The following is a 55,972-nucleotide window of genomic DNA, read 5'->3' on the forward strand; positions in this document are numbered from 1 at the left end:
CTCCATGACGACGGAGCCCAGGACGGCGACGGCGGTGGCGACCCAGACCGGGCTGGTGTTGAGGAGGAAGCCGAGGCCGACGCCGGTGAGGGCGACATGGCCGATGCCGTCGCCCATCAGCGCCTGGCGGCGCTGGACGAGGTAGATGCCGATGGCGGGGGCGGTGACGCCGACGATCAGGGCGGCGAGCAGCGCCCGCTGCATAAAGGCGTAGTCGAAGATTTCCATGACGTCAGTGGTCCCTAGCTCAGCAGTCCCGTACGGACCGGTTCCGCGGCGGCGTCGGCGTGCGGGTGGACATGGTCGTGGCCGGGGAGCGCGTGCTGTCCGACGGCCTCGGGCGGCGGGCCGTCGTGGACGACGCAGCCGTCGCGCAGCACCACCGCACGGTCGATCAGCGGCTCCAGCGGGCCCAGCTCGTGCAGGACGAGCAGGACCGTGGTGCCGCGGCCGACCTGCTCGCGCAGCGCGCTCGCCAGCACCTCCTGGCTGGCGAGGTCCACGCCGGCCATCGGCTCGTCCATGATCAGCAGTTCCGGTTCGCCCGCCAGGGCGCGGGCTATCAGCACCCGCTGGTGCTGGCCGCCGGAGAGCGCGTTGACGGAGTCCTTGGCGCGGTCCGCCATGCCGACCAGCTCCAGGGCGCGGTGGACGGCGGCCCGGTCGGCCTTGCGCACAAAGCCGAGCTTCGTACGGGCCAGCCGGCCGGCCGTGACGACCTCGCGCACGGTGGCGGGGACGCCGCTGGAGGCGGTGGTGCGCTGGGGGACGTAGCCGATGCGGGCCCAGTCGCGGAAGCGGCGGAACGGCGTACCGAAGAGCGACAGCTCGCCGCCGGTGAGGGGGACCTGTCCGATGACGGAGCGTACGGCGGTGGACTTGCCGGAGCCGTTGGCGCCGAGCAGGGCGACGACCTCGCCGGAGCGGACCGTCAGGTCGACGCCGCGCAGCACCGGGCGTGCGCCCAGCGAGGCGGTGGCCGCACGCAGATCGATGACCGGCGACTGGAGCGATTGCTTCATGGTGACCTCCGTCACTTGCTGCCGAGCGCCTTCTGGAGGGCGGCGAGGTTGGCCCGCATCACGCCGAAGTAGTCCTTGCCACGGGACGTGTCCGTGATCCCCTCGAGCGGGTCGAGGACATCGGTCTTCAGGTGCAGATCGCCGGCCAGGACCTTTGCCGCGGCCGGGTTGGCGATCGTCTCGGAGAAGACCGTGGAGACGTGGTGCTTGGCGGCGAGGGTGTGCAGTTCCCTGATGCGGTGGGCGGGGGGCTCGCCCGCCTCCGGGTCGAGGCCGCTGATGGCCTCCTCGGTCAGGCCGTAGCGCTCGGCGAGGTAGCCGAAGGCCGCGTGGGTGGTGATGAAGGTGCCGGAGCCCTTGTTCTTCAGGCCGTCCTCGAAGTCCTTGTTGAGCCCGTTCAGCTTCTTCACCAGGGCGTCGGTGTTCTTCTGGTAGGCGGCCTTGTGGCCCGGGTCGGCCTTGGCGAGGGTCTTGCCCACACCCTTGGCGACCTCGGCGAACTTCACCGGGTCGAGCCAGATGTGCGGGTCGTTGCCACCCTCTTCGTCCTCGCCGGAGTGGCCGGTGTGGTTGCCGCCCGTGGTGTGGTGGTGGCCGTCGACCTCGTTGCCGTGTTCTTCGAGGCGGGTGAGGGAGGCCGCGTCGGCGACGTTCTTGGCGCCGGACTGCTCGATCGCCGCGTCGACGGCGGGCTGCAGGCCCTTGAGGTAGACGATCGCGCCGGACTCCTGGAGCTGTCCGGTCTGCTTCGCGGTGAGCTCGAGGTCGTGCGGCTCGACACCGGCCTTGGTGAGGTTGGACACCTCGACGTGCTGGCCGCCGATCTGCTCGGCGAGGAACTGCATGGGGTAGAAGGACGCCGTGACCTGCAGCTTGCCGTCAGCGGTGCGGCCGTCACCGGCTGTGGAGCAGGCGGAGAGGGCCAGCAGTGCGAGCACCGAGGCCCCGGCCATGGCTGCGGTCGATATCTGGCGGCGTACGTTCATGACACTCATTTTCAACAAACCTGGAAACGATTGTCAATACAGGGAAGGGTGGGTGTGAGCGGGGCGACAGCGGACCGGGGAACCGATTTGATCCGGGGGGTACGGCCGCCGGTACCCTGAGCCATTCGCTGTTCGTCGTCGTAATGAAGAGAGCACCGTGGCCGCCGACAAGATCGATACCATCGTCAGCCTGAGCAAGCGCCGTGGCTTCGTCTACCCCTGCAGTGAGATCTACGGCGGCTCGAAGGCCGCCTGGGACTACGGTCCGCTCGGTGTGGAGCTCAAGGAGAACATCAAGCGCCAGTGGTGGCGCGCCATGGTCACCGCGCGCGAAGACGTCGTGGGTATCGACTCCTCCGTGATCCTGGCTCCCGAGGTGTGGCAGGCGTCCGGCCACGTCGCCACCTTCAGCGACCCGCTCACCGAGTGCACCTCCTGCCACAAGCGCTTCCGCGCCGACCACCTGGAGGAGGCGTACGAGGCCAAGCACGGCAAGCTCCCCGAGAACGGCCTCGCGGACATCAACTGCCCGCACTGTGGCAACAAGGGCGGCTTCACCGAGCCCAAGCAGTTCTCGCAGATGCTCTCCACCCACCTCGGCCCGGCCCAGGACACCGCGTCCATCGCCTACCTGCGCCCCGAGACCGCGCAGGGCATCTTCACCAACTTCGCGCAGGTGCAGCAGACCTCCCGCAAGAAGCCCCCGTTCGGTATCGCCCAGATGGGCAAGTCGTTCCGTAACGAGATCACGCCGGGCAACTTCATCTTCCGCACCCGTGAGTTCGAGCAGATGGAGATGGAGTTCTTCGTCAAGCCGGGTGAGGACGAGGAGTGGCACGAGTACTGGATGCAGCAGCGCTGGGACTGGTACCGCGACCTCGGCATCAGCGAGGACAACATCCGCTGGTACGAGCACCCGAAGGAGAAGCTGTCCCACTACTCCAAGCGGACCGCTGACATCGAGTACCGCTTCAACTTCGGCGGCACCGAGTTCTCCGAGCTGGAGGGTGTGGCCAACCGGACGGACTTCGACCTCGGCGCCCACTCCAAGGCCTCGGGCCAGGACCTCTCCTACTTCGACCAGGAGGCCGGCGAGCGCTGGACTCCGTACGTCATCGAGCCGGCGGCCGGTGTGAACCGCGCGATGCTCGCCTTCATGCTCGACGCGTACATCGAGGACGAGGCCCCCAACGCCAAGGGCAAGATGGAGAAGCGCACGGTCATGCGCCTCGACCCGCGCCTGGCGCCGGTCAAGGTCGCGGTCCTGCCGCTGTCCCGCAACCCGCAGCTCTCCCCGAAGGCCAAGGGGCTCGCCGCCGACCTGCGCAAGAACTGGAACATCGAGTTCGACGACGCGGGCGCCATCGGCCGCCGCTACCGCCGCCAGGACGAGATCGGCACGCCGTTCTGCGTCACCGTCGACTTCGACACCCTCGACGACAACGCCGTCACGGTGCGCGAGCGCGACACCATGAAGCAGGAGCGGGTCAGCCTGGACCAGATCCAGTCGTACCTGGGTGGCCGACTGCTCGGCTGCTGAGGCTCTGCCGGCTGATTGCTTCCCGGCGGGTTGCCTTACGGCGCCGGTCGGGTCCGATGTGATGTCGGGCCCGGCCGGCGCCGCTGCGTTTCTGGGCCAGGTGCTCCCGGCGGCGGCTCGACAGCCTCCAGGATCTGCACCGCGACGCCCGGATCGCCGCCTCTGCGCGCTCCGCCTCCGCCGGCTCTTCCGGTGACTCGCGCGCGCATGCGGCGGTCTCCCGGTACAGCTGAAGGTCTGCGCCGGCCGTCCGATGGGCTGCCGCGGCGTCCGCGATCGGTTCCATGCCCCGAAGGTAGCGCCCGCCACTGACAATCGGTTCCGGGGGATCTCCCGCCCGCCGGGCGTCAGTTGGCGGCGCGTGAGGTCCTCGACGGACGTGCGGCAAGCAGGGCGCACAGCCCCGCCAGCGGCAGCTCCGCGCCGACGGCCATGGCTATCGCGGTGGCCAGTTCGGCGCCGGGCGCGGCCGTCGCCATGTCGATGCAGGCGTCGGCCAGGAGGAGGACGGCCGCGGCGGCCGCCGGGGCGCGGTGGTGCGGGTCCGCGCGGAGGAGACGGGTGCCGGCGGCCAGGAGGCAGGCGGCCTCCAGGGCGTCCAGGGCCACCCAGGCCGCCGCCTCGGCGGGCGGGAGGGTGCCCGCAAGGTAGCCGAGCCAGGGGAGGAGGGCGAGCCCGGCGCCGGTGAGGATGCGGCCCTGCAGGCGGCGGGCGGGGCTGAGCCGTACCTTCTCCTGCGCGGCATAACTACCCTTGATGACAGGTGAATTGAGCGCAATAAGGGCCATCGGAGAGGTCTCTTTCGGTGTCACGGACCCGGCTGTCGGGCTCGTGATCAAGACTCCGGTTTCCGCCGGCCGCAGTCAGTAACACCGCTGTCCGACTTGGGGTGGCACTAGTTGCACCCCCGGGCCGGAACCTGGCTTCATGGCCGCGTCATACGGCCGCCGCATACCGTTGGATCATGACCATCCCGCCCCGGCTGCGCCGCGCCCTCGTACGGCTGCGACGTGACCTCCTCTTCATCGCCTCGGGGGTGCTGCCGCACCTCGTCGCGCCTCCGCTGTTCCTCTGGGCGCTGACCCAGGTGGCCGGGATCCTGGACGGGAGCTCGGACGCCGCCCCGCTCGTCCTGCCCGCACCGACAGCCCTTCTGGTCATCGCGGGCTATGGACTCACCGAGGCGCAGCGGTGGCGGTTCCGGGCGCTGTGCGGCGTGGACCTGCCCCGGCTGCGATTCACCCGGGCCAAGCAGCAGTTCGGCTACAACCTGCTGATCGGGCCGCTCTTCGGGGTGCTGGAACTCCTGCTGCTGGCGCTGGCACTGGCAGCGGTGGCGGCCGCGCTGGTCCTGGTGTGGGTATCGCTGGTGCCGGTGGAGTGGCGGACGGCGCATCCCGGCTACACCACCGTGGGGGCCTATCTCACCGTCCTGGGGCTGGCCGTCCTCGCCGCCGTCCCCTCGCTGGCCGCCGGACTCGTACGGCTGGAGATCCTGGTGGGCCGGGCGGTACTCGGGGTGAGCCGCTCCGACGAGCTGGCCCGGCGGGTCGAGGACCTGACCGAGAGCCGGGCGGGCGCCGTGGACGCGGCGGATGCCGAACGGCGCCGTATCGAGCGCGATCTCCACGACGGCGCGCAGCAGCGGCTGGTATCCCTGGCCCTGAACCTGGGGCTGGCCAAGGCCACGCTCACTGATCTGCCCCCGGAGGCACGCGAGGTCATCGACGCGGCGCACCGCGAGGCGAAGGACGCGATCGAGGAGCTGAACAACCTCGTCCGCGGCCTCCACCCCGCCGTCCTCGACGAACTCGGCCTGGACGCCGCGCTGTCGGGCCTCGCCGCCCGCGCCCCGCTGCCCGTACGCCTGCGCGTCGACATGCCGGTGGACCTCCCGCAGCGCACCTCACCGGCTGTGGAGGCGGTGGCGTACTTCGTCGTCTCCGAGGCGCTGACCAATATCGCCAAGCATGCGCGGGAGGCGACCCGGGCCGATGTGACGGTCACCCGGCTCGGCGAGATACTGCGGGTGGTGATCGCCGACAACGGTGTGGGCGGCGCCGATCCGTCCAACGGAACCGGTCTCAAGGGGCTCGCGCAGCGGGTGCGGTCGGTGGACGGAACATTCCGGATGAGCAGCCCTGTGGGGGGCCCGACCATGATGAGCGTGGAGCTGCCGTGCCCGATGTAAGCCCTGGGGTGGGGACCGCCGTGCGGCGTGCCGTGATTGCCGAGGACTCCGTCCTGCTGCGGATCGGGCTGGTCAAGGTGCTGGAAATGGCCGGGTTCGAGGTGGTGGCCGAGGCGGGGGAGGCGCAGGGGCTGCTGGCGGCGGTCGCGGAGCACCGGCCGGACATCGCGGTGGTCGACGTCCGGATGCCGCCGGGCTTCACGGACGAGGGGGTACGGGCCGCCCTGTCGATCCGGCAGCAGTGGCCCGGCACCTCGGTGCTGCTGCTCTCCCAGTACGTCGAGGAGCGCTACGCCGCCGATCTGCTGGCGACGAACACCAGCGGTGTGGGCTATCTCCTCAAGCAACGGGTCGCCGATGTGGAGGAGTTCATCGAGGCGCTGCGGCGGGTGGCGGCGGGCGGTACGGCCCTGGACCCGCAGGTCGTCGCTCAGCTGCTGGTACGGCGCTCCAGCGACCCCGTCGAACGCCTCACGGGCCGCGAGCGTGAGGTCCTGGCCCTGATGGCCGAGGGCCGGTCGAATGCGGGTATCGCGGCCCAGTTGGTGGTGAGCGAGAGCGCGGTGGCCAAGCACATCAACAACATCCTGGCGAAGCTGGATCTGCCGAAGGCGGATGCGGATCACCGGCGGGTGCTGGCGGTGCTGCGGTTCCTGGGGGTTGCGGGATAGCGGGCAGGGGGCGGGCGCGCGGACCGGTCATCTTGCCCATGCCGGCGTGAACTGCGCGTGGAGCGGCTCCCAGCCGCGTCCGTCCGGGGTATCCCAGTCGAACACGCAGCGGCAGACGTGGTAGTTGCAGCCGGGTCCGGGGATGTAGAGCTTCGTCGCGGCTTCGGGCGGCCCGTCCCTGGTGACGGCGAAGATCTCCTTGGCCCCGTCGCGGAACGCCACCGCGTGGCCCGTCAATATCAGCGTGTCGGCGTAGACGTGCCGACGGGGCGAGAGGGCGTCCGCCTCCTTCGGGTCGTCCGGAAACACGAACGCGGCGTCGAGGTCGGGCAGGTCTCGCTCCGGCACGCGGGCGGTACGCAGCTCGCGGGGCGCGTTCCCGGCGTTGATGCGGGTCCGCAGCTGCTTCCAGCGGGACGGGCGGAGCTGCACCTCCGGGTGGGCCAGTACCAGGTCGAGCGGCCGCTCGTCCCCGCAGTCGGCCCCGGGCGAGGTCGCGGTGTTCCGCATCGGCAGATAGACCAGAGACCGTGGCGACCGCGCCGCGAGCAGAAAGAGGGTGCCGATACGCCGGCCGTCCGTCCGGTCCACGTACATGTCGTACGAGTCGTCCTGTCGGTACAGCGCCCCGTTCTTCAGGGGCCCGGCCGGCCGGATCACCCGGTAGTCCCTACCTCCCAGCCGCACCCGCTGCACGGCGATCTTCACCCGGAAGCTGTCCCGGGTGAGGGGGGCTCTCGATGCGGGCACGTGGCTTCTCTCCTGCCTGTCGATCCGGTCCGATCCCGTTGTTGATCTTTTCGCGCTCCGCGGCCCGGGAGCCGCAGGGCCTGGGTCGCTCGGGGCCGCTTCCTCAGGCGCACTGCCAGAGGAAGCGGCCCTCCTTGCCGTCCGGCGATACGAAGGCATAGCCCACGCCGGCATCGCCGAAGTTGACGAAAAACGGCTCCCCGTCGGTCAGTTGGACCACCAGTCGCCAGCCCTCGCCCGGCTCCTCCTCGCCCTGCAGCCAGTGGGGCTCGATGCCGGGGCCGCCGAGGAACTGCCACGGGTCCCGCTCCGCAGCCGCCTCGCCGCTGCTTGGCAGATGGTCCGGTCCGGCCGTCGGGCCCTCGGCCTGCGCCCGCACGGTGAGGAAGTCCGGTATGCGGCCGCCCGGCTGGATCACCAGGGCGTTCTCGCCGCCCTCGGGCTCCCAGGTTCCGTCGACCCAGTCGTCGCCACCGCTCATGAACAGATAGCCCAAGCGGCCGTCGTCGAGTGCGAACTGCCCCAGGAACTGCATGGGTTCGCCGGTCTCCCGCGAGAGCGGCCACTGCGGCTCCTCCTGCCACACCGGCTGTCCGCCGATCTTTGTGAGGGGTTTGTGCACGGGCCCGCCGGCGGCGACGAAGGCGAGCGGGACGGGCTGGGACATGGTTGCTCCTTGCGGCGGTTGGGACGTACGAAACGCACTCCTCGCACGCTAGCCGCCCGCACTGACAGTTCCCGAGGGCCGGAGGCCGGCACGGACTGCCCCCTGCCGGACCACGGGCCGTGGGGACCGGGCCGTGAGCCCCGGCCGCACCCGCTGCGCGCAGCGGCTAGGTTTTTGCCATGTCTCAACTGAGCTTCTATGACCTGGCGTTCGGCGTGGCTCCGGGCGGCGCTCGCAAGGACGCCCATTATGTGCGCGGGAGCCTTGACGAGGTGAAGGCGGATCTGGCCTCGGAACTCGCCGCGGAGATCAATCTGTATCTGTTGTGCTGGTATGGCGCCGACCTGACGCTGGATGTGTATCAGGACGGCGAGCGGACCCGGTCGATAGACCTTCATCCGTTCATCACGATCGCGATAGAGGGCTGTCCGCAGATCACGTTCACCGGTCCGGGCAAGCCGGTCGGCCATGACTTCGGGACGGACGAGGAGGAAGGGGCCGAAGAGGGGAGCCTGTCGGGCCGGATGTTCATGGGGGATCTCGGCGATACCGTCAAGGTCACGGTCGACTGGAACCGCATCGAGGTTCCGCCCTTGCAGGGCAGGGTCGCGCAGGACGGCGACCACGTGGTTCTCCATCAAGACGCGCCTGCCGAGTACGGATACGCGGACTTCGAGATCTGACCGGCCGCGGCCCCGTCACAGATCCCACGACCGGGGCCGCGCCAGCCCCTCCCACTCGGGCCGGAGCAGGGACAGCACCGCGAGGTCCTTGCGGCGCCCGCGATGCAGGCATGCCGACCGGCGCACGCCTTCCTGGACGAAGCCCGACCTGGCGAGGACGGTGAGCGCGGCCGCGTTGTCGGTGTGGGTGACCGCTTCGAGGCGGTGCAGGGAGAGTTCGCCGAAGGAAAAATCGGTCAGTGCGTCGAGGGCGTCCGTGCCGTGGCCCTGGTGCCGGTGCTGCGGGGCGAGCAGCAGACAGACCTCCGCCGTGCCGTCGACGAGGTCCTGGTCGATGAGGGCGGTGTGGCCGATGGGTGTGCCGTCGGGGAGCAGGATGATGAAGTCGTCGCGGTCGTGAGAGTCGACGTCGCGCTCGATGCGCTCGCGGAGCCAGGACAGGGGACGCGGCCAGAACCCGATCTCATGGGCGGCCGTCGGGTCGGACCGCCACGACTGCAGCAGCGCGGCATCGCCGACGTCGAGCGGGGCGAAGCGGATCTTCCGTCCCCGTATGCACGGCTCCCGGTCCCGTTCCGCCGCCGTCTCTTCCGTCGCGTTTTCGCTCACCTGGCGGATGGTAGGGGCCGGCCGAGGTGGCGGCCATGGAATATCGGCGGCTGCTACGCCTGCAACCCCCGCAGGATCAGCTCCCGTACGGCCTCGAAGTCGTCCGCGATCTCCGGGCGGGACCACTCGGGGGCGTAGCAGGGGTCGTGGAAGCGGCCGGTGGCGGAGAAGACGGCGCGGGCGGTGGTGGCGGGGGAGGGGGTGTGGAACGCGCCCTGGGAGACGCCGGCTTCGATGATGCTCGTGAGCTGGGACTCGAGGTCGGTGACGTGGCGGTCTACGACGCCGCCGCTCTCGCCGATCAAGGCCATGTATGTGGCGAAGAGTTCGGGGTCGTCGCCGGCCTTGTGCCGTTTGGCCTCGAAGAGGGCGGCGAGCCAGCGGCGCAGGCGGTCGTCGGCCGGGCCCTCGTCCGTGACGATGGCCGACAGTTCCTGGCTCGTACGGTCCAGCCAGCGCTCCGTGACCGCCTCCCGCAGCGCCGCCTTGGTGCGGAAGTGGCGGTAGACGCTGCCGTGGCTCACCCCCAGGGCGCGCGCGACGTCCACGACCGTGGCCTTGGCCGGGCCGTAGCGGCGCAGTACCTCCTCGGTGGCTTCGAGGATGCGCTCGGGGGTCAGTGTCTCGGGGGCCATGGGACGAGTCGGCCTTTCGGAGGGGAGCGGACGGGACGACGGGCGGGGCACCTGGCCGGTGCGGGCACGCGGTGGGCGGGCACACCAGGTGGGTGAGCATGCCGGGCGGGCGCGGCGCCAGGTACTACGGACCGTACCTGGCGGGCCCGCCCGTCGTCCTCGGCGGTCACCGCTCGCTGTCCAGGTGGCCCATCTGCTCGGCCGGGTAGCGCTCGCCCGCGGCGGCCCCTGCCGGGATCGCGCTCTCGATCGCGGCCAGGTCGTCGGCCTCCAGGGTGATGTCCAGGGCGCCGAGGGCCTCGGTCAGCCGGTCGCGGCGGCGGGCGCCGACCAGCGGGACGATGTCCTCGCCGCGGGAGAGCACCCAGGCGATCGCGGTCTGCGCCACCGAGACGCCCTTCTGCTCGGCGATCTTGCGGAGCGCGTCCACCAGGTCGAGGTTGCGGGAGAGGTTCTCGCCCTGGAAGCGCGGGCTCATACCGCGGAAGTCGTTGGCGGCGAGCTTCCGGTCGCGGGCGAAGTGGCCGCTGATCAGGCCGCGGGAGAGGACGCCGTACGCCGTGATGCCGATGCCCAGCTCGCGGGCGGTGGGCAGGATGTCGTCCTCGATGCCGCGGGAGATGAGGGAGTACTCGATCTGGAGGTCGGAGATCGGGGCGACGGCGGCGGCCCGGCGCAGGGTCTCGGCGCCCACCTCGGAGAGGCCGATGTGGCGGACATGGCCGGCCTCGACCAGTTCGGCGATGGCGCCGATGGTCTCCTCGACCGGGACGTCCGGGTCGATCCGGGCGATGCGGTAGATGTCGATGTGGTCGCGGCCCAGGCGCTGGAGGGAGTACGCGGCGAAGTTCTTCACCGCGTTCGGCCGGCCGTCGTAGCCGGTGAAGCCGCCTTCGACGGTGCGCAGCGCGCCGAACTTGACGCTGGTCAGGGCCTTTTCACGGGCGGCGGCGGGGGCCGTCCGCAGGGCTTCGTTGATGAGGAGTTCGTTGTGCCCCATGCCGTAGAAGTCGCCGGTGTCGAGCAGGGTGACGCCCGCTTCGAGGGCGGCGTGGATCGTGGCGAGGGATTCGGCGCGGTCGGCATCGCCGTAGAGGGCCGACATGCCCATGCAGCCGAGGCCGAGGGCGGAGGTCCGGGGGCCGCTGGTGCCAAGAGTGCGGGTCTGCACGGTGTGCTCCTGAGGGGGGAGGGGGCGGGCGACGGCGGTTCAGTTGTCGCCGTGAGTCGACTATGGCATGACGACTGACAGATTTCAATATCTGTCAGTCGTCATGTGTGAGTGGGCTGCGGGTTGCCCCGCCCGCCCACCGTGTTCCCGCAGGTCAGCGCACTTCGCGCGGCAGGCGCAGCGCCAGGGCGGTGGTGCCCGCGACGATCGCCAGCTGGGTCAGCAGGGCGGCGAGCAGCGCATCGCGGATGCCGACCGACGGCAGCAACGCGAGGAAGAGCGTGCCGAGGGTGGCCACGCCGAGGGCGAGACCCGACTGCTGGGTGGTGACCATGACCCCGCCGCCCACCCCGGCCTGGGCCGCCGGCAGCTCGCTCAGCACGATGCGCAGCAATATCGGCAGGACCATGCCCTGGCCCACGCCCAGGACCGTCAAGCTCGGCGCCAGACCGGCCACCGAGATGTCGGGCCAGCCCGCGTACACGGTCAGCGCCAGGGCGAGGAGCCCGGCGCCCTGGATCAGCGAGCCGGTGATCACCACCCGCCGCCCGAAGCGCTGCACCAGCCGCGGCCCCGCCAGCGAGGCGAGGAAGTAGGCGGCGCACAGCGGCACCAGGGACAGGCCGGCCGTGAACGGGCCGTACCGCAGTCCGCTCTGGAGGGCGACGGCCACCACGAACATGAAGCCGCCGAAGCCGATCGAGAACGGGATGATCATGGAGAGGCCGCTGTTCACCGACGGGATGCGCAGCAGGGACGGCGGGACGAGCGGCGCACGGCCGACGCGTTCGGCGCGGCGCTCGACGAGGACGAACGCGGTGGCGGCGAAGGGGAAGACGGCCAGGAGGAGCCAGGACCACAGGGGCCAGCCGGCCGCGCGGCCCTCGGTCAGCGGCAGCAACAGGGTGATCAGGGTGACGGCGAGCAGCGCGGTACCGGGGCCGTCCACCCGGGACGGGTGCGGGGACCGGGTCTCGGGGACCGTACGGACGGCCAGCAGCCAGGCCGCCGCGGCGACCGGCACGTTCACCAGGAACACCGCACGCCAGCCGGTGCCCGCCAAGTCGGCCGAGACCAGCAGTCCGCCGAGCACCTGGCCGAGGGCGCTGGAGACGCCCGCCGTGCCGCCGTACAGGCTGACCGCCTTGGCGCGCCGCGCGCCGGCGGTCGTGGCCTGGATGGTGGCGAGCACCTGCGGCAGCAGCAGCGCGGATGCGGCGCCCTGGGCCACCCGGGCGGCCACCAGCGTCCAGGCGTCCGGGGCCAGCCCGCAGGCGAGCGAGGTCAGCCCGAAGGCGGCCAGGCCCCACAGGAACAGCCGGCGGCGGCCGACCATGTCTCCGAGCCGGCCGCCGAGGACGAGCAGCATGGCGTAGGCGACGCCATAGCCCGCCACCACCATCTCCAGCATCGCGGCGCCCGCGTGCAGATCATGGTCGATGGTCGGCAGCGCGACATTGACGATAAAGAAGTCGATCATCGGGAGGGCGGCGCCCAAAAGGACGGTCAGCAGGCCCGTCGGGGTCAGTAACGGGGCGGCCGCCGACCCGTGCCGGGTAGGCGTGGGCGGCGCTGTGCGGAGGGTGGTCTGAACTGGGGTATCGCTCACGATGTCGACGATCGCGGTTCGCTCAGACGGGTACCAGAGTGTGCTTATCCTGGTACCCGCGCTACCTGGCAACCGGCTGGTGCCTGCGGCACTCTGGAAGCATGACCGCCGATGCCGCCCCAATACAGGCTGCCACCCGCCCCGTTGCCGCGGAAGCCCCGCCGTACGGCGCCGCTCCCCGTGACGACGGCGCCCGCCGGGCCGAGCTGGCCGCCTTCCTGCGCAGCCGACGCGAGCGGATCACCCCGGAACAGGTCGGCCTGCCGCGGGGCGCCCGCCGCCGCACCCCCGGACTGCGCCGCGAGGAGGTCGCCCACCTCGGGGCGGTCGGCGTCACCTGGTACACCTGGCTCGAACAGGCCCGGGACATCCATGTCTCGCCACAGGTCCTGGACGCGGTGGCCCGCGCGCTGCTGCTGGACCGTGCCGAGCGCAGCCATCTCTTCGCGCTGGCCGGGGCGGTCGACCCGCTGCCCGGCACCGAGTTCACGGGCGTGCCGAAGGCGCTGCGGCAGGTCCTGGACCAGCTCGCGCCGTTCCCGGCGGTCGTCCAGAACAGCCGGTTCGACGTCCTCGCCTACAACAGCACCTACGGGCAGCTGATGTGCGACTTCGACGCGCTGCCCGAAGAGGACCGCAACTGCATGTGGCTGGCGTTCACGAACGCCGAGTGGCGGGCGAGAACGGTCGATCTGGAGGCCTCCAAGCGGGTGATGGCCGCCAAGTTCCGGGCGGCGATGGCCGAGCATGTCGCCGAGCCGGCCTGGAAGGCGCTGGTCGCGCGGCTGACGGAGGCGTCGGCCGAGTTCCGCGAGATGTGGGCAGAGCATGAGGTCGTCCGCCCGGTGAGCGCCGTGAAGGTCATCCGGCATCCCCAGGTGGGAATCCTGCAGCTCTCCTCCAGCAGCCTGTGGACGGGGCCCAGCCCCGGACCCAAGGTGCTGACCTACGCCCCGGTCGACGAAACGTCCCAAGAGCGCCTCGAACAGCTGGAGAAGCTGACGCGCGTCGGGGGCTAGGGGCCCGCCCTCCCGGCGAACGGCGGGAGTGTGCCGACAGGGCCTAGGAACCCGTACTCGCCGTCGCGTGCCCGCCCTGCCGCTCCTCCTCGAACAGCTCCGCCGTGTGCCGCGCGGTGCCCAGCGCCCACCGTCCGGTGGTCAGGGCACCCAGCAGCAGGATCGCCGCACCGCACCCGGCGATGATCCACCAGGCCGGACGCCCCGCCGCGAGGAACTCGCTCCCGGTGGCGCCGGCCCAGGCCCCGCTCGCCAGTACGGCGCCGATCACCGCGACGCCGAGCGACTGACCCACCTGGCGGCTGGTCGAGGCGACCGCGGCCGCCACCCCGGCCTGGGTGCGCGGCATCCCGGACACCGCGGTGTTGGTGATCGGCGCGTTGACCAGGCCGAAGCCGATGCCGAACAGCACATAGCCGGTGAACAGCAGCGCCGTCGTCGCCTGCGCGTCGAACACCGCGAAGAGCAGCCCGCTCGCCCCCATGAACATCCCCGCGAGCAGCAGTGGCAGCCGGGGCCCGCGGCTGCCGACCAGCCGCCCCGACAGCAGCGCGCAGAGCCCCGTCATCCCGGCCATCGGGAGCATGTACAGCCCGGCGTTCAGGGCGGACAGCCCGCGCACGTTCTGCAGATAGAGCGTGTTCATGAAGAGGAAGCCGCCGAGCGAGGCAAAGGCGCAGACCGCTATGGCTGTGGCCCCGCTGAACGGCGCACTGTGGAAGAACCGCAGGTCGACAAGGGGCTCGCGGCGCCGGCGCTCGTAGCGGACCAGTGCCGCCAGAGAGGCCAGCGCCACCAGCACGAACGCCAGGATCTCCGGCGATGCCCAGCCCGCCTCCGGGGCCTCGATGATCGCGTACGTCAGCGAGCCGAGCAGCGCGATCACCAGCAGCTGGCCCACCGGGTCGACGCGGCGCGGCCTGGGGGCGCGGGACTCGGGGACGTAGCGCAGGGTCAGGAAGAGCGCGAGCGCGCCGATCGGGACGTTGATCCAGAAGATGGAGCGCCAGCCGACGCTCTGCACCAGCAGCCCGCCGATCACCGGACCGGCCGCCATGCTGATGCCGACGACGCCGCCCCACACCCCGATGGCGCGCGCCCGCTCGCGCGGCTCGGTGAAGGTGTTGGTGATGATCGACATGGCGACGGGGTTGAGCATCGAGCCGCCCACCGCCTGCACCATCCGGAACACCACCAGCCACTCCAGGCCGGGGGCGAGGCTGCACAGCAGCGAGCCGATCGAGAACACCACCAGCCCGACCACGAAGATCCGCCGCCGCCCGAGCCGGTCCGCGGTCGACCCGGCCAGCATCAGCAGCGACGCCAGGACCAGCGTGTACGCGTCGATCGTCCACTGCATGCCGGACACCGAGGCGCCCAGCTCGTGCTGCACGGACGGCAGGGCGACATTGAGGACGGTGTTGTCGAGGCTGACGATCAGCAGGCTCATACAGCAGATCGCCAGCACCAGGAGACGTCGGCGGCGGCTGAGCTCGGGCATGCTTGAACGCTACATCGATCCGGGACCTCCGGCCCTTGCAGGGCCACTCGCGCCGTGCGGGACAATGGGCACCATGACTTCGCTGCAGATCGGCCCGCATACGGTGCAGCCCCCCGTGGTGCTCGCGCCCATGGCAGGGATCACCAATGCCCCGTTCCGGACCCTGTGCCGGGAGTTCTCCGGGGGCAAGGGCCTGTTCGTCAGCGAGATGATCACGACCCGGGCGCTCGTCGAGCGCAACGAGAAGACCATGCAGCTGATCCACTTCGACGCGACCGAGAAGCCGCGCTCGATCCAGCTGTACGGCGTCGACCCGGCCACCGTCGGCAAGGCCGTCCGCATGATCGCGGAAGAGGACCTCGCCGACCACATCGACCTGAACTTCGGCTGCCCGGTCCCCAAGGTCACCCGCAAGGGCGGCGGCTCCGCGCTCCCGTACAAGCGGAATCTGCTGCGCGCCATCCTGCGCGAGGCGGTCACCGGCGCCGGCGACCTGCCCGTCACCATGAAGATGCGCAAGGGCATCGACGACGACCACATCACCTTCCTCGACGCCGGCCGGATCGCCGTCGAGGAGGGTGTGACCGCGATCGCCCTGCACGGCCGCACCGCCGCCCAGCACTACGGCGGCACCGCCGACTGGGACGCCATCGCCCGCCTCAAGGAGCATGTCCCCGAGATCCCGGTGCTCGGCAACGGCGACATCTGGTCGGCGGACGACGCCGTACGGATGATGCGCGAGACCGGCTGCGACGGCGTGGTCGTCGGCCGCGGCTGCCTGGGCCGCCCCTGGCTCTTCGGCGATCTGGTGGCCGCCTTCGAGGGCACCGGCGCGCCCAAGGCGCCCGGCCTGCGCGAGGTCGCCGACGTCATGCTGCGGCACGCCGCGCTCCTGGGCGAGTGGATCGGCGACGAGACGCGCGGCGTCATCGACTTCCGCAAGCACGTCGCCTGGTACCTGAAAGGTTTTGCGGTCGGCTCCGAGATGCGCAAGCGGCTTGCCATGACGGGTTCGCTCGCCGAACTGGAGGACGGCCTCGGCGAGCTGGACCTCGACCAGCCGTGGCCGCAGGGCGCCGACGGCCCCCGCGGCCGTACCTCCGGCAACAACCGGGTGGTGCTGCCGGACGGCTGGCTCAAGGATCCGTACGACTGCGCGGGCGTCAGCGAGGACGCGGAGCTGGACACGTCGGGCGGGTGACGTCGGCAGCATGGCGTCGGGCGGTTAACGGCAGGGCGGATCACCTCGGCCGGGTGACGTAGGCCGAGGTGACATCCGCCGGGTGACTTCGGGCGGGGGATCCGGCCCCCGGGGCCTCGGCCGCGGTATCGATGGTGCCCGTACGGGTCCCGCCAAGGGACCGGGCGCGATCGAGGGAGATGCCGTGGTCAGCGGTCACCGTTCCATCGGGGACACGGAGAAGGCGGTCCAGGCCAAGCTCGGCGACACACCCGTCCAGCATGAGCAGATGGCGGCGGTCGCGGCCATCTACCGCGCCGCGGCCGCCGTGCGGCAGCACTTCGAGAACTCCGTTCTGCGCGGCGTCGAGCTGACCTGGACCTCCTTCGTCGTGCTGTGGGTGGTGTGGATCTGGGGGCGGATGGAGACCCGCCGGGTGGCCGAGGAAGCCGGCATCTCCAAGGGCACGCTCACCGGCGTCGCCCGGACGCTCCAGAGCCGCGGCCTGATCGAGCGCAGCACCCACCCGACGGACGGCCGGCTGGCGCTGCTCGCGCTCACGCCCGAGGGCGAGACGCTGATGCGGGACGTCTTCCCGCAGTTCAACGCCGAGGAATCCTTTGTCACCGGCCCCCTGGACGACGACGAGGTGCTGAGCCTGGCGGATCTGCTGCACCGCATCGTGGCGCAGGTCGAGATGCACGGCGAGGGCCGCCGGCTGGAGCTGCTGAACGGCCAGGACCCGCGCCCACGGCGCAGCGGGCGGCGGGCGAAGAGCTGAGAGCCGGAGGTCCGGTGGCGCCGCGGGCGCCATCAGGCTCCGCGGCCGCTACGGCACCACCGTCTTCGGCGTCAGCGCCGTGTCCCGGACGCTGCCGCCGCGGCCACCATCCCCGCGGCCCCGATCTCCCGGTAGCGGCAAAGGAGTTCACCGATCGTCCGGGCCGCATCCTCGTCCGCCGGCGTGTAGATCCACATCTTGGTGCCGGGGACGGTGGCGGTCGCGGCGGCGGTCGTGAAACCGGACGCGGTAATGATGACCTCGTCGCCGTAAACCGTGCGGAATGTCTTCTGGTGCGTGGCCGGTGCGGAGATCTCGTGCCTGGCCCACATTTCCGCGAACAGCGGGCTGGCGTCGGAGAGTTTCCGGATGTACGCCCGCCAGTGCGGATCGCCCAGCCGCCGCCCGAATTCGGCCCGCAAATGGCCGACCATGAAAGAGACCTCGCGCTCCCAGTCCACCAGCGGCTGGGATTCCTCGTCCGCGGTGAAAAGCCGCCAGAACACATTACGTTCCGACGGCGGCCGGACCACCATACGGGGATCGAGCGCGGCGTACGCGTCATTGAATGCGAGCACGTTGTACCGGGCGCACACCATGCTCGCCGGCAGCGGACTCAGCGCATCCAGAATCGTCTGGGCCTCGGGCGGCAGCGCGCCCGGTGGCGGCTGCGGAACGGGCAGGGACGGGGCGGCTCCGGGGACGTTGGCGAGCCGGTGCAGGTGGTCACGTTCGGCCGGATCGAGCAGCAGCGCGCGGGCGATGGCGTCGAGCACCTGGACGCTCGGATTGATGGCCCGCCCCTGCTCGAGCCAGGTGTACCAGGCCACCCCGACCCCGGCGCGCTCCGCGACCTCCTCGCGGCGCAGCCCCGGCGTACGGCGCCGCGGCCCGCCGGACAGGCCCACATCCTCCGGCGCGATGCGCTCCCGGCGCAGCCGCAGGAACGCGGCGAGTTCACCGCGCCGGGAGGGCGCGGCGGCTGCGGAACGGGGGGTCGCGGGCGGCGTGGTGATCGGCACCGGACCATCTTGCGGGATGCCGGGACGCGGTGCCAGATACCGCCGGTACCAGGATCGTTGGATACTGGTACCCGAATGGGCATCGCGCTCATGATCGCCGCTATGAGCGAAACGACCGACGCCACCATTCCCGTACCTGACCGAATTCCCGTAGCCACCGGACAACGGCCGCACAGGGCCGCCGACCACAAGGGCAAAACCGGCGGCAACAACGGAATTCTCCTCGTCGTCCTCGGCGCAGTATTCATGGCCCTGCTGGACTCGACGATCGTCAATGTCGCCACCCCGGCGATGCGCACCGATCTCCACACCACCGGCGCCGCCCTGCAGTTGATCGTCTCCGGCTATACGATTTCGTACGCCGCGCTGCTGATCACGGGTGCCCGGCTCGGCGCCCGTAACGGATACCGGGCGATATTCCTCACCGGCCTCGCCACCTTCACCCTGGCCTCCTTCGCCTGCGGTCTCGCGCCCGGTGCGGGCCTGCTGATCGCCGCCCGCGTGGTGCAGGGAATCGGCGCGGGGCTGATGATCCCGCAGATCTACAGCCTGATTCAGCTGTCCTTCCAAGGGGCCGCCAGGGCGCGGGCGTTGAGCCTGTACGCGGCGGTGATCGCGCTCGCTGTCGTGGTCGGCCAGGTGGCCGGCGGGCTGCTGGTCAGCGCGGATCTGTTCGGCACCGGATGGCGACCGGTCTTCCTGATCAATGTGCCGGTCGGCCTGGCGCTGCTGGCCGCCGCGGCGCGACTGCTGCCGCGCGAGGTGGCCCCGTCACCCAAGGGCCTGGACCTGCCCGGCGTGGTCACGCTGACGGCGGCGCTGCTCCTGCTGGTCGTACCGCTGGTCCTCGGCCATGAGCGGCACTGGCCGCTGTGGACGACGCTGTGCCTGGCCGCCGCGGCCCCGGCGTTCGGGGTGTTTGTGCTGGTCGAACGGGCGGTTGCGCGGCGGGGCGGGGCGCCGCTGGTGCCCGGCCGGGTGCTGCGGTCGCGGGACCTGGTGTGCGGCGCGGCCTCCCTGTTCTTCGGCATGGCCGGCTACGCGGGCTTCCTCTTCTCCTTCTCCCAGCATCTGCAGTCCGGGCTCGGCGAGTCGGCGACCCGCGCCGGCCTGACCTTCGCCCCGCTGGCCGTCGGGGTCGCCGTCGGCAGCCTCACATGGCAGAAGGTGCCGGCCCGCCGGCACGGGGCGATGATCGCCGCCGCCTGGACGCTCGCCGCGGCCGGCTACCTCGGCATCGGCCTCGTCATGCGGACGGGCGCCCAGGGCGGCCTCGCACTCCCGGCTCTGCAGCTCGTCGTCGGCCTCGGCATGGGCTACACCACCAGCCCGCTGCTGACCCTCGCCCTGTCGAAGATCGCCCCCGCCGATGCCTCCGATGCCAGCGGGGCGCTGACGACGGTGCCGCAGATCGCCCAGGTGGTCGGCGTCGCCGCATACGGCAGCGTGTTCCTGGCCGCGGCCGACCGGGCCTCGTCGGGGTACGCCCTCTACGCGACCGTGCTGCCCGTCGCGGCCGGGGCGCTGGCCGGCGCGCTGGCGGTGGTGCCGTTGCTGCGCCGGCGCGTTTGAGGGGTGAACAAGGCTCCGCCTCGTATACGAAGCCGCGCGCCGGAGCGGGGTTCCTGCCAGCCTTGAACTATGGCCGGTTAGCGATGCCGGGCGCCGCGTGGGACGGGAGGACTGGCCGGATAGCGGCGGCACCGACGTGGACGCATTCCTTGATCATCTTACGGAAGAGGGTCCAAATGATGGAACGACGTCACACATGAGCGCGTGATTCTCGCCACCCCTGATAGGGGGTCCGCTCACATGAGCGTTTCGCATGCGGCTCCACCTCTCCAATGATGGCACTGGGTGCCACGCATCATGCGTTCGACTGATCAAGTGAACGGTGGCGGTGAGTAAGGAAAAGTCGCACTCTCGACTGCGTAGCGGAATGATGCGTTCAGGTAGTGAAGTGAAGTCAAAAGGCCGGATCACTTTCGATCCGCTGGCTGACACCCGGTTACGCACGTATGTCGACCAAGTGGACGTACCCATACGCCTTCGATCTGGGTATGTTCCTGGCCGTCAGGGCAGCCCGTCGGCGAGGAGTCAGTCTCGTGCCGGAAACACAAGATCCCCACGTAAGCCAGAGTGCGTCCGCGTCTGCGCCGGTGAAGTTCGTCTACGACTTCACCGAGGGCAACCGGGACCTCAAGGACCTCCTCGGTGGCAAGGGCGCCAACCTCGCGGAGATGACCAACCTGGGACTTCCCGTCCCTCCCGGCTTCACGATCACCACCGAGGCCTGCAAGGTCTACCTCGAGAGCGGCAGTGAGCCTGCGGCACTGCGTGCCGAGGTCTCCGAGCACCTCGACGCGCTTGAGCGGCAGATGGGCAAGAAGCTCGGCCAGGCCGACGACCCGCTGCTCGTATCGGTGCGTTCCGGTGCGAAGTTCTCCATGCCCGGCATGATGGACACCGTCCTCAACATCGGCCTCTCCGATGCATCGGTTTCCGGCCTTGCCACGCAGGCCGGCGACGAGCGGTTCGCCTGGGACTCCTACCGCCGCCTCATCCAGATGTTCGGCAAGACCGTGCTGGGCGTGGACGGCGAACTCTTCGAGGAGGCCCTCGAGGAGGCCAAGCGCGCCAAGGGTGTCATCGTCGACGTCGACCTGGACGGGGCCGACCTCCAGAACCTGGTCGCGCACTTCAAGGACATCGTCGCCAAGGAGACCGGCCGCGACTTCCCGCAGGACCCGCGCGAGCAGATGGACCTCGCCGTCCGCGCGGTCTTCGACTCGTGGAACACGGACCGCGCCAAGCTCTACCGCCGCCAGGAGCGCATCCCCGGCGACCTCGGCACGGCCGTCAACGTCTGCTCCATGGTCTTCGGCAACCTCGGCCCCGACTCCGGCACCGGCGTCGCCTTCACCCGCGACCCCGCCAGCGGCCACCAGGGCGTCTACGGCGACTACCTGCAGAACGCGCAGGGTGAGGACGTCGTCGCCGGTATCCGCAACACCGTGCCGCTCGCCGATCTCGAAGAGATCGACAAGGCGTCGTACGACCAGCTGATGCAGATCATGGAAACCCTCGAGACGCACTACAAGGACCTGTGCGACATCGAGTTCACCATTGAGCGCGGCAAGCTGTGGATGCTGCAGACCCGCGTCGGCAAGCGGACGGCGGGTGCGGCCTTCCGCATCGCGACGCAGCTGGTCGACCAGGGCCTGATCGACGAGGCCGAGGCCCTCCAGCGGGTCAACGGCGCGCAGCTGGCGCAGCTGATGTTCCCCCGCTTCGACCTGGACGCGAAGTCCACGACGATCGGCCGCGGCATCGCCGCCTCCCCGGGCGCGGCGGTCGGCAAGGCCGTCTTCGACTCGTACACCGCGGTCAAGTGGTCCCGTTCCGGCGAGAAGGTCATCCTGATCCGCCGCGAGACCAACCCGGACGACCTCAACGGCATGATCGCCGCCGAGGGCATCCTGACCTCCCGCGGCGGCAAGACCTCGCACGCCGCCGTCGTCGCCCGCGGCATGGGCAAGACCTGTGTCTGCGGCGCCGAGGAGCTGGAGGTCGACACCAAGACCCGCCGGATGACGACCCAGGAAGGGACCGTCATCGAGGAGGGCGACGTCGTCTCCATCGACGGCTCCACCGGCAAGGTCTACGCCGGCGAGGTGCCGGTCGTGCCGTCCCCGGTCGTCGAGTACTTCGAGGGCAAGGTCGCCCCGGCCGCCGAGGGCACCGACGAGCTCGTACGGTCCGTGCACCGCCTGATGACGTACGCGGACTCGGTGCGCCGGCTGGCCGTGCGGTCCAACGCCGACAACGCCGAGGATGCCGCGCGTGCCCGCCGGTTCGGCGCCCAGGGCATCGGCCTGTGCCGTACCGAGCACATGTTCCTCGGTGAGCGCCGCGAGATGGTCGAGCGCCTCATCCTGGCCGACACCGAGGCCGACCGGGACGCCGCGCTCGCCGAGCTGCTGCCGCTCCAGCAGGCCGACTTCACCGAGCTGTTCGAGGCGATGGACGGGCTGCCGGTGACGGTGCGGCTGCTGGACCCGCCGCTGCACGAGTTCCTGCCCGACATCACCGAGCTGTCGGTCCGGGTCGCGCTCGCCGAGGCCCGCAGGGACGCCAACGAGAATGATCTGCGCCTCCTCCAGGCCGTGCACAAGCTGCACGAGCAGAACCCGATGCTGGGTCTGCGCGGCGTCCGCCTCGGCCTGGTCATCCCCGGTCTGTTCGCCATGCAGGTACGGGCGATCGCCGAGGCGTCGGCCGACCGCAAGAAGGCGGGCGGCGACCCGCGTGCCGAGATCATGATCCCGCTGGTGGGCACCGTCCAGGAGCTGGAGATCGTCCGCGAGGAGGCCGAGCAGGTCATCGCCTCGGTCGAGACGGAGCGGGGCGTCAGCCTCTCGCTCACCCTCGGCACCATGATCGAGCTGCCCCGTGCCGCCCTGACGGCCGGTCAGATCGCCGAGTCGGCCGACTTCTTCTCCTTCGGTACGAACGACCTCACGCAGACGGTCTGGGGCTTCTCCCGCGACGACGTCGAGGCCAGCTTCTTCACCGCGTACCTGGAGAAGGGCATCTTCGGCGTCAGCCCGTTCGAGACCATCGACAGGGACGGCGTGGGCTCGCTCGTCCGCAACGCCGCCGCGGCCGGCCGGGCCACCCGCCCGGACCTCAAGCTCGGCGTCTGCGGTGAGCACGGCGGCGACCCGGAGTCGGTCCACTTCTTCCACGAGGTCGGTCTGGACTACGTCTCCTGCTCCCCGTTCCGGATTCCGGTCGCACGGCTGGAGTCGGGCCGCGCGGCCGCCGAGTCCAAGGGCAGCGACAGCCGCTGATCCCGTACGGGTGCCGCGGTCGCCCCGCGGCACCCCGATGACCACCCGGAGCCGGCCCTGTCCGGCACTCGACCCTCAGCCGCCCGGCTGCTGGCTCCGGCGCCCCAACGAGGGCGGCACCTTGTGCGGAGGTGCCGCCCTCGCCCCTTTTCCCGGCCGGACAGCGGCCGGGCCCCTGCCCCGGCCGGGCCTCCCGCCCGTCTCACCCGAGCAGATCGATCGTCGCTCCGATGCCCAGCCGCTCCGCCCGCCGGTACGCGGCCCAGGCGAGCGCGAGGTCCTGCCAGGGGAGTCCGACGGGCGCATAGACGCTTCGCGCCGCGGCCGCCGTACGGCCGGGGTGGTCGCCGCGCAGGACCTCGCCGAGGGTGGCGCCGGCGGCGGTGGCGGGCAGCCCAGCGGCGGCCAGGGCGCCCATGGTGGCGGCCAGTTCACGGTCGTCGACCACCAGGAGCGCGGCTTCGAGCAGGTCGGCGGAGAGTTCCTGCTTGCCCGGTTCGTCGGCCCCGAGGGTGGTGAAGTGCTGTCCGGGCCGGGTGTCCGCGAGGCGCAGCAGCGGGGTACGGGACCAGGTCGCCAGCAGCACGATGTCGGCGGCCGCCGCGACCTCGGCCGCCGAGCCGAGCGGCCGCCCGCCGTGCCGGGAGCCGAAGCCGACGGCGCGGCCCGCATCGGTGTCGTACACGACCAGGTCCCGGAACCGCCGCAGCCCCCGCAGCCCGCGCACCATGAGCTCGGCCTGCGCCCCCGCGCCGATCACGCCGAGCACCGCATCGCCCGCCGGGTCCGCGGCGGCGAGGACGTCGGTCCCCAGGGCGGCGGCCAGGCCGGTCCGCCAGGCGGTGACGGTGGCCGAATCCAGCAGCGCGAGGAGCTCCCCGTCGGCGCCGCTGTGCAGGCAGATCACGCCGCGCAAGGCGGGCCGGGCGCCCGGGAACTTGGCGTTGACCTTCACCGTGTACGCCTCGACTCCCGGCAGTACACCGGGTATCAAGGCCGTGGCCGTACCGGGGAACGGCAGGTCGCTGCGTACCCGCTGCCCGGCGACCGGCACGGAATCGGCGCCATGGAAGCCCGCGCGCAGCGCGGCCATACAGGACGCGGGATCGAGAACGGCCTGCAGATCGCTTCGGGTCAGCATGCGGGTCATGCCCGCCATGGTCCCAACCGGCCCAGCAGGAGGGGCAAGGGCGGTACCTGTGCGGAGGTACCGCCCTCGCTCTTTCTCCGGGCTCCCCCCTCGGGAGCTGCCGCCACCCCGGTCGGCGCGGGAAGGCGGCTCTTCAACGGAACCGCTGAGCGGCCGGTCATTTGCCCATCACCCCCCACGGGATCGAGCAATCCGTTCCGTTCGCACCGCCGTTGAATTGAGTACAGCATTGCCGTCGGCCGCGGGGCGGCGCGACCCTTTTCAACTCTGGCCAAAAGGGCATGGTGACCGCACGTGTTGGCGTGCATACTCAGGGCGTACCGGGGGGTCGACCGAGGAAAGCAAGGTGGGGGTTCGGTGTTACGCGTCCATTTCAGTGGCCTGGATCTGGCCCGGGTGCGCATTGCCGCACGTCCGGATGCACTCTGGGAGACCGTATTGAGCTTTCATCGACTACGTGACAGACGCGACGATTCCGCATTCGGACGATGGCGATCGGAAACGCGGGGAAGGTTGAATGGCGAAACGCGTCTGCTGGCTCCGCTGGTGCCCACCCGCGGCTATTTCCCCGATTTCCTGACGCCCGCCGAAGGCCTCCTGGGCATGGACGAGGCGCTCTGCGCGCTGCGCGAGACACCCGCCCCCCGCCTGCACGACGAGATCTCCCGCCTCTCCACCGCCACCCGCCCGCTCCCGCCCTGGATCCGGGACATGGCCGAGGGCAGCTCCCGCTCGCTCGGCCGCCTCGCCGGCGTCCTCCAGCGCTATTACGAGGCCGCGGTCGCCCCGTACTGGCCCCGCGTCCAGGGCCGTATCGAGGCCGACCGGGCCGCCCGCGGCCGGGCCCTCCTCGACGGCGGCGCGGACCGGCTGCTCGCCTCGCTCCCGCCGATGCTCCGCTGGCGGGCGCCCGTCCTGGAGGCCGACTACCCGGTGGACCGCGACCTCCACCTGAACGGGCGCGGCCTCCTGCTCCTGCCGTCGTACTTCTGTCGCCGCACCCCGGTCACCTTCCACAACTCGGAACTGACCCCGGTGCTGGTCTATCCCGTGGAGCACCAGACGCCCCGCCTCACCCCGTCCGCCCCACCCGAACGCTGCCTGGGCCGGCTCGTCGGCCAGACCCGCTCCGCGATCCTCCAGGGCATCGGCGTCGGCTGCACCACCAGCGAACTCGCCCGCCGCGTCAATGTCTCCCTGGCCTCCGCCAGCCAGCACGCGACCGTCCTGCGCGACGCCGGCCTCCTGGTCACCCTGCGCCAGGGCAACGCCGTCCTGCACACCCTCACCCCGCTGGGGGCGGCGCTGCTGCGGGGGGCGCAGTTGGCGGAGGTGTAGGGGGTGAGGGGGGCCTGGTGCTCCGTACTCCGTACGGCCGGTCGCGTGCCCGAGGCGACCGGCCGCGTGTGTGCTCAGTGCGGACGGTCCCCGGCGATGGCGACCCGCTCGGCGACCCGGCGGTGCGTCCCGTAGTCGTTCACCGCGTAGTGCTGCGTCGCCCGGTTGTCCCAGAACGCGATGTCCCCCGCCTGCCACCGCCACCGCACCTGGAACTCCGGCACCTGCGCCTGCTGGAACAACACCCGCAACAGCCGGTCGCTCTCCGCTTCCGCCAGCCCCACGATCCGCGTGGTGAACGACGCGTTGACGAACAGCATCCGCCGCCCGGTCTCCGGGTGCCGGCGCACCACCGGATGCTCGACGGGCGGGAACTCGCCCTGAAACCAGTTGAGCGGAGGAGTAGAAGCGCGCGAACCCCGGGAGATAGTCGTGCACCGCCCGCGCCCCATTGATCCGTGCCCGGATTTTCTCCGGCAAATTGTCGTACGCGGCGGCCATATCGGCCCACATCGTGTCCCCGCCCGCAGGCGGTACCTCGCGCAGCTGCAACACCGCGCCCATCGCCGGCCGCTCCCGGAAGGTGACATCCGTGTGCCATACGTTCTCGAACGTCGGAACCGCACCATCCGCCTTGTCGAACCGCACCACTTCCTTCGCATCGCCCCGCGCCAGCAACGGATTGCTCTCCAACTCTCCCCAATTACGGGCGAATTCCCGCTGTACGTCGGAGGTCAGATGTTGCCCGCGGAAGAACAGCACCTTCCACTCCAGCAGCGCCCGGTTCAGCTCTGTACGAAGCCGCTCGGACAGCGGCCGGGAGAGGTCGAGCCCGCGAATTTCGGCCCCGATGGTGGCGGCCTGCGGCACCACCTCGAAGAGCTCGTACGGCCGGTCCACCCAGCCGTCGGGGGTACGGCGCAGGATGCGGTGCCCCTCGTACAGCCCGTCGGCGGGGATGCGGTGGGGGCGCACGGCGGGGGTGGGGCTGTCGGTGGTGGGGGTGGCGAGGGTCGTCAACTGGTCCTCCTAGGGGGAAGGGGAGGCAGGGAGCGGGGAAGGCGTACTGAGGGGGACGTACTGAGGGGAGGGGAGGGGAGGGGAGGGGAGCGTGGGTTACGACGCGAGCCGATGGGCTTTTGACGGGCTGCATTGGCGGGCCGCTTCGACGGTTACTTCGCTGCGGCAGCCGGACGGCTCAGGCCGTACAGATACAGCCGGCCGGGGGAGACCCGACCCGGCCGCGGCGGCGCAGAAAGCTCAGGCCGCGGGGCGCGCACTCGCCGTGGGGGCCGCCGTCGCGCGGCTCCGCCTCACGGAAGATGGGGTGCGTGCTCATGCCACGCACCGTACCGCATCCGTCAGCCGCCGCGGGGGCCGGTACGGCGTCCGGGGGAGCGCCGACGGGAAGCCGGCGCGCCGTGCGGGACCGGGCCCGCCGCCTTGACGGTGCGCAGTACGGGGGACGTCTCGAGGGAGCGGATCGCCTCGAGGGCGCCGAGGCGGTGGGTGAGGTAGCGGTGCAGCGCGGCCGGGTCGGGGCACAGGGCCTGGGCGACCAGATTGGTGGGGCCGGTGGTGGCGGAGACGAAGGCGAGCTCGTCGTGCTCGGCCATGGCGGTCGCCACGTACTCAAGATGCGCCGGGGGGACGGCCATCCACAGCAGCGCTTGGGTGGTGGCGCCGAACAGCGCGTCGTCGATCTCCACATCGAAGAAGACCGCACCGGAGGACCGGAGTTCGGCCAGGCGGCGGGCGGTGGTGGCCGGCGACCAGCCGGTGGCGGCGGCGAGTTCGGCCTGGCCGGCCCGGCCGTCCAGCTCAAGAGCGCGCAACAGGTCGTGATCGGTGGCGGCCACACGCTGCCGGTCGACCGGGATGCGGGAGGCGTCCGTCTCATCGGCCCCGTCGGCCCCGTCGGCCCCGTCGGCCCCGTCGGCGTCATCGGCCCCGTCGACCCCGTCGATCTCATCGGACTTGTCGGGCGGCTGGAGTTGGCGTTCCTGCTGACGGGTGAGGGCACTGGCCCGCCCACGCCAGGCGGTGGGACCGCCGAGGTAGGTGTGGAGCAGGTAATGGGAGGAGACCGCTGTGATGCCGGCGGTCCGGGGGATGTCGTGCAGTACCAGTGAGTGGCCGCCGTCGGCGCCGCTCGGCGTATCGACGATCGCGACGATCTCGGTGCCGCCGGACGCGAGCTTGACCCATGAGGTGTCGTCCCGCCAGGCCAGGGCCTGGGCGAGGTCCTGCGCGGCGCGCGGGCTGGCGGTGAGCCGGACCAGCCATTGGGCCCGGCCCGCGCGATGCGGTTCGGGTAGCCCGACGACCCGCAGTCCGGCCTCGGCCCGCAGCCGCCGGTAGCGCCGGGCCACGGTCTGGGCCGATACGCCGAGCGCGGCGGCGATCCGGCTGAAGGGCGCCCGGCCGTCGATGTGCAAGGCGTGCACCAGGCCGCGGTCCAGGTCATCGAGCATGGGGCCACTCAAGCATGGGGCGGCCCAAGCATGGGGCGGCTCAGGCACGGCAGGAAGCAAGCGTGGAAGAAATCCGCAGTATCTCTGCCTCCATCGGAAGAAATCAGCGAACCCTACGCCACCGATGGAACGCCATCAGAGCATCCCCGCACCCTCTGACGTGACCACATCGGCCGTTCGGGCAGCGGCACTTGCTTCCTTGCAAACCCGCCGGCCCGCCGCCAGCCTGCCGGGCTGCCCGCCCGCCCGCCCGCCCGCTCGAACGACCGGCCCGGAACGTAACGAAGGGACGAGCCCATGACGACAGAGGTGCCGGCGAAGCCGCCGGTGACGGCCTACCGGTGGCGCTGGGCCGCACTGGCGACGCTGCTGATCGCCGAGGCGATGAACCTGCTCGACACCACGATCACCCCGGTCGCCGCACCCGTGATCCGCGCCGACCTCGGCGGACCCGAGTCCGACATCCAGTGGTACGGCGCCGCCTACACCCTGCCGTTCGCAGTGCTCCTGATCACGGGCGGACGCCTCGGCGACATCGCCGGACGCAAGCGGATCTTCCGGATCGGCGTCGTGGGATTCGTACTCGGCTCGCTGGCCTGCGCCCTGGCGCCCTCGGCCGGGATGCTGATCACGGCGCGCGCCGTCCAGGGCGCCGCGGCCGCCCTGGTGATCCCGCAGACCATCGGCATGATCCGCGGCATGTTCGACGGCGCCGAACTCGCCCGTGCGATGGGCAGCATCGGCCCGGTCATGGGCCTGGCCGCCGTCTGCGGCCCGGTACTCGGCGGGGTGCTGACACACGCCGATGTACTCGGCTCCTCCTGGCGGGCGGTGTTCCTGGTCAACATCCCCCTCGGCATCGGCGTGCTCCTCGCCTCGTCGCTGCTGCGCGAGGACCGGTCCGCGCACCGGCCGCGCCTCGATCTCCCCGGCACGGCGCTGGCGGTCCTCGGCATCGGCCTGACCGTGTTCCCTCTGATCCAGAGCGATCTGAACGAGACGGATACGGCCGGGTGGCCGACGGCGAACTGGGCCATCCTCGTCGCCGGTCTCGCCGTCCTCGTCGCGTTCGGACACCACCAGCGCCACCGCTCCCGGCGCGGCCGAAGCGCGCTGGTCGAGGCGGGCCTGTTCCGTAACCGGGGCTTCTCTGCCGCACTGGCCGCGTCCACGCTCTTCTTCGCGGTCGTCAACGGCCTGACCCTGGTCGTGGTGCTCCAGCTGGAACTCGGACCGGGCATCGACGTCCTCCCCGCCGGGCTGACGCTGCTGCCGTGGTCGGGCGCGATGGCGGTCTCGTCCTGGATCGCGGGCAGCCGCCTGGTACCGCGCTACGGCTCGCGCGTGATGTTTGCCGGACTGACGGCCCTGTTGCTCGGTGCGGCCGCCGCCATCGCCGTCTACGCCACCGGCCCGGCGACCGCCTTCCCCTGGCTGCTGCCGGCTGCGCTTGCCGTCTGCGGTCTGGGGCAAGGGCTGTTCGCCGTCCCGTACTTCACCACGGCCCTGCACCGCGTCCGCCCGCACGAAACCGGCTCCGCCGCCGGCCTGCTCAACGCCGTCCAGCAACTCGGCGGCACCCTCGGCATCGCCCTGCTCGGCACGGTCTTCTTCCACGGCGCCGGCTCCGGCACCGCTTCCGGCACGGCGATGTCCGGCGACGCGGCACTCACCGGCGCCCAGTACGCGTTCTGGTGGGCGCTCGCACTCATCGCCGCGACGGGTGCCGCCGCGGCATTCATGACGGGATCGGCCGGGTCGGGAAGGCGGCGAAGTAAGCGGACCGGCCGGGACGTTGCCCGATGAGGTAACACTCCGAAACTTTGATATGAGCGCAGTGGTTAGGGCTGTGGCAGTGCGCGGCGAGCGTCAAAGGACGCGACGCTCCGGAGGTACGAGGGTCGTGCCTCACCGTTGAGCGCAGCTGCTGGAAAGGGATATGGATCGTGAAGATCGCCAAGGCTGCTGCGGGTGTTGCCGGTGTTGCGCTGGCTCTGGGGGCCGCGTCCCCGGCGCTTGCGGCTCCCGAGCCGCGCGGTGGCGAGAAGCCGCTGCTGCAGGACAGCAACCTGGTCGGCAAGAGCGACCTGAAGAACCCGATCGGTGACCTCGACGTCAAGGCGTTTCTCGGCTCGGTGGACAAGGTCGCCGACAAGCTGAAGACGAACAACGACACCAACGCCAAGACCAAGGTCGGTGACATCGCCAAGGCCGTTCGCTGATCGTCGGCCGGTGAGACTTCGGCGCCCCGGCCTCCCGGGGCGCCGAACTCGTTTTTGGGCCCGTTTCCGGATCTGGCCCCCGTCAGTCATCGATGCCGCTGCGCTCCACCCCCGCCACGATGTACCGCTGGAGCAGCAGAAAGACGACCACCAGCGGCGCAATCGAGACGGCCGCGGCCACGAACAGCTCATGCAGATTCAGGTTCTGCGCCGTGGTGAACGTGGACAGCGCCACCTGCACCGTCCACGCTTCCTGGTCCTGCCCGATCACCAGCGGCCAGAGAAACGCGTTCCAGGCCCCGATGAAGACGATCGTCCCGACCGCGGCGAACACCGGCCGCGCGTTGGGCACGACGATCCGCCAGTACGTCCGCCAGTACCCGAGCCCGTCCACCCGCGCCGCATCCTCCAACTCCCTCGGAAAGCCCAGAAAGTACTGCCGGAAGATGAAGCAGGCGAATGCACTGAACAGGGTCGGAATGACCAGTCCGCGCAGCGTGGAGATCCACCCGAGCGACGACACCAGCACAAAGCTCGGCACGAACGTCACGGCCGCCGGGACCATCAGCGTGCCCAGGATCGCGTAGAAGACGACATGGGCGTGCCGGTACGGGATGCGGGCCAGCCCGTATCCGGCCAGCGAGGCGAGCACCACCGTACCGACGGTCGTCGACACCGCGATCAGCGTCGAGTTGAGCAGCGCCCGCGCCAGGGGCAGGCTCGGATCGCGGAACACCTCGGTCAGATTCGCCCACTGGAGCTCGCGCGGAAGGAGCGTCCACTCGGGCGAGGTGATCTCCCGCTCGGTCGCCAGCCCGTTCCGCACCAGCAGATAGAACGGGACGAGAAACAGCAGGGCGAGGGCGATGAGCAGTACCCATCGCAGGGCGCGCCCGACCCGCACAAGGCCGTCGTGCGCATCGCGCATTCCGCTCACTCCCCTCATTCCGCTCACTCCCCTCAGTCCTCCTTCCGGCCGAGGCCGAACCACCGGGCCTGGACGACCGTCGCCAGCGCGATGATCAGCGCCAGGATCACCGCACCCGCACTGCCGAGCCCGAGGTTCTGATCCCGCCCGAGTGCCGTGTAGTAGAGGTAGACCAACGGCGGCCGCGCATACGGCGGATAGCCGCGCGCATCGCTCAGCAGGTTGTAGAACTCGTCGAACGCCTGAAAAGCATTGATCACCAGCAGCAGCACCACGGCCACGGACGTGGCCCGCAACTGCGGAAACGTGATGTGCCGAAAGACCTGCCAGCCGGGCCGCGCCCCGTCCACCGCCGCCGCCTCGTACAGCTGCGGTGAAATCCTTTGCAGCCCCGCAAGAAACAGAATCATGTAGAAACCGGCCTGCAGCCACAGCCGTACGGTGACGATGACCAGCCAGTACCAGGGCGGGTCGGTGGTGGACAGCCAGGCGGTCTGATCGGTCCCGAACCACCCCAGCACCGTGTTGGCCAGCCCGAACCGCACCCCGTTGAAGATCGACAGCTTCCAGATCACCGCCGCGACGACATACGAGCACGCGGTCGGCAGAAAGAACACCGACCGGAAGAACGCCTGGGCGACGCGCAGCCGGTTGACCATCAGCGCGAGGGTGAGCGAGAGCGCGTACGTCGTGGGCACGATGAAGACGGTGAACAGCAGGAACGTCCCCAGGCTGCTCAGGAACGCCTCATCGCCCACCATCGCCGTGTAATTGCCGAGCCCGACGAAGTCGTTGCCCCTGGGTGTCACGGTGTTGTGCGCGTCGAAGAAGCTGAGGTAGAGGCTCCACGCCAGCGGTACGTACGTGAACAGCCCCAGCCCGATCGCGAACGGACCGACGAAGACCCAGAACCAGAGGTTCCGCCGCTGCGGCCCGAGCAGCCGGGCGGTGAAGCCGGGTGCCGCGCTCCCCGGAACCCGTGCCCTCATCTCCCGGACTTCTTCTTGACCCGCTGCAGCTCGGCGCTGACCTTGCGCACCACGGCCTTCAGCTCGCTCTCCGGGTTCGCGCCGTCCTTGATGATCCGGCTCAGCGCATCCTGATAGGCGGTACGGGCCGCGCTGGTCCACAGCAGCGGCTCGGCATGCCCGTACTCCGTCGCACACCGCACCGCCTCCGCGGCCGCCCCTTCCTGCAACTGCTTGGCCTTCTTCGCCAGCGAGATCCGCGCCGGAATATGGAACCCGTACGACAGCGCAAAGTCTTGCTGGAAGTCACTGCGCTCCACCCACAGCCACTTGGCGAAAGCCTTTGCGTCCTTCTTGCGCCTGCTGCGGGCACTGACCGCGGAACCGTATGCCCCAACCAGCACGGCAGGCTTCCCGCCGGCCCCGTCCTTCGGGAACGGCAACACCCCGAAGTCGTCCCCCAACGCCTTCTTGATCCCCGGCAGCGCCCACAGCCCCGACCACTGCATGGCGGTCAGCCCCTGGATGAAGGCGGCCGGATCGGACCAGTCCGTGGGCGCACCCAGCAGCAACGACTTGTCCGCGTACAACTGCCGGATCTTGGCGAAGGTACGGGCCGCCGCCGGATCATCGAACCCGACCTTGCCGTCGTCAGTGATCAGACTGAGCCCGGCTGCGTGCAACGGGGTCCCGCTCAGCACCCCGGCCCCGCCGTCGTTCCCCAGGAACAGCCCCTTGGTGTTCTTCGTGCTCAGCTTCCCCGCCGCGTCCACCAACTCGTCCAGTGTCTGCGGCGGTTCGAGCCCGGCCTCCCTCAGCAAACTCTTGCGGTAATAGAGCATCTGCAGGTCAACGACCTGCGGAATGCCCCACACCTTCCCCTGCCAGATCTTCGGCGCCAGCGCCGCCTGGTGGAAGTCGTCCTTCACCGGCTCGACCTCGGCCGTCAGATCCTCGACCTGTCCACCCTGGATCTGTTCCAGCAACGGCCCGTTGACCTCGAACACATCGGGCCCGGAGTCCGTCAGCAAGGCGGCCGCCGTCTGCCGGTCGTAGTCCCCCGGCCGCCACTGCACCGTTACGTCGGCCTTCTTGTACGCCGCGGCATACCGCTGCACGGCCTGCTGGGTCCCGGGCTCGCCGTACTGGTGGTACCACTGACTGAGCGCCGGCCCCGAACCTCCGCCGCCACGCCCGGTGTTGGACCCACACGCGGCCAGTGCCCCCGCGGCCGCGAGGCCACCACCCGCGGCCAACACCCGCCGCCTGCCGATGCCGACACCTCTGCCGACACCGCTGCCGGAACCTCTGCCGACGCCGCTTCCGCCGCTTCCGCTCATGTCCGTATCGCCCCCTGGGGTCGTGGCCCGCAGTGATCGTTGATCACCGCATGGTGCGCCCGACCACTGTGCCCCACGCACGTAAAAACCGCATGGCACCTGTACGAATCGCCGTCCGAAAGCCGCTGCGGGCCGCTGGAATGCGTTGCACGCCGCTCACGGCATCGGATGCGCCACCGCCACCTGCATCCCACACGAGTCACACCAGAACGCCCACCCATTGGCATCCACCGCATGCGACCCGCATCCCATGCACGGATCGGACACAAAGTTGGCCAGCTGCATCCCCTGACTGGTCCGCCGCGGCGCCGCCTGCCGCTCCAACGCATAGCAGGGGATGCACAGCCCCCCCGCCGTACCGGGCAACTTCATGTTCCGCAGCTCGCAGTGCGTACAGCGCATTCTGTCGACGTACTCGGGGGGCAGCGCCCGCAGCCGGTTGCCCTCACGGGGGGTCGTCACGTCGTCGTCCGCCTCCTACGCCGGGACCGTGCCGGTGCCCATGCACCGGGAGCATTGCGTCGTGGTGGTGTTGCCGTCCGGGGTCTCCCACTCGACGGTGCCGGTCCCCTGGCACTCCTCGCACGGCACTTCGGGCGGCATCGTCATGCCCCAAGAATTCCACGACTGGTTACGCCCCGTCAGTGCGTTGTCACTACAGCACCAACCTCTGTGGGAACGGACAAGGCCGGCGGTTGGACCTTCCATCAGCGACCGGCCGCGAACCGCCTCTCCACGACGACGCCACGGAACCGCGCCCAAGCGGCCGGCGCGAGCCGGAGTATCGGGCCATCGGGGTCCTTGGAGTCGCGTATGGCCACGGTGTCCGGGATGTTGGTGGCCACCTCGACGCACTCGCGTTCAGGATTGCTGTAGCTGGACTTGCGGAATCTGAACTCGGGCATCGCTCATAGTTCCTTGCTGAGGCTGGTGATGAACGCGAGTGACTCACGCTCACTGAGGGCTTGCTGTGCGATTCTCTCGAACAGTTCGTCGTGCTGTGCAGCCCTCTCCCCGCCTTCCACCCACAACCGGCTGAACGGGATCTCCATGTAGACCACGTCCATCGCACCGGGCTCGCCGAACGAGATGATGTTGAACGCGCAGTCCATTCCCTGATGCGACCCGGCGCTGAACGGGAGCACCTGAACCGTGACGTTCGGCCTCCGAGTCATCGTCGCCAGATGCTCCAGCTGCCCGCGCATCACCGAGGCATCGCCCACAAGACTTCTCAACGCAGCCTCGTAGACCACCACATGCAGCGAGAGCTGCGGCTCGTCGAAGAGTCGCCGCTGCCTCGCCACTCGCGTGGCCACGAACTGCTCGTCGGGACGCAACGCTCGTACATAGTCGGGAGTTTGCAGCAAGCCGGGCAGGAAGGTCAGGTGCCAAGCCCGGACCGCGGTGGCCGCGCTCTCCAGCGTCACGTACTCCTGCATGTCGCCAAGGTCCGGGAACTCGTCCCACCAGCCCTTGGCCTTGCGCCGCTCGCGGTCGATCCGAGCCAGCTCCAGCAGGCCGCCCACGCGGGCCGGGTCGGTCACGCCGTACAGCGCACACAAGGCGCGAATATCCGGGTCGCGCATGGGGACCCAGCCGCCCTCCATCTTCGCGATCTTGGTCGTGGAAGCCGTGAGGGCCTTGGCGGCCTCAGGCTGTCTCATGCCCGCTGCCGTACGGAGCCGCAGCAGCTCGCCACCCAATCGACGCCCCAAGACCGTTGTGGTGCTGTTCCCCTGTGTTGGCTGACGAGCTGTCACTTGTACCCCTCCTGGATCGCGGGGTCAGTTTGTCGCCGAACGGATCGCCCTTGCAAGCGCGTTCGGAGGATATTTCCTAAGAGGAACTTGTGTCGATCAAGGAGCCACCGCTACCTTCCGTAAGGAAGCGCTCGCACAGCGCCGCGACAACGGGTATCCGCTACCACGCGCTGCCCTGACCCGGAGGTGGCCCACATGTTCGCCCCACATGACCGGCCGGAAGTGGTCCTCCAGCAGGACGTACTCGACTACACCCCACGCCCCAAGAGCATCGCCCTCGCACGAAACCGCGCCGCCCGCCTCGCAGGCGACTGGGGGTGCGGCCAACTGGCAGACGACACCCGCCTGCTGGTCTCCGAACTCGCCACCAACGCCGTCCTGCACGGCACCGTCCCCGGCCGGCTCTTCCGCGTACGGCTCTCGCTCACCCACGCCGTCCTGCAGATCGCCGTCACCGACGCCCGCGGCGAACGCCTCCCCTCCACGGACGAGGTGACGCCGTCCGCCACCACTGGCCGCGGCTTACTGCTCGTCCGCGCGCTCTCCCTCCGCTGGGGCGTCCACGTACTCGACGTCGGCAAGACGGTGTGGTGCGAACTGGACGCGACAGGCATGGACACCTGGTCATGAATAAACAGCCCCACGAGGCGAGTTCGGCTCCTTCGCGCCGATGACGACGGACACGGGACCCCGTACGTTCATCATCAGCTCGGGGCCGCAACGGGCGCGACCCCACCGCCCAGGAGGTACGCACGCCATGCGCCGCATCGCCACCACCGCCGGAACCCTCACCGCCGCCGCGCTGCTCGCCCTCGCCGCACCGTCGCCCGCCTCCGCGGCCAACGGCCTCCTCATCATCAACGGCTACCCGCACATCCACCCCAGCGGCTGCTACCCGACCGGCGACGACTCCCCAACCACCGTGGCCAACCGCACCCACGACGCCATCGCTTACGTCTTCACGGGGCCCGACTGCACGGGCGACGTCGACACGGTCGTCCAGCCGGGCCGGCTTGTCGAATCCGACTCCGGTGCGAGTGTGTGGGTCGACTGACGGGGGCCGTGTCGTCGGCCGGCGCCAACTCCTCCACTTGAATAACCCACATGAACATCACCGGGGAACTCCGCGGAACGACCGTCCTCCTCCGCCCGGTCCAGGACGCCGACACCGCCACACTCGACCGCATCGTCCGGGAACCGGCGGTCGCCGCCTGGTGGTCACCACCGGACGACTACGGCAACATGCTCGCCGTCACCCTTCCCGGCACCCCTTCCGGCGAGGTCATCGGCGCCATCCAATTCTCCGAAGAAGCCGACCCCGAATTCCGCCACGCCGGCCTCGACATTTTCCTCACCACGTCCCACCAGGGCCAAGGCCTCGGCACCGACGCCGTCCGCACCCTGGCCCGCTGGCTGATCGACGAACGTGGTCATCACCGCCTGACCATCGACCCGGCCGCCGCCAACACCGCAGCGATCACCAGCTACCGCAAGGTCGGTTTCAAGCCAGTCGGCATCATGCGCGCATACGGGCGCGATCACCGCACGGGCGGCTGGGCAGATGGGCTCCTCATGGACCTACTCGCCGACGAACTGACGTAATGGCGAAGCCCAACCAATAGGGCCGACCGGCGCCCGGAACCAGACAGACCCGGTCGCCATCCGGAACCGGACTTCCTGCCTGCCCGTCCCCTGAACCATGCTCGAAGACTTAGCTTGGAACCACAACGCCTGCTACCACCGCTATCTCACCCGTCATATCCCGCCGGGTGCCAAACGCGCCCTGGACGTCGGCTGCGGCACCGGCGCCTTCGCCCGCGACCTCGCCCGCCGCGGACTGGAAGTCGATGCCTACGACCGCTCCGCAGCCGACCTCGCAAAAGCCCGAGCAATCCGCGCCAGCTCCCCGGAATCCGCGCGCATCCGCTACATCAAAGCAGACGTCCTGAACACGGAACTCGCCCCCGAGGCATACGACGTCGTCGCCTGCCTCGCAACGGTGCATCACATGCCCTTCGCCACCGCCATCAACAAACTCCCGGACGCCCTCGCCCCGGGCGGCGTCCTCTTGCTCCTCGGCCTCTTCCGGGATTCCACCCCCGCGGACCTGGCGATAGGCCTCGCCGCAGTGCCGGCTGAACTCGCGGTCGGGGGAACATTCCGCATGCGCCGCCTCCTACGCGATCGAGGACGGCCGCGAGGCGTACCGCCCGTCTCCGCCCCGACCCCACCTGAGCCGTTGGAGACCGCGATCCAACCCACGCTCATGGAACCGCAGATGACGCTCCCAGAAATCCAAAAACAGGCGGTGGCTGTGCTTCCTGGCTGCTCCATCCGCCGCCACCTCTTCTGGCGCTATTCGCTCGTATACCGCAAGCCGTCCTCTTCAAGTCCCTGACCTAGGAGTTGGCCTGGCGCTGCCTTTTGTAGAGAGCGATGGCAGCCTCGGTAGGAAAGTTCGGGATGGAAACCGTCTCTCCGGTGTCTTTCGCCACGACGACTTGCCCCCCTCCTGGCGGAGGCGGCAGGGGGTTTCCTGCAGCATCGGTGCCAGCAGTATCAGGGGAAGCGGCGGACACCAGGTAGCCGATGTCGAACTCATGGACGTGCATCGGTGCGGGGGTCCCGTCCGGCAGCTTGGGCTGGGCGTAACGGCTGCGGACAACGGCGAGCGCCTGCTCGGGGGTGGTCGGTGCGGTGGGGCTGTCAGAGGCCATGTGGGTGCTCTCTTTGCCGGTGGTGGTAGTTACGACGTGGGGAACTCGCCGACCCAGTCACGTGCGAGCAGACTCGCTGGCATGTACTCGGACTCCACGTCAACGCTGAATCCGGCTTCGATCGCGAGACATGTCAGCGCCATGGGCCCCAAGGCAGTAACGCCCTCCGGATCGATCTCACGCTCTTCAGTGCCAGTTCAGTAGGTCTTGCACCATTCCAGAGCGTTGACGAGCACCTCATCGCGGGTGCGGACGTTCACCGAGGCGGCCGACGGGACACCGTGTCGGGCGAAAAGACTCCTCGCGGCCTTGTTTCGGCATACCCGCATCACCTCTGGGGTGGCGGGCATGGACCGTCCTTAAAGTGTGTAGGACTTGTCCACCGTCAGATTCCCATTTTCGTCCCAACGCTGGCGGATTGTGTATCAATCTTTCAGATTGAATACTGAGCGCTCGGCGAGCTGGCCATCTGAGTGCCATTTACGCCATTCATTGATGGCCACTCCTACTCTGCACGTGCCCTCCGCCCTTTTGGTTCCGTCGGAATGCCAATGAGTCTGATCCGCCGCCTTCTACGGGGTCGAGGGCACCCAGAACCGCACTGTGTGCATCAAGTGCCCTACCTTGTTGGTAAGGGTGATGCGGTACAAGGTGGCGTGCTGGACAATCGGAAACCGATCCGACGGACTCGCTACGGCGATTTAACCCAGCCTTTATCGAGCAAGGCGTCTACTCTGCTGACGATTTTCTCGTAGCCTGCGCCGTTCGGCGCCCATGTGGACCAGTAGATTGAGATCTCGAACGTTAGGGTTTCAGGGGAGTCTCTCCCGATCCGAATCTCAATCGGTGGATGAATGACTGCTGAGCCCGCAGGCCCAGAAATCCAGAATCCGTTCTCTTTTTGTTCGATGCGTTGTTGTGCAATGTCTGTCCCGACTCGCAGCCCGACGGAGCCCTTGTATGTGAGCTCCGGGTCGTCGGGCAGTCGCACCGCTGTTGACCTGAATCGCATCTCCTGCCAGCCAATTTCCAACTCCGGTCGATCGTTGGGCTGCCTTTGTAGCGCTCCTTGTGTGAATTGGTGCGAAGTGGCCTCGTTGATCTCGTCGGTGGTGGTCACTTGCTCATCAACCCAGCAAGGGGAAAAGTCAACCTCGGTCGGAATTTCATGCTGTCGTAGCATCATGTATTTTGGTGCGCGTGAAGGCTTTTCGATCGCCAGGTCGAAATCGTTCATCCAATATGTCGTCCAAAGTTCCATGGTTAGTGGTACGCAGAATTCCGCCGAGAAATCGAAAACGGATCCTAGTGCGATTTTCGCGAGATTCAGCTGGCTTGGCATTTCGTCAAACTCCCTCTCCAGGGAGATGAAGTATCCTGGGAAGTCGCGCATTGCTGCATATGCTGTCATGCTCGAGTCCATCCGCTCTCGGTTCGTACCAGTTCTGCGATCACTCCGGTGTCCGGATCCACGAAGGTTATCCGATCCAATTTGTCGGTGTCTTTAATCGCGGTCAGGTTTTCCTTGATTTCGTCAAATATGTTTGTAGGGCTGTGGGGGGTGTGGTTCCCGTCCTTCATGGTCATGTTTTTAGTTCCGTCGGGAAGTACTTCTGTGGTGTTCCCCTTCTTTGTTTTTCGGTAGACGTGAAGTTTGAGATAAATGCTGAGTTCGCATGGGCGCGGGATGGGTGCGCCAGCTCTTTCACGCTTCCCCATTTTCTCGGCGCCATGTTTGATTGCTTCGGTTACATCACCTTTTGTTTTGAGTAGTTTAGCCAGGGAGGTTACTTCCACTCGCAAGGATATCGGTTTTCCGCGTGGTGCGACCCCGAGGTCAAACTCTGATAGATGGTTGCCGTCTGGCCCCAGGGGGGCGTCGGTTTCCAGGGCTGCATGAATTACGTGGTTTGGGTATGCCTCTATGAGTCGCTTGGCTTCACGCATTTCATGCAAGACATCCTGCTCGAATTGCTCATTCGTCTTGTCTTTATGGAACTCTAGCCAGTTGTCCAGGTCGACCACCTCCGAAGCTGTTGGCCCAAGTATGGCCTCGGCCTGACTGCGACGTTCCGGGATGGTCGTGCGTTGCTCAGGAGTGTCTCCTGGAGCGCCAGCAGGTTCCTCGGGAGCGCGGCGCTGGGTAGCTGAGGGCTCGTGTGCGGGGCGTTTCGTGGAGGTGCCGTGGTCCGACTGGTTATGCGTGGACTTCCCGCTGGCGGACGGTCGGCGCTCGGCGTCTGCGGGTCGCCGGTCGGGGCTGAGGGGGATGGCGTGGACGCCGTGGTCGCCGTTGTAGAGGGGTTTGTTGCTGCGGGCTCCGGTTTGGGGGTCGGCGTAGGTGATGTTGCCGTTGTGGTTGATGACGTTCCAGGCGTGGGAGCGGCCTGCGGAGTCGGTGGTGATGATGACGGCCTGGGAGCCGTGGCCTTCGTTTCGGAGGGTGTTTTCGAGGCGGGTGTAGGCGTCGTGGCCGTCGCCGTAGTCACGGAAGCGCGTGCCTAGGGTGTTCTCCATGCGGTCGCGGCCGTTGGTTTCGCCGCGGTCGGAGGGGGTGCCGTCGGGGTTGAGGTCGGGGGTGCGGGGTGCGGCGACGGTGGGGCGGCCGGAGTAGGTATCTACGAGGGAGAGGGCGGCGTCGGGGCAGTTGTTTGCGCGGCCGGGGTCGTTGTGGTTCCGGCCGTTGACGTTGTTGAGCCAGTCGCCGTCGTTGGGGTCTGGGTGGCGTTGAGGGGTGCCGTCGGGGTTGCGCGGGAGGCTGTTGTCCAGGGCCTGTTGGTCGGCCGGGTCCGGGCGCAGGACGCCGCCTGGGTCGACGTCGTAGGGGCGGGTGTCGGAGGCGGGGGTAGGAGCTTCGTGCTGTGCGGTGCTCGGGTGGTGATCTGGGTGCTGAGCGGGGGTGTCCTGGTCCGGCCTCTGGGTGGCGTCGCCCTCGTCGCGGTGGTCTGCGCCGGAGGTGTTCTGGTCGGTGTTCTCGTTGGTGACGTGGTCCGCCGCGGGGCCGGCAGCGTCAGCTTCCGGCGTGTGGGTGGGTTGGTTGCTCGTTGGGTCTGCGGCCGGGCTTTGGTGGTGCGGGGCCTGCGAGGGGGGTCGGGTGCTGGGTGTTTCGGGTGTCAGCGAGCCATATCTCAACGGGTTTTCATGGCGGAGCGTGTCGGCGAGGTAACGCGAGGCGTCCGCACCGGGGTTGCCCGGTGTGGCTTCGCGTTGGCTCGGGAGAGGGGACGAGTCCCGCTGGTCGACGCGCGCATCAGCGGGCTTGGGTAGGGCCCGGTTCTTGTGGATCGGCTGACGATCGGCATCCAGAGGGATGTAGACGACTTGCTTGGCGTTCAGGTTGATCGGGGTTTCGCTGACCACTCCGCTTTGGCTGTCAACCCAGATGATCTTGCCGTGGTGATTGACGGCGTTGAACACATGGCCGCCGCCCTTGGGCCAGCTGACTCCCACTACCGCCGCGGAACCGTGTCCAGCCCGGAGAAGATCCCGGGCGACTCGGTCGTAGGCGCGGGGAATGTCCGTGCCGCCATTGGCATGCCGGGCTCCCGCCCAGCGTTCCATGTTCCTGAAGGAGTCGCGCTCCCCTGTGCGGGCGGGTGTGCCGTCAGGGTTGGTGTCCAGGGTACGCGGTGCGGAGACTTGGGGGTTTCCGTACCAGGTCTCCAGGAAGGAACGTGAGCAATCGGCACAGTTGTTGGACCTCCCTGGCATTCCGAAGCCGCCATCGTTCTGGAGTTGGCCCCAGGGATCGAAGGGATCGGCAAATCGTTGGGGGGTGCCGTCGGGATTGCGCGGGTGGGCATTCTCGAGCGACTGCTGGTCGTTGGGGTGGGGCTGAAGCAGACCGGCAGGGTGATGGTTCAGGTCGTTCCGGATGTTGCCCAGGCTCTCTGCACCCTCTGCCCGGTCGCTGCGCGGTGCCTGCGGTTCGGAGTTCCTGTCCACCACCGGCGGCTGGGCCTGGTGAGGCACGGATCGACCAGCTTCCGGCTGTCGCTGGCCCTCCGGGTGGCCGGGGTCGGGCCGTTGGGCCGGGTTCTGGTCACGGCGACCGGACTGATCGGGCTGCTGGCCTCTCTCCCCGGAGGCAGGGCTCTGCGTCCGTGGGTCGGCGCCTGAGTACTCGAAGTTCGGAGAGTTCCGAGGGCCGTTCGAGCGGACATTTTCTGGCCGACCGCGCTGTTGGTCCGGACGTGCGGCCTTGGCCTGTCCGGGACGCTGTTGCTGCGCGATCTGCTGACGCTGGGGAGTCTGCTCGTTCGGTCGAGGGATCTGCTGGTTCCGGGCCGGCCGTTCGGCCCGAGGCGTTTGCTGTTGGCCCTGACGGTTCCGGTTGGGGAGTGCTCCGTCGCGACGGGGGTCGTAGGCGGGCCGGTCCGGGGTGGGGCGCTGGGTGACGTCACGGTTCGGCTGGGAGCCGTCGGGGCGGCGGTTGGGGCGCTGCGCGGGATTGCTCGTGGTCGGGGTGGCGCCACGGGGTGTGGAGGTGGTGGGACCGCCCTGGGGCGGGATGCCGGGGGTGCCCATCATCGGGCCGGGGGTGGGCGAGGCGGGCTGGGACTGCTGGGGTGTGTTGGGGGCGGAGTCGGGGGTGTGTTGGGTGCGTGGGGGGAGGGTCGCCGTGCCTGCGGATTCGGTGGAGAGGGTGGGGTTGTGGGAGTCGTCCACGGTGGGAATGGGGTCGCCGGGGGCCGGGTCGCGTTGCTGGATGGGCTGGCCCGCTGATGGCGTGTGGTGTACGGGGGCGCCCTGGGGTGGGGTGCTGACGTGCGGCATGGCGGGGCGGCCGCCGCCGGTCTGGGAGTTGTCCCCGTTGGCGGGGGTGTTGGCGGGGCTGTCGTGGGAGGCGTTGGGGTTGTCGCCGTGGGAGGGCGGGTTGCCGGGTGCCTGGGGTACCGGGTCGGGGGTCGGTGAGGGGGGCGGCGACTGAGGTGTGTCCGGGGTGGGGGAGTGGTGCTCCGGGGCGGGCTGGGGGCTGGTGGGGGCAGGGCGGGCTGCGTCCGGGGTGTTGTCGTGAGCCGGCTGGGTGCTGATCGGGTCCGAGTCTGGGCGGGCGGAGTCGGGGGTGTTGTCCCGTGCAGGCTGGGTGCTGATCGGGTCTGCGTCCGGGCGGGCCGTGTCTGGAGTGTTGTCCCGTGTGGGATGGGTGCTGGTCCCGTCCGCGTCGGGGCGGGCTGCGTCCGGGGTGTTGTCGTGAGCCGGCTGGGTGCTGATCCGGTCCGTGTCAGGGCGGTTGGCGTCGGAGGTGTTGTCAGGCGTTGGCTGGGTGCCCGTCGGGTCCGAATCCGGGCGTGCGGGGTCTGGTGTGGGACCGGATTCGGGAGTGGAGTTCGAGTCGGGCGTGGCGCCCGAATCGTGAGGGGGGCCGGAGTCGGGGTTCGGCGCCGGGTCCGGGGTGGGGCTTCCGTCGGGGGAGCCGGACGCACCGTACGGGTTGTGGTCGCTGCCCCGGTAGCCCTCGTCGAAGGGGGAGCGCTGGTCCTGGGGCGGGAGGGGCTGGGCCGGGGGGCGGTTGTGCGTGGACTCCGGGGCGTCGGGCTGGTTGGGGGTGTTAGGGCTGCTGCCGGTTGTGCCTGCGTTGTCCGAGGCGCGTGGGGTGTGGGTGGCGGGGCCGCCGTTGTCCGAGCCGCTGCGGTCGCCGCTTCCTGCACTGCTGTTGTTGTTGCCGGAGTCGGTGGAGGTGTTGCCGGAACCGTCGGAACCGCTGTTGCTGTTGCTGCCCGAGTTGGTTTCGGAGGTGCCCCCCGAGTCATTGTCGCCGCGGCCTGAGCTGCTGTTGTCCCTGCTGTTGCTGGTGTCGGATCCGCTGTCGGAGTTGGTGGTGCTGTCGCTGTCGCTTCCGGAATCGCCGTCTTCGTGGTCGCGGCCTGCTGCGCTGTCGAGCCCACCACGGGCCCGGTGGCCGGCGCGGTGGCCGGCGCCGTCGCGGAGGGATTCGCCGAGCGTTTCACCAGAGTTTTTGACGGCGTCGCCGAAGGCCTCGGCGCCGGCCTTGGCGGTGCGGCCGAGGCTGTAGCCGTTCTGGGCGCCGAAGTTCTGGTTGACGGTCTGGGCGATCAGGTCGGAGGCGATGGCCTCCAGGGCGGAGACGAAGGGTTCCTTGATGACCTCGAGGACGGCGTCGAGGAGTTGTTTGGCGGCTTCTTTGATGAGGCGGCGGACGACTTCGCGGGTGGCGAGAGTGGCGGCCGCGCCGCCTATTTCGGACAGGCCCAGGGTGAAGGGCGCGGCGACCTGAGCGGCGATGATCTCGGCGGCGAGGATGGCCAGTTGGACGATGACGGCGATCTTCATGCCGATGACGAGGGCAGCGGCGGCCTCGAAGGTGAAGGCAATCGCTTCGGCCGCCTGCTTGGCGTCGTCGAAGTAGCCGGACCCGCCGGAGAACTTCTCCCAGGTCTTGCTGAAGCCTTCGATGGAGTCGCCGGCGTTCTGGGCCAGGACGTTGCCGGCGATCCGGGCCCCGGTGGACTCGTGTCCCTCGACCTCGGAGGCGAACTGGCGCCAGGCGTTGGCGCATTCGATGAGTTTGTCCTCGTCTGCGGTCGGCCAGTTGAAGCCGAGCATCTCCAGGATCCACTCAAGGGAATCCGGCAGCATGACAGACAAGGTGAAGCCCCCCGTGTAACAGCGTCACGTGACGGCTGTGATGTGACGCCTGTGATGTCTTTGGTGATCTGCGGTATACGGCGGGGCGAGAGGAGGCTTCCTGGCCTCCCCGCCCTTCAGCTTGGGTGGTGAGATCAGTTCCTGTGGACGGTCTGGGACGTCATGCGGAACTCCTGCTTCGGAGCGTTCGGGCCCTCCAGGTCGGCGACGTGCTGTTTCATCAGCGAGTCGTTGAAGTCCTCGTTCTCGCCATGGTGCTTGGACATGGAGGTCAGCGCCTTGCCGATTTCCTCGAGCTTGGCCGCGATATGGCCCATGGACTCGTTCATGCCGTCGCGCAGGCCCTCGTAGACGACACCGAACTTCTCGCCGAGGTCGTCATCGCCCCACGGCGGCGAGTCGGCCTTGCTGTCCAGTGTCGTCATGCCACTCCAGAGCTGCTCACCGAACGACTTCTCCGGCGGAGCCGAACCCTGCTTCTGCTGCATCTGCTGTTCGCGGGACGGCAACGGACCCGCGTTCAGGGCGTGCAGGCTGAGCATCAGGCGCCGCAGCGATTCGTGGTAGTCCTCACCCAGCTTGACGAAGTTGGTGCCCTCGGACTTCAAGGACTCCACATCGGTCTGAAAGCCGCCTGCCCCTGCCACAACATCCCCCCAGGTTGGTCGTGGTCACTCCATCATTAGCTCTCGCGGGTGAGCATAGTGGAGGGTGCTGACAGCTCGGCAGGTACCGCTGCGGGCAACACGCTCGCCTTCCGCCGTTCTGATGCCGGCGTCCGATGGAGGCATGCCGGGGCGCTGCTGAGCGGTGGGCCGCCTGCCCGCGGGGAAGCCGACGATGCGAGGTGACCACCGGCGAGTTCATGGCCGGACGCGGGGCGTCTGACGACGGCCCGCCTCGCTCTCCGTGATCTTGCCTGCTCGTGCCCGGCCAGGAGCCGTGTGGTCCGTCCTTCCGCTCATCGCGCAGTTGGCGCTGCTCAGGTGTGGCGACGGTACCGCGTGCGGTAGAGCTCGATTGCCGACTCGGGAGGGAAATTGGGGACGTAGGAAAGGGCCCCGTCAGCTTTGGCGATGACCAGGTTGCTGCCGCCGTAGCTCAGTTCTGTGAAGGGGTCTTCCACTGGGGGGAATTCGGCGTAGATGAGGTAGCCGATGTCGAATTCTTCGACGTGGAGGGGCGCAGGGGAGCCGTCTTCCCAGAGCGGCTGGAAGCGGGTGCGAGCAACCGCCAGTGCTTCCTCGGCGCTGGCCGGTACAGGGACGAATTCGGGCTGTGTCATCGGACCCTTCTTCATGCTGCTGCGGCGTGAAGCTGCTGATGCGTCAGGCCGTATGGCGTTCACTGGGGATGTGTTGCGGTACTGCCGGAGCGTTGGCGACGCCCAGCGCGGGATGGAGACCCTGCTCAGGGGGGTGTCGGTTTGCGATGCGTACCGCCACTCCTGCCGGAGTTTTCCGTACTGCGTCGGTGGTCACTCACCCCTTGCATCCTGCCCCATGGTGCTGACCGGACAGAAGGCTCCCCCCAGCACATCGTATGGCGCAGGGCCCCTCCCCGAATGGACGGCTGCCTTCCCGCCCGTCACACGGATCTCTCGCCGCCTCACGCGAAATTGACCTCCGCAAGCCAGAAGTCCAGCAGTTCCGCATTCCCTTGGATCTCGAACGTGCCGGTGTCGGCGGCCTGCCGGCCATAGATCAGCAGCAGGAGGTCGGTCAGGGGAGCGCTGACCGAGACCGCGGCCGGTTCGGTGGAGTGGCGCCAGCTGAGGGTGTCGCCGGTGAGGTCGACGAGCCAGTTGGCGGTGGCTTCGGGTGGGGTGTCGGTGGCGTGGAAGTGGAGGGTGCGCCCGGGGCCGAGGAGGTCGCGGCGTTCGGGGTGGTAGTCGAACATTTCGGGGAGGGAGCCGAGTTCCATCCATTCGTCGAGGGCGTCGAGGGCGACGCGCGGGGTGATGGCGAAGTCCGTGTCGAGGGTGAGGGTGGCGTCGGCCCGGTGGATGACGGTCTCGTGGGCCATGCGGCGCGCGAAGAAGCGGGTGGTGCCGGAGGAGGAGGGGAGGGGCGTCCAGATCTGGGTGTCGGGGCCTGCGGTGCGGAGGGTGTCGGCGAGCTGTTGGGCGCCTGCGGTGAGCCAGGTGGCAAGTGCGGCCGGGGTGTCGGTGGTGTCGCGGGGGAGGACGCGGAGCGCGGTGTCGGGCGGGGGTTGGGTGGCCCTGGTCCGCACGATCTCCTCGACCCAGCGGTGGACCTCGCCCAGATGCCGTAGCAACTGGGCGAGGTTCCAGTCGGGGCAGGAGGGGACGGAGGCGGAGAGGTCGGTGCCACCGGCAGGCTCCGTGCCCCTGACCGGCCCCGTGGTGTGGGTGAGGGTGAGGGTGGAGGCCAGCAGATTGGCCTGGTGGGCGATTTCGGTGCAGTGGTCGTCGTAGCTCAGCGTGAGAGTCATGTTCCTCACGGTAAAGGGACCCACTGACAATGGGTCGTCACGCCTCGGCCCGCCGGCCCGCCCGCCGGCCCGCCCGCCCCCCGGCCCGTCCCCCCGGCCCGTCCCCCCCCGGCCCGTCCCCCCGGCCCGCCCCCCCGGCGTGTCACCTCCCCCGAGAAGCCGCCTCGAGCCGGAACCGCAGTCGGCAGATGGCCGCATCCGTGTCGCGGCGGACCGCATGCGCCACGACCGCCCCGCGCTGGTTCTGCAGCAGGCGCTGCCACAGGTGGGCGGGTTCGGCCTCGGGGATGAGGACGGTGACGCGGGTGGCGGGCCGATGGGTGGTCAGGTCGCGTACGTAGTCGGCTATGGGGCGGCCGATGGAGCGGGTGGGGGAGGGGAGTTCGAGGAGGTCCACGCCGGGGTTCCACAGTTCCCAGTCGCGGCGCAGGGCCTCGGCGGCGGGGCGGTCCTCGGGGGCGGGGTGCGTGACGGTGACCGCGACCACCTCGTCGCCCAGGGACACCGCCGCGTTCAGGGCCTCGGAGGTGAGGAGGGAGAGGTGGGACACGGGGACGATGACGAGGGAGTGGGCAGCGCGGGGCGGTTCGGGGACGCGGCCCAGGGCCAGGCGTTCGCCGATCCGGGCGTAGGCGCGGTGGACGGCCTCGAAGGCGAGGACCAGGAGGGGGAGGGCGATGACGATCAGCCAGGCGCCCTCGGTGAACTTGGTGGCCGTCACGATGACGGCCGAGACGCCGGTGAGCAGAGCGCCGAAGCCGTTCAGGGCGGCCTTGGCCCGCCGGCCGGGGGAACGCTCGCGGCGCCAGTGGCGGACCATGCCCACCTGGCAGATGGTGAAGCCGACGAAGACCCCGATGGCGAAGAGGGGGACGAGGGTGTTGACGTCGCCGCCGGAGAAGACGAGGAGGGCCGCCGCTACGGCGGCGAGGGCCAGGACGCCGTGGCGGTGGACCTGGCGGTCGGCCTTCAGGCCGAAGACATGGGGGAGGTAGTTGTCGCGGGCGAGCAGGCTCATGAGGACGGGCAGGCCGCCGAAGGAGGTGTTCGCGGCCAGCGCCAGGAGCACCATGGTGGCGAACTGGACCACATAGAAGGCCCAGTTGTGGCCGAGCGACGCGTCCGCCAGCTGGGCCAGGACGGTGACGCCCTCGACCGGCTGGAGAGGGAAGCGGCCGATGAGGACGGACAGGCCGATCAGCATGACGCCGAGGAGGGCACCGAGGGCGACCTCGGTGCGCTGGGCGCGCCGGGGGGCCGGGGCGCGGAAGGACGGCACGGCATTGGCGACCGCCTCGACGCCGGTCAGCGCCGAGCAGCCGGACGCGAAGGCCTTGAGGAGCAGCAGGGCGCCGACGGAGGTCGCGTGGTGGGCCAGGACGGAGGCGTGGCCGTCGGCCGTGACCGTGGAGGCCGGGGCGTCCCGGAAGAGGCCGACGGCCACCATGGTGAGGATGGACGCGATGAAGACCGCGGTGGGGACGATGAACACCTTCGCCGAGTCGACGATGCCGCGCAGGTTGACGGCGGTGATCAGGACCAGGACGGCGAGGCAGATCCACAGGCGGTCGCCGTAGAGGGCGGGGAAGGCGGAGGTGAGCGCCGCCACGCCCGCGGTCACCGATACGGCGACGTTCAGGACGTAGTCGAGGATCAGGGAGGCGGCCGCCACCAGGGCGGTGCGGCGGCCCAGGTGGGTCCTGGCGACCGCGTAGGAGCCGCCCCCGTCGGGGAAGGCGGCGATCACCTGGCGGTACGAGGCGACCAGTACGGCGAGGAGGGCGGCGATGGCCAGGGTGACGGGGAGGGTGAAGCCGAGGCCGTAGCCGCCCGCCGCGGCCAGGACCAGCACGATCGCCTCGGGCCCGTACGCGACGGAGGCCATCGCGTCGAGGGAGAGGGCGGCCAGGCCCTGGAGGGCGGTGAGCCGGTGGCGCTCGTCGGGCTCGGCGCCGGTGGTGGCGGTGGCCGGTTGCCCTTCGGGCGGCGCGCCCGGCGTCGCGGCCTCGGTGGCGGTATCCGGCGGTTCCTCGGGCCGGCCGTCGGGCTCGGACACGATCGACATCGTTCGTCGTACCTCCGTGCGGTACTGGGTGGGACCAGCACAGCGTGTGCGGTACGGAGGCGGTCCGCTCGCCGCCCTGGCGTCCCCTTGGCGGGCGAGGGGGCGTTCCTGACGAATTCTTGACGGCGAGATCGGGAGGAGGGGGGAAGCGGGGGCGCACCGAGCGGCGGCAGGTCCGCGGTACGCGCCGGGAGAACTGCGCGCCGCGTTCTCCTGTACGGCCGGACTGCTTGCCCGCATGCTGCTCGTCGACCTCGCCAACGGCACCCGCACGCCGCCGCGCATGCTGTGCTGGACGGCCGTCGCGCTGGTGCTCCTCGCGGCCCTCTGCCCGCCACGGTTGACGGCCGCCGGGCACCTGCTGACCTCCCGCGGCCTGCTGCGTACCCGTCGGGTCCGTACGGATCTGCTCGTCCTCGTCCGCCACAGCGACGGGACGGCACCGCGGCCGGGGGAGGACTGACGTACCACCGGTGGGCCGACCGCCGGAGCACCGACCTACCGGTGGGCCGACCTGCCGATGGGCCGACCTACCGGACGGCCGACTGCCGGGTCTGACCTACCGGAGCACCGACCTACCGGACGGCCGACTCCCGCCCCCCGAACTCGTACCGCACCCCCGTGCACTCCTCGGAGACGGCCCACAGCCGCTCACCCACCGCATCCTTCTTCGTCCACGGCGCCCGGAAGGACGGCGCCGGCGCGCCCCGCAGCCCGCTCCTCGGCCCGACAAAGGAGTCCGGCCGCATGTGCGGGGCGGTGGCCGCGCAGAGCGTGCCCAGGGCGCCGCCGTCCGCGGGCTGGGCGATCAGGCGGTTGCCCAGATCGATGACCCGCTCGGCGGAGGAGCGGCCCTCCATACGGGCGCCCGCCGTCTGGAGATTGGTGGCGGCATAGCCGGGGTGCGACGCGGCCGCGACGACCTGCGAGCCGGCCGCCGCCAGGCGGCGGGACAGCTCGCGGGTGAAGAGGAGGTTGGCGCTCTTGGAGCGGGCGTAGGCGACCCAACGCCGGTAGGTGCGCTCGCTGTTGAGGTCGGAGAAGTCGATGTCTGACAGGGCGTGCAGCATGCTGGAGACGGTGACGACGCGCGCGCCCGGGGTGGCGAGGAGCTTGGGCAGCAGCAGGCCGGTCAGCGCGAAGTGGCCGAGGTGGTTGGTCCCGAACTGCATCTCGAAGCCGTCGGCGGTCGTGCGGTACGGCAGCGCCATCACGCCCGCGTTGTTGATGAGCAGGTCGAGGCGCTCGCCGTCGAAGGTGTCCAGGCCGGCCGCGAAGTCCCGTACGGAGGAGAGGTCGGCCAGGTCGAGGGGGCGGAACTCGGCCTCCGCGGTGGGGACTTCGGTGCGCAGACGGTCCAGCGCGGCAACACCGCGCGCCTCGTTGCGGCACGCCAGCACCACACGGGCGCCGCGCCGCGCCAGTTCGCGGGCGGTGACATAGCCGATGCCGCTGTTGGCGCCCGTGACGACGACCGAGCGGCCGGTCTGGTCGGGGATGTGGCTGGTGTTCCACCGGGTCACGCCGTACTCCTCGGTAGGGGAGCACCAGCGTACGCCTCAGGGGTCACGCGCCTCCGGCCGGTCGGGGGCCGCCCGCCGCCGGCCGGCCGCCGGTCAATCCCCTTCCGCCAGGTGCTTGATGGCCGTCAGCCGGGCGTCCCAGTCGGCGGCGACCCGGTCCATCCACCGGGCGGTGACCCCCAGCCGCTCCGGTATGACCCGGTAGCGGGACTCGCGGCCCTCCCGGTGGCCGGCGACGAGGCCGGCCCGGTCGAGGATGCCCAGGTGTTTGACGATGGCCTGGCGGCTGACCGGCAGTTCCGCCGCCAGGGCCGTGGCGGTCGCCTCGCCGCGGTCCGCGAGGGCGTCGAGTATCCGCCGACGGGTCGGGTCCGCCAGCGCGGACAGCACCTCCGCCACGGTGTCTGCGGGTGCGTCGGGCCGCTGCGTCATGCCGCGAGCCGCTCCGCGTACCGCTTGATGTTCTCGACCTGCCCGGACCAGCCCTCGGAGTGGCTCTCGTACGAGGCGGTCTTGGTGCGCTCCTCGGGGATGTGGAGGCCGGCGAAGCCGGTCTCCGTCACGCGCAGCCGGGTGCCGTTGCCTTCCGGGGTGAGGGTGAACTCGACGAGGGTGGAGTTGCGCTCGGTCGCCACCTCGCCGGGGTGCGCGCTGGCCCATCGGTACGAGAAGTGGTGCGGCGGGTCCACCTTCACGATCACTGTCGGGAACTGGCCGTACTCGCCGTGATCGAGGTGCATGATGCCGCCCGGTCGCAGATCGACCGGGGTCGGCTCGCCCTGCCCGAACCACGAGCCGACGTGCTCCGGCTCGGTCAGCACCGCCCAGCCGCGCTCCACGGGCGCCGCGATGGTGATCTCCCGCTCGATGCGGTCCTTGTTGGTCATGGGATGGCCTCCCGCCGTGTCATGACATCGCTTATGTGCTACTCGATGGTTGCACGTTACGGCGGGAGGTGCAACCAAAGGGTTGCGCAATCAATCAGGCGCCGTCGCCGCCCTGCGTCCGCACCCGGTACGCCGGTACGGACACCGACGGGTCGTCCAGGCAGTCCCCCGTAGCGAGATCGAAACGCTGCTTGAGCAGCGGCGATGCCACGAACGGGCGGTCCGCGACGGAGCCCGTCAGACCGCGGGAGAGGACCTGGGCGCCGGTGAACGGGTCGCGGTTGCCGATGGCGTACGCGCGGCCGCCGCGGTCGACGAAGAGGGCGACCTGGGTGCCGTCGGGGAGGAGGGCGGCGACGCCGCGTCCGGGGATCAGATCGTCCAGGGCGCAGACGGCGAGCCAGCCGTCGGGGCCGTGGATCTCGACGGTGACGGTAGCGGTGGCGACAGCGGTGGTCATCAGACAGAGGTCCCTTCCAGGGGGCGGGCGGAGTCCAGGGTGCGTACGGGCAGGGTCGGCCCGGCCAGCAGCGTCAGGTCCGGCTTGACCTGGTCGCGCTCCGGCACGAACTGGACCGACGGGTCCGGGGCGTCCGGCGCGTTGACGAAGGAGACGAAGCGGGCCAGGCGCTCGGGGTCGTTGAGGGTCTCGGCCCACTCGTCGCGGTAGTGCGTGACGTGCTCGGCCATCAGCGCCTCCAGCTCGTCGCACAGCCCCAGCGAGTCATGGACGACGACCTCGCGTACGTGGTCCAGGCCGCCCTCGATCCGCTCCAGCCACGCGGAGGTCCGCTCCAGGCGGTCGGCGGTGCGGATGTAGAACATCAGGAAGCGGTCGATCAGACGGATCAGTTCCGCGTCGCTCAGGTCCTGGGCCAGCAGATCCGCATGCCGCGGGTCCGCGCCGCCGTTGCCGCCCACGTACAGGTTCCAGCCGTTGGAGGTGGCGATGACGCCGAAGTCCTTGCCGCGCGCCTCCGCACACTCCCGCGCGCAGCCGGAGACCGCGGACTTGAGCTTGTGCGGCGAGCGCAGGCCCCGGTAGCGCAGCTCCAGGTCGATGGCCATCCGGACCGAGTCCTGGACGCCGTAGCGGCACCAGGTCTGGCCGACGCAGGACTTCACGGTGCGCAGCGCCTTGCCGTAGGCGTGGCCCGACTCGAAGCCGGCGTCCACCAACCGGGCCCAGACCTGCGGCAGTTGGTCGACGCGGGCGCCGAAGAGGTCGATCCGCTGACCGCCGGTGATCTTGGTGTAGAGGCCGAAGTCGCGGGCCACCTCGCCGATCACGATCAGCTTCTCAGGGGTGATCTCGCCGCCGGGGATGCGCGGCACGATCGAGTACGAGCCGTTGCGCTGGAGGTTGGCGAGGAAGTGGTCGTTGGTGTCCTGGAGGGCGGCCTGTTCGCCGTCCAGGATGTAGCCGTCGGCGCCGACGGACGGTGCGAGGGAGGCGATGATGGAGCCGATGGTGGGCTTGCAGATCTCGCAGCCGTCGCCGTTGCGCGCCTCCGGGCGGCCGTGCGAGGCCAGCAACGCCTCGTACGAGGTCAGCCGCAGCGTGCGGACGATCTCGTAGAGCTCGGCGCGGGTGTGCGGGAAGCAGCCGCACAGGCCCTTGTCGATGCTGACGCCGCTCGCCTCCAGCTCGTCGTTGACGAGGGTGGTGAGTGCCTTGACGCAACTGCCGCATCCGGTACCGGCCTTGGTGCACTTCTTGACCTCGGGCACGGTGCCGCAGGAGTGCTCGGTGACCGCGCCGCGGATCGCGCCCTTGGTGACGTTGTGGCAGTTGCAGATCACCGCGTCGTCGGGGAGGGCGGACGGGCCGAGGGCCACCGGTGCGCCGGCTCCGGCGGGCAGCACCAGCTGCTCGGGCGCGACCGGCGGGATGCTGCCGGTCAGCGGGCGCAGCATGCCGTATGCCTCGGCGTCGCCGACCAGGACACCGCCCAGCAGCTCGCCCTCCTGCCCGATCACCAGCTTCTTGTAGACGCCGCTGCGGGAGTCGGCGTAGACGACGTCCAGGCAGCCTTCGGTGGCGCTGTGGGCGTCGCCGAAAGAGGCCACGTCCACACCGAGCAGCTTGAGCTTGGTGGAGAGATCGGCGCCGGTGAAGCTGCTTGCCTGCCCGGCGATGGTGTCGGCGACCGTACGGGCCATGTCGTAGCCGGGCGCCACCAGGCCGTAGACCCGGCCGTCGCTCGCCAGCGCGCACTCGCCGATCGCGTAGACGGCGGGGTCGCTGGTCACGCACTGCTCGTCGATGACGATGCCGCCGCGCTCGCCGACGGACAGGCCGCAGTCGCGGGCGAGCTGGTCGCGGGGGCGGACACCGGCGGAGAAGATGACGAGGTCGGTGTCGATACGGGAGCCGTCGGACAGGTCCATGGCCGCCACCGCGCCCACCGAGTCCGTCACGATCTCCTTGCCGCCGACGCCGGTGTGCACCTCCAGGCCCATCTCCTCGACGGTACGGCGCAGCGCGCTGCCGCCGCCCTCGTCCACCTGGAGGGCCATCAGCCGGGCGTTGAACTCCACGATGTGGGTGCGCAGTCCGAGGCCCTTGAGGGCGCCGGCCGCCTCCAGGCCGAGCAGTCCGCCGCCGACGACCACACCGGTGGCGGCGTTCTTGGCGTACTCCTCGATGGCGAGCAGATCCTCGATGGTGCGGTAGACGAAGCAGCCCGCGCTGTCCTTGCCGGGCACCGGCGGTACGAAGGGGTACGAGCCGGTGGCCAGCACCAGGGTGTCGTAGGTGAGCGTCAGGCCGGAGCGGGCGGTGACCGTGCGGGTGGCGCGGTCGACGGCCGTGGCCGGGTCGCCCAGGTGCAGTTCGATGCCGTGCCGGTCCATGAAGTCCGGGGCGGTCAGGCTCAGGTCGTCCGCGGTGCGGCCGGCGAAGTACGAGGTGAGCTGGACGCGGTCGTAGGCGGGGCGGGGCTCCTCGCAGAGCACCACCACCCGGGCCCGCTCGGTGACGCCCCGGTCGGCGAGCTCCTCCAGGAAGCGCTGGCCGACCATGCCGTGTCCGATGAGCACGATGGTGGGGCGGGCGGTGTCGGTGGGGTTGGCGGCTGCGGCCATGATCAGAAGCCTCCGTCGGTGGTGAGCAGGTGGAGCAGCGGGGCTGCGGGGAGTGGTTCGTCGCCCTCCCAGGTACGGGCGAGCGCGCCGACAGTGCCGAGATCGCCGAGGAGGATGCCGCCGACCAGCCGGTTCTCGCGGACCACGACCTTGCGGTACGCGCCGCGGGTGGCGTCGGTGAGGTGGATGACGTCGTCCCCGGGAGCCGGGGTGGTCTCGCCGAAGGCGGCCAGGTCGAAGGGGGTGGTGGGGGTCTGGTGAGCGGCGAGGGTCAGCCGGGTCAGGACGCGCGTTCCCAGGTACGGGGTGGCGGGGCGGGGCCCGGTCAGGACGCGGGCCAGCGCATCGGCCTGCTCCTGGGCGGCGCCCGCCAGGCCGTACACCGTGCTGTTGTGCTCGGCGCAGTCGCCGATGGCGAAGATCCGCGGATCGCTGGTCCGCAGCGCATCATCGACGCGGATGCCCCGTCCGACGTCCAGGCCGGCCGCGCGGGCCAGCCCCGTCCGCGGCCGGACGCCGCAGGCCAGGACGACCAGCTCGGCGTCGAGGCGGTACCCGTCAGCGAGCTCCACGGCCCGTACGGCCCGTGACCCCGTCCGCTTCTCTGCCGCCGTGGTCTCGATACCCCGTACGCGGCACTCGGTGTGCACCTCGATGCCCAGCGCGGTCAGATGCTCGCGCAGCAGCGCCGCCGCGTCCGCATCGAGATGCCGCTCCATGAGGTGCTCGCCCTGGTGCGCAAGCACCACCTGGGCGCCGCGCCCCGCCAGCGCACGGGCCGCCGAGACGCCGAGCAGCCCGCCGCCGATCACCACCGCCGGTGTGCCGGGGCTCGCCGCGTCGGCCAGCGCCCGGCAGTCGTCCATGGTGCGGAAGGAGTGGACGCCGTCGGGGAGATCGTGTCCCTCCGGGGCGAAGAGGCCGCGCAGCGGCGGCAGGACGGGGTTGGCGCCGGTGGCCAGGACAAGGGCGTCGTACGGGATCTCCCGGCCGTCGTCGCACTGGACCCGGCGGGTGGCCCGGTCGAGGCGTACGGCGCGCACTCCGCCGCGCCAGTCCACCGTGTCACCCGGCGAGGGCAGCGCGATGACCTCCGGCGCATACCGGCCGGTGAGGACCTCGGCGAGCAGCACCCGGTTGTAGGGCCGGTCCGCCTCCTCACCGATGACGGTGACGTCGACGGGGTCCGCGCCGGCCGGCCCGGCCGTCAGCTGCCGGGCGAGCCGGGCGCCGGCCATCCCGCCGCCGATCACCACCACACGCGTTATCGAGGTCATGCCCGTCAGCCTGCGGCCCGGCTGTTACCCGCCCGCATCTCTTCTGTTTCCTTGGCGGAACGCTGCCCTCAGCGGCGGGGCGGCCGCCGTGTGAGGGGACGCCGTGATCGGAGCGTCATGCAGGAGTCATCGAAACGTGAGCGCCTATGAGTACGCGTACTCAGGAGGGCGAGGCTCCGTGCGTCCACTCTGTACGCATGAGTACGCACAGAGTTCCCGCGTTATCCGCCGCCGTACTGGTCACCGCCGTGCCGGTCGCCACCTGGGGCCTGCTGGGCCAGGA

The 55,972-nt window shown here is 69.9% G+C and carries 55 protein-coding genes and 1 pseudogene (1 of these 56 cut by a window edge); 18 read left to right on the top strand and 38 right to left on the bottom strand.

The features are described 5' to 3' along the window. From AB0D04_RS21500 to AB0D04_RS21510, 3 genes are all read right to left on the bottom strand, one after another. The coding region (locus tag AB0D04_RS21500; protein ID WP_362705554.1) for a metal ABC transporter permease at window positions 1-228 on the bottom strand (228 nt) is incomplete at its 3' end. 14 nt (window positions 229-242) lie between these two features. Further along, window positions 243-1,022 carry a metal ABC transporter ATP-binding protein gene (locus tag AB0D04_RS21505; protein WP_362705556.1) on the bottom strand — a complete coding sequence of 260 codons (780 nt, stop codon included), beginning with the start codon at window positions 1,020-1,022 and terminating at the stop codon, window positions 243-245. 11 nt (window positions 1,023-1,033) lie between these two features. Then, entirely contained in the window at window positions 1,034-2,008 is a 975-nt protein-coding gene (locus AB0D04_RS21510) for a metal ABC transporter substrate-binding protein (RefSeq protein WP_362705558.1), read from the bottom strand. Window positions 2,009-2,165: 157 nt separating this feature from the next. Here AB0D04_RS21510 and AB0D04_RS21515 point away from each other — a divergent pair, with 157 nt between their 5' ends. Further along, entirely contained in the window at window positions 2,166-3,548 is a 1,383-nt protein-coding gene (locus tag AB0D04_RS21515; RefSeq protein WP_362705560.1) for a glycine--tRNA ligase, read from the top strand. A gap of 347 nt (window positions 3,549-3,895) precedes the next feature. Here AB0D04_RS21515 and AB0D04_RS21520 read toward each other — a convergent pair whose 3' ends face one another. After that, window positions 3,896-4,336 (bottom strand): hypothetical protein, encoded by a 441-nt coding sequence (locus tag AB0D04_RS21520; protein ID WP_362705563.1) that lies wholly within the window; start codon window positions 4,334-4,336, stop codon window positions 3,896-3,898. Window positions 4,337-4,512: 176 nt separating this feature from the next. Here AB0D04_RS21520 and AB0D04_RS21525 point away from each other — a divergent pair, with 176 nt between their 5' ends. Further along, on the top strand, window positions 4,513-5,739 hold the full coding sequence (locus AB0D04_RS21525) for a sensor histidine kinase (RefSeq protein ID WP_362705566.1): 1,227 nt from the start codon (window positions 4,513-4,515) through the stop codon (window positions 5,737-5,739). A 32-nt stretch (window positions 5,740-5,771) separates the two neighbouring features. After that, window positions 5,772-6,410 (top strand): response regulator transcription factor, encoded by a 639-nt coding sequence (locus tag AB0D04_RS21530; protein ID WP_362705700.1) that lies wholly within the window; start codon window positions 5,772-5,774, stop codon window positions 6,408-6,410. A 27-nt stretch (window positions 6,411-6,437) separates the two neighbouring features. Here AB0D04_RS21530 and AB0D04_RS21535 read toward each other — a convergent pair whose 3' ends face one another. Together AB0D04_RS21535 and AB0D04_RS21540 are read right to left on the bottom strand one after the other, a co-directional pair. Beyond that, entirely contained in the window at window positions 6,438-7,160 is a 723-nt protein-coding gene (locus AB0D04_RS21535; RefSeq protein WP_362705569.1) for a hypothetical protein, read from the bottom strand. Between the two features lie 103 nt (window positions 7,161-7,263). After that, window positions 7,264-7,827 carry a hypothetical protein gene (locus tag AB0D04_RS21540; RefSeq protein WP_362705572.1) on the bottom strand — a complete coding sequence of 188 codons (564 nt, stop codon included), beginning with the start codon at window positions 7,825-7,827 and terminating at the stop codon, window positions 7,264-7,266. Window positions 7,828-8,006: 179 nt separating this feature from the next. Here AB0D04_RS21540 and AB0D04_RS21545 point away from each other — a divergent pair, with 179 nt between their 5' ends. Continuing rightward, the gene (locus tag AB0D04_RS21545; RefSeq protein ID WP_362705575.1) at window positions 8,007-8,510 is read left to right on the top strand and encodes a hypothetical protein; all 504 of its coding nucleotides are present in this window, start codon (window positions 8,007-8,009) and stop codon (window positions 8,508-8,510) included. A 15-nt stretch (window positions 8,511-8,525) separates the two neighbouring features. On the opposite strand, the gene AB0D04_RS21550 is transcribed toward AB0D04_RS21545, so the two are convergent. From AB0D04_RS21550 to AB0D04_RS21565, 4 genes are all read right to left on the bottom strand, one after another. Then, window positions 8,526-9,119: a GNAT family protein gene (locus AB0D04_RS21550; RefSeq protein ID WP_362705577.1), complete on the bottom strand. Its 594-nt coding sequence runs from the start codon at window positions 9,117-9,119 to the stop codon at window positions 8,526-8,528. Window positions 9,120-9,172: 53 nt separating this feature from the next. After that, window positions 9,173-9,754, bottom strand: a complete 582-nt coding sequence (locus tag AB0D04_RS21555; RefSeq protein WP_362705580.1) for a TetR family transcriptional regulator — start codon at window positions 9,752-9,754, stop codon at window positions 9,173-9,175. 166 nt (window positions 9,755-9,920) lie between these two features. Continuing rightward, window positions 9,921-10,925, bottom strand: a complete 1,005-nt coding sequence (locus tag AB0D04_RS21560; protein ID WP_362705583.1) for an aldo/keto reductase — start codon at window positions 10,923-10,925, stop codon at window positions 9,921-9,923. A 154-nt stretch (window positions 10,926-11,079) separates the two neighbouring features. Then, window positions 11,080-12,534 carry an MFS transporter gene (locus tag AB0D04_RS21565; protein WP_362705586.1) on the bottom strand — a complete coding sequence of 485 codons (1,455 nt, stop codon included), beginning with the start codon at window positions 12,532-12,534 and terminating at the stop codon, window positions 11,080-11,082. Between the two features lie 101 nt (window positions 12,535-12,635). Between AB0D04_RS21565 and AB0D04_RS21570 the strand changes: the two genes are divergently transcribed. Then, window positions 12,636-13,553: a helix-turn-helix transcriptional regulator gene (locus tag AB0D04_RS21570; RefSeq protein WP_362705589.1), complete on the top strand. Its 918-nt coding sequence runs from the start codon at window positions 12,636-12,638 to the stop codon at window positions 13,551-13,553. Window positions 13,554-13,596: 43 nt separating this feature from the next. Here the strand turns inward: AB0D04_RS21570 and AB0D04_RS21575 are convergent, their stop codons facing one another. Further along, window positions 13,597-15,054, bottom strand: a complete 1,458-nt coding sequence (locus tag AB0D04_RS21575) for an MFS transporter (protein WP_362705592.1) — start codon at window positions 15,052-15,054, stop codon at window positions 13,597-13,599. 64 nt (window positions 15,055-15,118) lie between these two features. Here AB0D04_RS21575 and dusB point away from each other — a divergent pair, with 64 nt between their 5' ends. After that, entirely contained in the window at window positions 15,119-16,255 is a 1,137-nt protein-coding gene (dusB, locus tag AB0D04_RS21580) for a tRNA dihydrouridine synthase DusB (protein WP_362705594.1), read from the top strand. Between the two features lie 184 nt (window positions 16,256-16,439). Next, the gene (locus AB0D04_RS21585) at window positions 16,440-17,015 is read left to right on the top strand and encodes a MarR family transcriptional regulator (protein ID WP_362705702.1); all 576 of its coding nucleotides are present in this window, start codon (window positions 16,440-16,442) and stop codon (window positions 17,013-17,015) included. A gap of 71 nt (window positions 17,016-17,086) precedes the next feature. On the opposite strand, the gene AB0D04_RS21590 is transcribed toward AB0D04_RS21585, so the two are convergent. Beyond that, window positions 17,087-18,037, bottom strand: a complete 951-nt coding sequence (locus AB0D04_RS21590) for a helix-turn-helix transcriptional regulator (protein WP_362705597.1) — start codon at window positions 18,035-18,037, stop codon at window positions 17,087-17,089. A gap of 102 nt (window positions 18,038-18,139) precedes the next feature. Here AB0D04_RS21590 and AB0D04_RS21595 point away from each other — a divergent pair, with 102 nt between their 5' ends. Both AB0D04_RS21595 and ppdK read left to right on the top strand, forming a co-directional pair. Next, window positions 18,140-19,609 carry an MFS transporter gene (locus AB0D04_RS21595; RefSeq protein ID WP_362705599.1) on the top strand — a complete coding sequence of 490 codons (1,470 nt, stop codon included), beginning with the start codon at window positions 18,140-18,142 and terminating at the stop codon, window positions 19,607-19,609. A gap of 587 nt (window positions 19,610-20,196) precedes the next feature. Further along, complete coding sequence (ppdK, locus tag AB0D04_RS21600) at window positions 20,197-22,890, top strand: pyruvate, phosphate dikinase (protein WP_362705704.1); 2,694 nt, start codon at window positions 20,197-20,199, stop codon at window positions 22,888-22,890. Window positions 22,891-23,092: 202 nt separating this feature from the next. Here the strand turns inward: ppdK and AB0D04_RS21605 are convergent, their stop codons facing one another. Next, entirely contained in the window at window positions 23,093-24,040 is a 948-nt protein-coding gene (locus AB0D04_RS21605) for an ornithine cyclodeaminase family protein (protein WP_362705602.1), read from the bottom strand. A gap of 513 nt (window positions 24,041-24,553) precedes the next feature. On the opposite strand from AB0D04_RS21605, the gene AB0D04_RS21610 reads away from it, so the two are divergent. After that, a complete protein-coding gene (locus AB0D04_RS21610; protein WP_362705604.1) occupies window positions 24,554-25,378 on the top strand; it encodes a winged helix-turn-helix domain-containing protein in 825 nt (274 codons plus the stop codon). A gap of 74 nt (window positions 25,379-25,452) precedes the next feature. Here the strand turns inward: AB0D04_RS21610 and AB0D04_RS21615 are convergent. The 3 genes and pseudogenes from AB0D04_RS21615 to AB0D04_RS21625 all read right to left on the bottom strand — a co-directional run bounded on the left by AB0D04_RS21615 (window position 25,453) and on the right by AB0D04_RS21625 (window position 27,852). Then, window positions 25,453-26,398, bottom strand: a pseudogene (locus tag AB0D04_RS21615) (TauD/TfdA family dioxygenase). A 178-nt stretch (window positions 26,399-26,576) separates the two neighbouring features. Beyond that, the gene (locus AB0D04_RS21620; RefSeq protein WP_362705607.1) at window positions 26,577-26,717 is read right to left on the bottom strand and encodes a hypothetical protein; all 141 of its coding nucleotides are present in this window, start codon (window positions 26,715-26,717) and stop codon (window positions 26,577-26,579) included. Window positions 26,718-26,739: 22 nt separating this feature from the next. Next, complete coding sequence (locus AB0D04_RS21625) at window positions 26,740-27,852, bottom strand: AsnC family transcriptional regulator (RefSeq protein ID WP_362705610.1); 1,113 nt, start codon at window positions 27,850-27,852, stop codon at window positions 26,740-26,742. A gap of 297 nt (window positions 27,853-28,149) precedes the next feature. On the opposite strand from AB0D04_RS21625, the gene AB0D04_RS21630 reads away from it, so the two are divergent. Further along, a complete protein-coding gene (locus tag AB0D04_RS21630) occupies window positions 28,150-29,658 on the top strand; it encodes an MFS transporter (protein WP_362705613.1) in 1,509 nt (502 codons plus the stop codon). A 140-nt stretch (window positions 29,659-29,798) separates the two neighbouring features. Continuing rightward, window positions 29,799-30,074, top strand: coding sequence for a hypothetical protein (locus AB0D04_RS21635; RefSeq protein WP_362705615.1), 276 nt, complete (start codon window positions 29,799-29,801; stop codon window positions 30,072-30,074). Window positions 30,075-30,156: 82 nt separating this feature from the next. On the opposite strand, the gene AB0D04_RS21640 is transcribed toward AB0D04_RS21635, so the two are convergent. From AB0D04_RS21640 to AB0D04_RS21670, 7 genes are all read right to left on the bottom strand, one after another. Then, a complete protein-coding gene (locus AB0D04_RS21640) occupies window positions 30,157-31,002 on the bottom strand; it encodes a carbohydrate ABC transporter permease (RefSeq protein ID WP_362705618.1) in 846 nt (281 codons plus the stop codon). Between the two features lie 32 nt (window positions 31,003-31,034). Beyond that, window positions 31,035-31,991, bottom strand: coding sequence for a sugar ABC transporter permease (locus AB0D04_RS21645; protein WP_362705620.1), 957 nt, complete (start codon window positions 31,989-31,991; stop codon window positions 31,035-31,037). Continuing rightward, window positions 31,988-33,310 carry a sugar ABC transporter substrate-binding protein gene (locus AB0D04_RS21650; protein ID WP_362705622.1) on the bottom strand — a complete coding sequence of 441 codons (1,323 nt, stop codon included), beginning with the start codon at window positions 33,308-33,310 and terminating at the stop codon, window positions 31,988-31,990. The genes AB0D04_RS21645 and AB0D04_RS21650 overlap by 4 nt, the downstream gene beginning before the upstream one ends. A 156-nt stretch (window positions 33,311-33,466) precedes the next feature. After that, window positions 33,467-33,772: a hypothetical protein gene (locus AB0D04_RS21655; RefSeq protein ID WP_362705625.1), complete on the bottom strand. Its 306-nt coding sequence runs from the start codon at window positions 33,770-33,772 to the stop codon at window positions 33,467-33,469. Window positions 33,773-33,787: 15 nt separating this feature from the next. Beyond that, window positions 33,788-33,919, bottom strand: coding sequence for a hypothetical protein (locus tag AB0D04_RS21660; RefSeq protein ID WP_362705627.1), 132 nt, complete (start codon window positions 33,917-33,919; stop codon window positions 33,788-33,790). A 98-nt stretch (window positions 33,920-34,017) separates the two neighbouring features. Then, window positions 34,018-34,215 (bottom strand): DUF397 domain-containing protein, encoded by a 198-nt coding sequence (locus AB0D04_RS21665; RefSeq protein ID WP_362705629.1) that lies wholly within the window; start codon window positions 34,213-34,215, stop codon window positions 34,018-34,020. Window positions 34,216-34,218: 3 nt separating this feature from the next. Then, complete coding sequence (locus AB0D04_RS21670; RefSeq protein ID WP_362705631.1) at window positions 34,219-35,070, bottom strand: helix-turn-helix transcriptional regulator; 852 nt, start codon at window positions 35,068-35,070, stop codon at window positions 34,219-34,221. 195 nt (window positions 35,071-35,265) lie between these two features. Here AB0D04_RS21670 and AB0D04_RS21675 point away from each other — a divergent pair, with 195 nt between their 5' ends. The 4 genes from AB0D04_RS21675 to AB0D04_RS21690 all read left to right on the top strand — a co-directional run bounded on the left by AB0D04_RS21675 (window position 35,266) and on the right by AB0D04_RS21690 (window position 37,468). Then, entirely contained in the window at window positions 35,266-35,700 is a 435-nt protein-coding gene (locus AB0D04_RS21675) for an ATP-binding protein (RefSeq protein WP_362705634.1), read from the top strand. Between the two features lie 127 nt (window positions 35,701-35,827). After that, on the top strand, window positions 35,828-36,124 hold the full coding sequence (locus AB0D04_RS21680; protein WP_362705637.1) for a hypothetical protein: 297 nt from the start codon (window positions 35,828-35,830) through the stop codon (window positions 36,122-36,124). 50 nt (window positions 36,125-36,174) lie between these two features. After that, window positions 36,175-36,672, top strand: a complete 498-nt coding sequence (gene aac(6') / locus AB0D04_RS21685; RefSeq protein WP_362705641.1) for an aminoglycoside 6'-N-acetyltransferase — start codon at window positions 36,175-36,177, stop codon at window positions 36,670-36,672. Between the two features lie 97 nt (window positions 36,673-36,769). Continuing rightward, on the top strand, window positions 36,770-37,468 hold the full coding sequence (locus tag AB0D04_RS21690; protein ID WP_362705644.1) for a class I SAM-dependent methyltransferase: 699 nt from the start codon (window positions 36,770-36,772) through the stop codon (window positions 37,466-37,468). A gap of 1 nt (window position 37,469) precedes the next feature. Here the strand turns inward: AB0D04_RS21690 and AB0D04_RS21695 are convergent, their stop codons facing one another. The 9 genes from AB0D04_RS21695 to AB0D04_RS21735 form a co-directional block, all read right to left on the bottom strand. Continuing rightward, entirely contained in the window at window positions 37,470-37,787 is a 318-nt protein-coding gene (locus tag AB0D04_RS21695; RefSeq protein WP_362705647.1) for a hypothetical protein, read from the bottom strand. 29 nt (window positions 37,788-37,816) lie between these two features. Then, window positions 37,817-37,963 (bottom strand): Imm49 family immunity protein, encoded by a 147-nt coding sequence (locus AB0D04_RS21700; RefSeq protein WP_362705707.1) that lies wholly within the window; start codon window positions 37,961-37,963, stop codon window positions 37,817-37,819. Window positions 37,964-37,984: 21 nt separating this feature from the next. Beyond that, window positions 37,985-38,137: a hypothetical protein gene (locus tag AB0D04_RS21705; RefSeq protein WP_362705710.1), complete on the bottom strand. Its 153-nt coding sequence runs from the start codon at window positions 38,135-38,137 to the stop codon at window positions 37,985-37,987. A 341-nt stretch (window positions 38,138-38,478) separates the two neighbouring features. Then, a complete protein-coding gene (locus AB0D04_RS21710) occupies window positions 38,479-39,198 on the bottom strand; it encodes a hypothetical protein (protein ID WP_362705650.1) in 720 nt (239 codons plus the stop codon). Next, complete coding sequence (locus AB0D04_RS21715) at window positions 39,195-44,387, bottom strand: toxin glutamine deamidase domain-containing protein (RefSeq protein WP_362705653.1); 5,193 nt, start codon at window positions 44,385-44,387, stop codon at window positions 39,195-39,197. Before AB0D04_RS21715 ends, AB0D04_RS21710 begins: the two co-directional genes overlap by 4 nt. 143 nt (window positions 44,388-44,530) lie before the next feature. Then, a complete protein-coding gene (locus AB0D04_RS21720) occupies window positions 44,531-45,013 on the bottom strand; it encodes a hypothetical protein (protein WP_362705655.1) in 483 nt (160 codons plus the stop codon). 365 nt (window positions 45,014-45,378) lie between these two features. After that, complete coding sequence (locus AB0D04_RS21725; RefSeq protein WP_362705658.1) at window positions 45,379-45,681, bottom strand: hypothetical protein; 303 nt, start codon at window positions 45,679-45,681, stop codon at window positions 45,379-45,381. A gap of 323 nt (window positions 45,682-46,004) precedes the next feature. Continuing rightward, a complete protein-coding gene (locus AB0D04_RS21730) occupies window positions 46,005-46,850 on the bottom strand; it encodes a maleylpyruvate isomerase family mycothiol-dependent enzyme (RefSeq protein WP_362705661.1) in 846 nt (281 codons plus the stop codon). Between the two features lie 142 nt (window positions 46,851-46,992). Then, a complete protein-coding gene (locus AB0D04_RS21735; protein ID WP_362705664.1) occupies window positions 46,993-48,915 on the bottom strand; it encodes an APC family permease in 1,923 nt (640 codons plus the stop codon). A gap of 238 nt (window positions 48,916-49,153) precedes the next feature. Between AB0D04_RS21735 and AB0D04_RS21740 the strand changes: the two genes are divergently transcribed. Further along, window positions 49,154-49,378, top strand: coding sequence for a hypothetical protein (locus AB0D04_RS21740; protein WP_362705666.1), 225 nt, complete (start codon window positions 49,154-49,156; stop codon window positions 49,376-49,378). A 112-nt stretch (window positions 49,379-49,490) separates the two neighbouring features. Here the strand turns inward: AB0D04_RS21740 and AB0D04_RS21745 are convergent, their stop codons facing one another. The 6 genes from AB0D04_RS21745 to AB0D04_RS21770 form a co-directional block, all read right to left on the bottom strand. Then, window positions 49,491-50,438 (bottom strand): oxidoreductase, encoded by a 948-nt coding sequence (locus tag AB0D04_RS21745; RefSeq protein ID WP_362705669.1) that lies wholly within the window; start codon window positions 50,436-50,438, stop codon window positions 49,491-49,493. A gap of 93 nt (window positions 50,439-50,531) precedes the next feature. Beyond that, the gene (locus tag AB0D04_RS21750; RefSeq protein ID WP_362705671.1) at window positions 50,532-50,870 is read right to left on the bottom strand and encodes a metalloregulator ArsR/SmtB family transcription factor; all 339 of its coding nucleotides are present in this window, start codon (window positions 50,868-50,870) and stop codon (window positions 50,532-50,534) included. Then, complete coding sequence (locus AB0D04_RS21755) at window positions 50,867-51,325, bottom strand: SRPBCC family protein (protein ID WP_362705673.1); 459 nt, start codon at window positions 51,323-51,325, stop codon at window positions 50,867-50,869. The genes AB0D04_RS21750 and AB0D04_RS21755 overlap by 4 nt, the downstream gene beginning before the upstream one ends. A gap of 94 nt (window positions 51,326-51,419) precedes the next feature. Then, complete coding sequence (gene nirD, locus AB0D04_RS21760; protein ID WP_362705676.1) at window positions 51,420-51,785, bottom strand: nitrite reductase small subunit NirD; 366 nt, start codon at window positions 51,783-51,785, stop codon at window positions 51,420-51,422. Beyond that, entirely contained in the window at window positions 51,785-54,412 is a 2,628-nt protein-coding gene (gene nirB / locus AB0D04_RS21765; protein ID WP_362705679.1) for a nitrite reductase large subunit NirB, read from the bottom strand. The genes nirD and nirB overlap by 1 nt, the downstream gene beginning before the upstream one ends. Window positions 54,413-54,414: 2 nt before the next feature. After that, a complete protein-coding gene (locus tag AB0D04_RS21770) occupies window positions 54,415-55,689 on the bottom strand; it encodes an FAD-dependent oxidoreductase (RefSeq protein WP_362705680.1) in 1,275 nt (424 codons plus the stop codon). A 197-nt stretch (window positions 55,690-55,886) separates the two neighbouring features. Between AB0D04_RS21770 and AB0D04_RS21775 the strand changes: the two genes are divergently transcribed. Beyond that, window positions 55,887-55,972, top strand: the start of a protein-coding gene (locus tag AB0D04_RS21775) for a hypothetical protein (RefSeq protein WP_362705682.1). The gene runs 367 nt beyond the window's last position; 86 of the gene's 453 nt are visible here — the first part of the coding sequence; it begins with the start codon at window positions 55,887-55,889; its stop codon lies off the right edge, out of view.

The organism is Streptomyces sp. NPDC048483, assembly GCF_040651455.1.
Lineage (GTDB): Bacteria > Actinomycetota > Actinomycetes > Streptomycetales > Streptomycetaceae > Streptomyces.

Coding starts and splice junctions, on each gene's coding strand:
- AB0D04_RS21750 (WP_362705671.1), bottom strand. CDS start 50,870: ATGACGCAGCGGCCCGACGCACCCGCAGACACCGTGGCGGAGGTGCTG.
- AB0D04_RS21695 (WP_362705647.1), bottom strand. CDS start 37,787: ATGGCCTCTGACAGCCCCACCGCACCGACCACCCCCGAGCAGGCGCTC.
- AB0D04_RS21555 (WP_362705580.1), bottom strand. CDS start 9,754: ATGGCCCCCGAGACACTGACCCCCGAGCGCATCCTCGAAGCCACCGAG.
- AB0D04_RS21770 (WP_362705680.1), bottom strand. CDS start 55,689: ATGACCTCGATAACGCGTGTGGTGGTGATCGGCGGCGGGATGGCCGGC.
- nirB (WP_362705679.1), bottom strand. CDS start 54,412: ATGGCCGCAGCCGCCAACCCCACCGACACCGCCCGCCCCACCATCGTG.
- AB0D04_RS21620 (WP_362705607.1), bottom strand. CDS start 26,717: ATGAGCACGCACCCCATCTTCCGTGAGGCGGAGCCGCGCGACGGCGGC.
- AB0D04_RS21525 (WP_362705566.1), top strand. CDS start 4,513: ATGACCATCCCGCCCCGGCTGCGCCGCGCCCTCGTACGGCTGCGACGT.
- AB0D04_RS21605 (WP_362705602.1), bottom strand. CDS start 24,040: ATGACCCGCATGCTGACCCGAAGCGATCTGCAGGCCGTTCTCGATCCC.
- AB0D04_RS21690 (WP_362705644.1), top strand. CDS start 36,770: ATGCTCGAAGACTTAGCTTGGAACCACAACGCCTGCTACCACCGCTAT.
- AB0D04_RS21715 (WP_362705653.1), bottom strand. CDS start 44,387: ATGCTGCCGGATTCCCTTGAGTGGATCCTGGAGATGCTCGGCTTCAAC.
- nirD (WP_362705676.1), bottom strand. CDS start 51,785: ATGACCACCGCTGTCGCCACCGCTACCGTCACCGTCGAGATCCACGGC.
- AB0D04_RS21730 (WP_362705661.1), bottom strand. CDS start 46,850: ATGACTCTCACGCTGAGCTACGACGACCACTGCACCGAAATCGCCCAC.
- AB0D04_RS21705 (WP_362705710.1), bottom strand. CDS start 38,137: ATGCCCGCCACCCCAGAGGTGATGCGGGTATGCCGAAACAAGGCCGCG.
- AB0D04_RS21710 (WP_362705650.1), bottom strand. CDS start 39,198: ATGACAGCATATGCAGCAATGCGCGACTTCCCAGGATACTTCATCTCC.
- AB0D04_RS21680 (WP_362705637.1), top strand. CDS start 35,828: ATGCGCCGCATCGCCACCACCGCCGGAACCCTCACCGCCGCCGCGCTG.
- AB0D04_RS21505 (WP_362705556.1), bottom strand. CDS start 1,022: ATGAAGCAATCGCTCCAGTCGCCGGTCATCGATCTGCGTGCGGCCACC.
- AB0D04_RS21740 (WP_362705666.1), top strand. CDS start 49,154: ATGCTGCTCGTCGACCTCGCCAACGGCACCCGCACGCCGCCGCGCATG.
- AB0D04_RS21570 (WP_362705589.1), top strand. CDS start 12,636: ATGACCGCCGATGCCGCCCCAATACAGGCTGCCACCCGCCCCGTTGCC.
- AB0D04_RS21675 (WP_362705634.1), top strand. CDS start 35,266: ATGTTCGCCCCACATGACCGGCCGGAAGTGGTCCTCCAGCAGGACGTA.
- AB0D04_RS21660 (WP_362705627.1), bottom strand. CDS start 33,919: ATGACGATGCCGCCCGAAGTGCCGTGCGAGGAGTGCCAGGGGACCGGC.
- AB0D04_RS21725 (WP_362705658.1), bottom strand. CDS start 45,681: ATGACACAGCCCGAATTCGTCCCTGTACCGGCCAGCGCCGAGGAAGCA.
- AB0D04_RS21595 (WP_362705599.1), top strand. CDS start 18,140: ATGAGCGAAACGACCGACGCCACCATTCCCGTACCTGACCGAATTCCC.
- AB0D04_RS21650 (WP_362705622.1), bottom strand. CDS start 33,310: ATGAGCGGAAGCGGCGGAAGCGGCGTCGGCAGAGGTTCCGGCAGCGGT.
- AB0D04_RS21510 (WP_362705558.1), bottom strand. CDS start 2,008: ATGAACGTACGCCGCCAGATATCGACCGCAGCCATGGCCGGGGCCTCG.
- AB0D04_RS21640 (WP_362705618.1), bottom strand. CDS start 31,002: ATGCGCGATGCGCACGACGGCCTTGTGCGGGTCGGGCGCGCCCTGCGA.
- AB0D04_RS21735 (WP_362705664.1), bottom strand. CDS start 48,915: ATGTCGATCGTGTCCGAGCCCGACGGCCGGCCCGAGGAACCGCCGGAT.
- AB0D04_RS21520 (WP_362705563.1), bottom strand. CDS start 4,336: ATGGCCCTTATTGCGCTCAATTCACCTGTCATCAAGGGTAGTTATGCC.
- AB0D04_RS21545 (WP_362705575.1), top strand. CDS start 8,007: ATGTCTCAACTGAGCTTCTATGACCTGGCGTTCGGCGTGGCTCCGGGC.
- AB0D04_RS21625 (WP_362705610.1), bottom strand. CDS start 27,852: ATGCTCGATGACCTGGACCGCGGCCTGGTGCACGCCTTGCACATCGAC.
- AB0D04_RS21755 (WP_362705673.1), bottom strand. CDS start 51,325: ATGACCAACAAGGACCGCATCGAGCGGGAGATCACCATCGCGGCGCCC.
- dusB (WP_362705594.1), top strand. CDS start 15,119: ATGGGCACCATGACTTCGCTGCAGATCGGCCCGCATACGGTGCAGCCC.
- AB0D04_RS21540 (WP_362705572.1), bottom strand. CDS start 7,827: ATGTCCCAGCCCGTCCCGCTCGCCTTCGTCGCCGCCGGCGGGCCCGTG.
- AB0D04_RS21665 (WP_362705629.1), bottom strand. CDS start 34,215: ATGCCCGAGTTCAGATTCCGCAAGTCCAGCTACAGCAATCCTGAACGC.
- AB0D04_RS21630 (WP_362705613.1), top strand. CDS start 28,150: ATGACGACAGAGGTGCCGGCGAAGCCGCCGGTGACGGCCTACCGGTGG.
- AB0D04_RS21575 (WP_362705592.1), bottom strand. CDS start 15,054: ATGCCCGAGCTCAGCCGCCGCCGACGTCTCCTGGTGCTGGCGATCTGC.
- AB0D04_RS21645 (WP_362705620.1), bottom strand. CDS start 31,991: ATGAGGGCACGGGTTCCGGGGAGCGCGGCACCCGGCTTCACCGCCCGG.